Genomic DNA, 57671 nt, shown 5'->3' on the forward strand with positions numbered 1-57671 from the left:
CTTGCTTTGCGTTCAAAAAATAATGAGCTCAGCGCATTATTTTTCGATGGTAAACTCTTTTGAAAGATGATGAGCCAGGTATTTAAACATGTTGAATACTTCCGTAGTTTGCCTGGTTGGTAAACCATTGTCATCAAGGAAGTAATTACCTTTGAAGATCAATACGCCATCTTTTTCTTCAACACTGTCAGCACGCATGCCATCGATATAGCTATCATGCTCTTGGATGATTTGGTTCGCAATCAACAGTAAATCGAACTGAGAAATAGGTTTTTTATCGCTCATTTGGGCACCTTATGTTTCATGATATGGCGAGTTAGGGCTGAGATTCTATACCCAACTTAGTGCAATACGCTAGTGTGATAGTGAATAGTTAGTTTTAAGCTTTAGTTAGTGTAGTGATAACACTCCTGCTCAGACTAATTGTCAGTGCGGCAAAATGTTTTGTGACGGGCGACATAAATTCGTTTAATCCATTGGCGAAGATAATAATTCCCCGTTTAGTATGTGGCACTTCAAAGGTTTGCATACTCTTTCATACCTCAAATCGACATACTTCAGACGTTCAATCTGAGGGGCATCAGGTATAAGAAGTTCGACAAAAGATCGTCGTTAAGGTTGCCTGCGTATTTCTCTTACAGCGTCTAGGATTTCGTTGACATCAGAGCTAATCGCAATTGATACCTCGAATCGATGATTTGTCGAGCAGTCAAAATTGAATTTCAAAAAAGATATTGATCTTCTGGCAATCTCGCTCGATAGTAAAAAAAGAAGCAATGTTTTAAGTATGTTGTGCGATAAATTTCGCATCAATCGTTAAAGGACACTAGAGTCAGTTATGGGTAAGTCACTCGTTATTGTGGAATCGCCAGCCAAAGCGAAAACCATCAATAAATATCTCGGTAAGGACTTCATCGTAAAGTCTAGTGTGGGTCACGTGCGTGACCTACCGACAGCAGGTCAAAGTACCGGCCAAAAGGCAGCGGCTGTTTCTTCTAAAGGTCTCAGTGCCGAAGAAAAAGCGCGCCTGAAAAAAGATAAAGATCGCAAATCACTGATCAAAAAGATGGGTATTGACCCATACAATGGCTGGGCGGCGAACTACCAAGTCCTACCGGGTAAAGAGAAAGTGGTTGCCGAACTACAGAAACTCGCGAAAGACGCTGATTGCGTTTATCTCGCAACCGACTTGGACCGCGAGGGAGAAGCCATCGCTTGGCACCTTCGTGAGATCATCGGTGGCGATGAAGAGCGATACAAACGTGTAGTATTTAACGAGATTACCAAAAATGCGATTCAGCAAGCATTCCAGAAACCTGGTGAGCTGAGCATGCCTGGCGTTAATGCGCAACAAGCACGTCGTTTTATGGACCGCGTAGTGGGCTTTATGGTCTCACCATTGCTTTGGAAGAAAGTAGCACGCGGTTTATCAGCGGGTCGTGTACAGTCGGTAGCCGTTAAGCTACTGGTTGAGCGTGAGCGCGAAATCAATGCCTTTATTCCAGAAGAGTTTTGGGATATTCACGCCGACACTAAAACCGCTGATAAAACGGATTTCCGTTTGCAAGTGGCGCAAAAAGATGGCGTGGCATTCAAACCAGTGAACCAAGCAGAAGCGCATGCTGCAGTTTCTGCACTTGAGAAAGCCGCTTACGAAGTGTGCAAGCGTGAAGATCGCCCAACATCAAGTAAGCCGTCTGCTCCATTTATTACTTCGACACTGCAGCAAGCGGCGAGTACTCGCCTAGGTTACGGTGTGAAGAAGACCATGATGCTTGCTCAGCGTTTGTATGAAGCAGGTTACATCACTTATATGCGTACTGACTCGACTAATCTAAGTTCTGAGGCAGTAGAAGCGTTACGTGGCTACATTACGAGCGAGTTTGGTGATAAGTACCTACCAGCAAAAGCGAACGTCTACGGTAGCAAAGAAGGCGCACAAGAGGCGCACGAAGCGATTCGTCCTTCAGATGTCACTGTGAAAGCGGAAGACCTTCAAGGTATGGAAGCTGACGCGCACAAACTGTACGCACTGATTTGGAATCAATTTGTGGCGTGTCAAATGACGCCTGCGCAATACGATTCAACCACAGTGAGTGTGAAAGCGGCGGAATACACGCTAAAAGCAAAAGGTCGTATTCTTAAATTTGATGGTTGGACACGTGTTCAACGTCCAATGGGTAAAAACGAAGACCAAATTCTGCCAGCGGTACAAGTTGGTGATAAGATTGATCTTGTTACTCTGGATCCGAAACAGCACTTTACTAAGCCACCTGCACGCTTTACAGAAGCTGCATTGGTTAAAGAACTCGAGAAGCGCGGTATTGGCCGTCCGTCAACATACGCATCAATTATCTCAACCATTCAAGATCGTGGTTATGTGAAAGTCGAACAACGTCGATTCTATGCTGAAAAGATGGGTGAGATTGTGACTGACCGTCTTGATGGCAGCTTCCATGAGTTGATGAACTATGAGTTCACCTCTCGCATGGAAGAGAAGCTTGACCAAATTGCAGAAGGTGAAGCGAACTGGAAAACAGTACTTGATAACTTCTTCAACGACTTCTCAGGTGAGCTTGAGAAGGCGGAGCTAGATGAAGATCAAGGTGGTATGAAGCCAAATCATATCGTTTACACTGATATCGAGTGTCCAACTTGTTCTCGCCCAATGGGTATTCGCACCGCATCAACCGGTGTGTTCTTAGGCTGTTCAGGTTATGCATTGCCACCAAAAGAGCGCTGCAAAACCACCATCAACCTAGGTGATGAAGAAGGTATCATCAACGTACTTGAAGAAGACGTTGAAACCGCTGCACTGCGTGCGAAGAAACGTTGTCCGATTTGTGAAACGGCAATGGATGCATACCTGATTGACGATAAACGTAAGCTACACGTTTGTGGTAACAACCCGAACTGTGAAGGTTACATCGTTGAATTCGGTGAGTACCACGTGAAAGGTTATGACGGCCCAGTTGTTGAGTGTGACAAATGTGGTAGCGACATGGTGCTGAAGAATGGTCGCTTCGGTAAATACATGGATTGTACTAACGAATCATGTAAGAACACGCGTAAGATCCTGAAAAATGGTGAAGTTGCGCCACCGAAAGAAGATCCAGTGCATTTCCCTGAATTGCCATGTGAAAACTCGGATGCCTATTTCGTGTTGCGTGACGGTGCGTCAGGTCTGTTCTTGGCGGCAAGCACTTTCCCTAAATCACGTGAAACCCGTGCACCGTTAGTGGAAGAGCTAAAACGCTTTAAGGATCGTATTTCGCCTAAGTTCCATTACTTGGCTGATGCGCCAGAGAAAGATCCAGATGGCTTACCGATGGTAGTACGTTTTAGCCGTAAATCGAAAGAGAACTACGTGCGTTCTGAGGTTGATGGCAAGCCGTCGGGTTACACCGCTTTGTATATCGATGGTAAATGGGAAGTTACCGATAAACGTAAAAACAAATAATGGTTTTTTGAATTAGAAAGCAGCGCTTAGGCGCTGCTTTTTTTTATGTCTAAATTTTTTGGATGCTTTTTCTATAAGGTGTTCAGCTTAACGTTACTGACATTTTTGCTTGTTATGGTTAATAAGTGTTCTAGAAATTTAGGTCAAAACACCGTAGAGTGTACGTTATAATTTTGTGTACTTTGCATTGAAATGTGTGACGTTGATCAGGTGGTTGTTAAGAAACTTATGTTTATTCGACACTTAAGGGCATTTCAAATTGTAATCTTTATTGAATACGATAATTTATAATCAATGGTTTGTACATAACAATAGAACTAATCCCAAATTGGGTGGTTCACATAACAGCATGACCATTAAGGCTTTGCCTATCTAGGGATAAAAGTGTCAGCAATTGGCACTAATTGATAAATAATAATATGGAGAATTACCAATGGCTGGTGTTTTAGGTATGATTCTTGCCGGGGGAGAAGGTTCGCGACTACGTCCGCTGACTGAGTCTCGTAGTAAACCTGCAGTTCCTTTTGGCGGTAGCTATCGCCTAATAGATTTCGCGCTTAACAATTTCGTTAATGCTGACCTAATGCGCATTTATGTGCTAACTCAATTTAAATCACAATCTCTGTTCCATCACCTAAAGAAAGGTTGGAATATCAGCGGAATAACAGATCGTTTTATCGATCCAATTCCAGCTCAAATGCGCACCGGTAAACGTTGGTATGAAGGTACTGCGGACGCCATTTATCAAAATATGAGCTTTATGCAACTGGCTGATCCAGACCAGGTATGTATTTTCGGCTCAGATCATATCTACAAAATGGATATCAAGCAGATGCTTGAATTCCATAAAGAGCATGAAGCGGCGCTAACCGTATCGGCTCTGCGTATGCCATTGTCTCAAGCGTCTCAGTTTGGCGTTATCGAAGTAGACAACGATGGTCGCATGGTTGGCTTTGAGGAAAAGCCTGAGAATCCGAAATCGATTCCAGGTGACCCTGAGCACGCGTTAGTTTCTATGGGCAACTACGTATTTGAAGCGAAGACTTTGTTTGCTGAGCTAATCGAAGATGCTGACAATCCAAATTCATCTCACGATTTTGGTAAAGATGTTATTCCAAAGATGTACCCACGTGGTGATGTCTTTGTGTATGACTTTAGCCGTAACAAAATCACGGGTGAAAAGGAAGAAGTGTATTGGCGTGATGTGGGCACGATTGGTGCCTACTGGGAAGCGCACATGGACTTACTTAAGAAAGATGCGCCGTTCTCACTGTATAACCGCAAATGGCCGTTACACACATTCTACCCACCATTGCCTCCGGCAACGTTTACCGACTCGGATAATGGAAGAGTACAAATCATTGATAGCTTAGTATGCAACGGCAGCCTTGTTAGTGGTTCTCGTATTGAGAAGTGTGTGCTTGGTTTCCGCAGTAATATCGCTTCTGCATGTGATATCAGCGAGAGTATTCTGTTAGGTGATGTCAAAATCGGTGAAGGCTGTGTATTGCGTCGAGTGATCGTCGATAAAGATGTTGATATCGCTCCAGGGACGCAAATTGGTGTCAATTTAAAACGAGATCGAGAGCAATTCCATGTCTCAGATGAAGGAATTGTCGTGATCCCGAAAGGAGCGAGAGTTGGTTACTAGAGATTTATCTGTCCTATTTGTTGCCTCTGAAATTGAAGGATTGATCAAAAGTGGTGGCTTGGCTGATGTCGCCAAGGCACTGCCACAAGCGCTATTCGCTTTGGGTCATGACGTTAAAGTGGCAATACCTGGGTATCGTAAGATTAAAGATCTCGCTGATGCGCCAGTGTTACTAGAAACCAAACTAGAGCATTGGCCGCATACTCCGTATCGCGTGCGTCGTATGTCGGTAGGAGATTTACCTGTATTGGCTATCGAGTGCGACCAATATTTTGCTCGCGACGAAATGTATTCCCAGTACAACCAAGCCTACCCAGATAATGGCGAGCGTTTTTCGTTCTTTAGTGCTGCATCTCTCGACATGCTGCCTAAGTTAGAATTTCAGCCAGATATCATCCATGCCAATGATTGGCATACGGGGTTTGTACCTTACTTACTCAAGCATCGTTACGCAGAGCATCCATACTTTGCCAATACCAAGAGCATTATTTCTATCCATAATGCGGTATTTAAAGGGGTGTTTAGTTATGACGAGTTGCCAACCTTGGTTGAAATGCAAGGGCGCTACGCGCCAGATGCGGCGGTCAGTGTTAGCCATGTCACTATGCTTAAAGCCGGTGTGATGACTGCGGATAAAATTAACGCGGTTAGCCCAACGTATGCACAAGAGCTTAAAACTGAGTTAGGCAGTCACGGTATGGCAAGAGAATTTCGTGCTCGCGAACATGATTTGGTAGGGATTCTCAATGGCTGTGATTATAGCGATTGGAATCCTGCAACGGATGAGTACATTCCGCGCAAATACCATGCTGAATTGTCTAGCATGTTGGAAGGTAAGGCAGCCTGCAAACAGGCTTTGCAGCAAAGAGTCTGCCTACCAGAAAGAGACACTGCAGTGTACGGTATGGTTTGTCGTTTGACTAACCAAAAAGGTTTGCACTATCTGTTGCCAATTTTGGAGCGTTTCTTAAAGCTCGATGCTCAATTGGTGATTGTCGGCACGGGCGATCCAATTCTGGCGACACAGTTGGCAGAGATCGCTGCACGTCACCCAGAGAAATTTGCTTTTGTCGAAGCTTACAGCAACGAATTAGCTCATCTAGTTGAAGCGGGTGCAGATTTCTTCTTAATGCCCTCTGAATTTGAGCCTTGCGGTTTAAATCAAATCTACAGCATGGCTTATGGCACATTGCCAATAGTGCGTGCGGTGGGCGGGCTAAAAGATACGGTGGCAGACTATGATATCGACCCTGAAATTGCTACAGGATTTGCGTTTCTTGAGCCTGAGCCAATAGAGCTTTTGAGCGTGATGCAACGTTCGTTATTGTTCTATTTGCAAAACCAAGCAGAAATGCAACGCGTTCAGTTACGAGCGATGAAGCAGCAATTTTGTTGGAAGAAGGCGGCTGAAGAATACTTATCTCTGTATCGAAGTGCATTCCACTAGCCAGTTTTTGGTCTGTTCATTAACAGAAAAGGCACCACACGGTGCCTTTTTTACATTTTTCTCGTCTTAAATCCTCATAAAGTGATATATGATTTATTAGTATCAAACAACAGTATGCTAGGCTTCGTCGGTCTTAGTGTTATCTAATCTATTTTGTAGCGTAAATGAGTAATACCTTGCTGTTTCATAAAACCTATTTACATCCAACAAGCAAAGAATGGGTTGTCTTCGTTCACGGAGCTGGTGGTAGCTCATCAATTTGGTTTAAACAAATCAAAGCATACAAAGCGCATTTTAATCTGCTGCTTGTCGATCTTCGTGGCCACGGTAAGTCTAATCAGTTACTGAAGGATCTGATCTCAAGTCAATACACGTTTAAATCAGTGACGTTAGACATCCTACAAGTCCTCGACCATTTAAAGATTCAGTCCGCGCACTTTGTTGGTATGTCATTAGGCACTATTATCGTACGAAATTTGGCAGAGCTTGCCTCAGAGCGGGTGAGTTCGATGGTGTTAGGTGGAGCAGTAACTCGCTTAAATACGCGTTCACAATTTTTGGTGACACTCGGCAATACGTTCAAGCACGTCGTGCCATATATGTGGCTTTATCGTCTGTTTGCTTACATTGTCATGCCACAGAAAACTCAGCGACAATCAAGGCATTTGTTTGTACGTGAGGCGAAAAAGCTGTGTCAGAAAGAGTTTAAGCGCTGGTTTAGACTCGCATCGGAAGTGAATCCATTGATGCGCTGCTTTAAAGAAAAAGAGCTACCGATCCCAACGCTATATTTGATGGGCGAACGGGACTACATGTTTATTCAGCCGGTACGAGAAATGATCGCAGCACATAAACTGAGCCAACTACGAGAGATCGCCGACTGTGGGCATGTGTGCAATATTGAGCGCCCAGACGAATTCAACCAACATTCGATTAACTTTATTCATCAGCAAATTCGCTAGTACCGCATTGCCAACATAAGGCGAATTGTCCTTCATTGATTTCACCGCACTCTGAGCATTGCCATTCTGGTAGCGAGTGCGGCTGTTCAAATTGTTTAACCAGGGCTTGCGCTGCAGGTGCTTGGCTGACGTCAAAAAGCCAGACATGGGGCTCGCTAGAATCGCCAAAAGGTACTTCACCTTGTAAGCCAAAAATACCTTCGCCACGGACTTCACACTCAATATTATGTGAACGCAAAAGCTCACAGACAATGTGAGCTTGTGGGGGATTCGCTGCGCTGAATATTTTCACTAAGTTACTCCGTATTAAGCGTGACTTTGCGATTGCCCATCACGTTTAAACTTTGCCATCACCCATTTTGCAATGATAGGGAATAAACCAAGTAGCGCGAAAGACACTAATACTGATGGCGATACGATGCCAGACAAACTATCGATTTGCGCTAACTGTGTACCGGCGTTGAGATAAACAGCTGTGCCTGGCAGCATCCCTAGTTGACTGACTAAGTAGAAACGCGCGGTTGTGATTGGGGTTAGCCCCATCAATAGGTTGATCAGGAAAAATGGAAAAACGGGAATTAAGCGCAGTGAGAATAGATAAAACGCTCCGTCTTTGGCTACACCTTGGTTAATGGCGTTAAGCTTATCGCCAAACTTCCCTTGTACCCAGTCTCGTAGAAGAAAACGACTGCTGAGAAAAGCCAGTGTCGCACCAATGGTACTCGCAAAAGATACCAAAAGTAAGCTAGTCCAGAAGCCAAATAGCGCAGCACCTAACAACGTAACAACCGCGGCTCCCGGAATCGAAAACGCAGTGATAGCAACATATATTGCAAAGTATGTGATGGCTGCTAAAACGAAATTTTGCTCGATATAAGCAGCAAGAGCAGCTTGTTGCGCTTTGGCATTTTCTAGCGTGAGTTGATCACCAAATTGGGTGATTAGAAAGGCGATTAATCCTATTAGCAACAGGCCAAAAATCAGTTTCTTGTTCATCTTTGCTCTCCTTATACCTAGCCTGTATTAAGCTTAGTATCTAAATTTGCTGCGTTGATGAAATATAAGAACTTATAAGTCGCGAAAAACTTTCAAAAAAAAGCCAGCGAGATCGCTGGCTAGATTAAGTTAGTGCTGTAAGCGTGCGAGCAATTCCTCTCGGCGGGCTAGGGGGACAACAGACCAATGGGTGCCCTGTATCGCGCCCTCAAGCGACCAAAGAAGCTCGAGGCTAACCTCACTAGTATGAGAGTTACGAATCGCTTTAAACGCCTCTAGAGAGCCAGTTTGATGTAGCTGCTGAACGTCTTCAATGCCTGCTTTTTTAAGCATACGTTCAGTCGCTAGACGTAAATTAGGTAAATCTTTAATACGGGTTGGTTTTGTTTCAGCTTGAGAAGACTTTTCTACTTGCGCTCTGGCATGCGCAGCTCGAGCTATCTCAAGGGCTTTTTCACTGTCGTTATACCATTCTTCACTGAGTGCGAAGTACTTGGTGACAACAGGGAAACCGCGTTTGTGATAAATATAAGGTTCAAAACCCAGTTGCTTAAATTGTTTTCTTAAAGTGCTGTCAGCACGGATATGAAGCTTATTGTGTACGACTAGGGCAAACATGGTTTCGTCTGCGAAAATCCCAAACCCACCAAACATAGAGCGAGATTTAATGCGACCTAGTGGCTCAAATAGCCTCATTGAGTCTTTCAGTATTGGTTTATCCATTCAGTACTTTCTCGGTGTATGTGTATGTTAATACGCCACCAAATCAGGTCCGAGAGAATAGCAGGTAATGCAGGTATCTGGAGGTTAATCAGTTAACGTGTGCATTTCTACCATCGGCAACCCCGCTACCATACAGTCATGTTGAATCATGAATATTTAGGCCGGTGGCTTTGCGTCCCATCTTTTCAGAATGGTTTGCCCTGTGCGTGACTTAATTTGCTTTGCTAAAGATTAAAATACTTCTTGTAAGAAGTATCAGCATACTATGGAAGAATTGTGATCTTAATGCAAGAATAAAGTCTGAAATGTAACATAGCTGATGGTGAGACCATCAGCTATTGTTTTATTAATCATCGAGTTAGTTAATTTTCTTAACCGTAGAGCGCTCAACGATTTCTGGATGCATTTCAAAAACTCGCTTATCGTGTTCTTTATTTTTGATGCGCTCAAGTAGGATTTCAAACGCGTTTTTACCTACACGACGTTTTGGTTGGTGAACCGTTGTTAGCGGTGGAGAGAAGTACTCTGCCAACTCGATGTTGTCGTAACCGATCACCGACATATCTTCTGGAATACGAATGCCTTTTTGCTGTAGGCGACTCATTAGACCAAGTGCCATGGTATCGTTAAAACAGAAAATTGCCGTAGGACGCTTGTCCATTGCAACGATTTGGTCAGCGGCAAGCACGGCAGTGTCACACTCAAAGTTACCTTCAAGAATCCAATCTTCATTAACCGTAAGGTCTGCTTCTGTCATCGCACGTTTAAAGCCTTGAATACGCTCTTGGCAAACGGCTTTTTCGAAGTGACCACTTAAACATGCGATATCTTTGTGACCATGCTCAATGAGGTATTTGGTCGCTAGGTAGCCACCTTCTTCTGAGTTGTCGATGATCTTATCGACTTGAGAGCTCTCTGGGCCCCAGTCCATAACCACTTTAGGAATGTCTTTATGGCGGTCTAGCATTTCGCTCAGTTCTTCGGTTAGGTCTGAACACATTACCAAAATACCGTCGACACGTTTTTCCGCTAGCATGCGAATGTAGTCACGTTGCTTCTCGTAGATACCACCCGTATTACAAAGAATTAGCGTGTAACCTTGGCGGTAGCAGTAGCTCTCAACACCATCAATGACTTCAGAAAAGAACAGGTTAGTTGATTGCGTTACTAGCATACCGATAGTGCGTGTGCTATTACATTTTAGACTGCGAGCGACTGCGCTTGGTGCGTAGTTTAGCTCTGTAACCGCTTCCATTACACGTTCTTGTGTTGCTTCAGCAACAAAGCGCGTTTTATTAATCACGTGCGATACAGTTGTTGTCGATACGCCAGCTAAGCGCGCAACATCTTTTATAGTGGCCATAAGGTATGATCCTATCTATCGCTGCCACATCCGCTATTCACATTATTGGGAATAAATTGGCAGTAAGTATTAGAAATACAAAAACCGCTTGAGAGCAGCGGTTTGTACTTAAGTTATATTAATTTATCGTTTGCGATGACGATTTTAGACCGCATTGACGCTGGTAGCAAATGAAAAACCATCATCGCAGCTTGGGGCGTGTATGCTATTCCGCTTCGCCGGCCAAATAGTTACAGTCGAGTTCAAGGAACGCAACAAGCAATGAAGTGACGGCTGAATAGAAACCAAATGAGTCAAGTGCTTGGCTTTTCGCGGCGAACTTAGGTACCCAATTTAGAATATAACGGCGAATAAACGCCTCTTGTTCAATCAGCGCATCTTCAAAATGGCCTTCTTGCTCAAGCTCGTTAGTGCGAATAATCATATTGCCCAGCAGGTCGAGTTCAATAGCGATATGATCCGCAGGCTCATTCAAACTTTGATTGATTGCCACGCCATGTTCTGCAAGCAGCGCTTCCATTTCTTTGGCTGGCTCATCATGTAGAAGACCTGTTGTGCCGACATACATCGAAGCATATGGCAAAGCAGACTCTTTATCTGATTTCAGGAACAGATCGCAGAAGTCAGCGGCGAGTTCAAGTTGGCCATCTTCACGGTCAATTTGGCGGTTAAGCGCGTCGACTAGGCGATCAACAGATGGTTTAAGGGTTGGGTTTTCGCCTAGGCCAGATAAAAAGCCACGAATTTCAGCGCTTTGGTATTGATCCAATTCAGCTTCGGTCAGCTCTTTGGCAAATAAACTAGAAAACCACCAGTAAATTTCTGCACGCTTTTCGTTAAACGCTTTGAGTTCTTGCATCTAAATAATGCTCCAAGTTTGTGTTCTATTTATATTTTAGCGAAGAAAAATGAATAACGATAATGCCTATTGTGACTAAATGAGTCTTAAAATGGCAAATTGTTAACCGATGAGCTAGGGTTGTCTTGAATCAATAAAAATCATCTTTCTTGATTTTAATGTAATAAATACTAGAAATGTTACGACATATGAATAGAATACAACGGAAATTGATTCCCAATGTAAATAAAGTGGTTTAGATGAGCTATCACGTTTTAGTTGTAGAAGACGACGCAGTGACTCGCAGTAAGCTAGTTGGTTACTTTCAAAATGAAGGTTACACCGTTAGCGAAGCGGAGAGTGGCGAGCAGATGCGCGACACGCTACAAAGTAATTCGATTGACCTAGTAATGCTAGACATCAATCTTCCTGGTGAAGATGGTTTGATGTTGACGCGTGAACTTCGTAGTCAATCGGACATTGGAATTATCCTGGTAACAGGACGCACGGATAGCATTGATAAGATCGTAGGCCTAGAAATGGGCGCAGACGATTATGTAACCAAACCATTCGAGCTTCGTGAATTGTTGGTTCGCGTTAAAAACTTGCTGTGGCGTATTTCTGCCGCGCGTAACGCGGACAGCATGGTTGAGCAAAAAAATGATACCAACATTGTGCGTTTCGGTGAGTGGATGTTTGATATCCAACGCCGTGCATTGAGCCGCAATGGTGAACCGGTAAAATTGACAAAAGCAGAATACGAATTGTTAGTCGCACTTTCTTCATACCCGAACCAAGTGCTAAGTCGCGAGCGTATTTTGAATATGATCAGCCACCGTGTCGATGCGCCGAATGACCGTACGATTGATGTACTGATTCGTCGTATGCGCGCGAAGATGGAATTTGATCCGAAGAATCCACAGATTTTTGTGACGGTTCATGGCGAAGGCTACATGTTCGCTGGTGATTAGTCGCTAAGCATCAATAAAAAAACCGAAGCTAATGCTTCGGTTTTTTTATGTCTAATTCGCTATCAGCGTAGCGTTATACTCGGCTTTCAGAGGCTTCAATGCTTTTCTCTTCGTAGTCAGAAACCCAATTACGTAGCGATTGCCAAATACGGCCTAGTGTTTCATGCCAGTATTGCTCGGTTTGCTCTAGGTAAATCGCTTTCGGAGTGTATTTACTCCAGAATTGATGAATCTCGTTTTGCGCTAAGTAGTTGGTCGGCGCTGGGTAAGGGTCAAGGCCTGCAGAATGGAACTCGTTCAACGCGCGCTGCATGTGGCTCGCTGAAGTCACTAACACCACTTGTTTACGTTTAACGAATGCAGCAGCTTGGCGCGCTTCTTCCCATGTGTCTTTGGCGGTTTCTAGCAAAATAATGTCAGATTTTGATACGCCCAAGGCAAGTGCCACTTTGGCCATCATGCGAGCATTGCTCACTTCTGTACCGCCCGAGTAGCCAGACAAAATCAATTTAGAGCCAGGATAAATGCGCATGATGCGAATTCCTTCCGCCAAACGCATTAATGCCGTGCGGCTCAACTCTGATGTTGGTGGGATTTCATCATCAACAACATGCCCACTGCCCAACACCATCACATAATCAATCGATTTGTCGACAGGCAAAAAGGTCGTGAACTGGCGCTCTAGTGGCATCAGTAAGCGTGATGTGACCGGTTGGAATGATACGAGGAAAATACCAATAAAAGAGAACAGCACCACAAAACAGCCGGTTTTCTGCTTTCTGGTAAACATAATTAGCATTAAGCCGAAGAAACCAATGATAAGCATCGCTGGTAATGGCATAAGCAATGAAGATAAGACTTTTTTCAGCTCAAACATACATAAATAGTCCGAAAAACACCAGTTGATTATAAAATAAGAGAATCCCTATTTATATCTGCCTTTCTTGTGACAGAATAGCGGAATAGAGGGTCTTATGGCCTTTTGATATGATTTTTGTAGTTGTTTGTTGATTCTTTGCACAAAGCGAGGAATTAAGCAGCGAGTTTCCTGAATCGAAACACACGCACTTTGCCGCTTAGGGCATATCAGACACTACGCAAAGGGTTCGAACCATGCGTCCCGAATAAAGATTTTACTCTTTAGTGGAGAGGATTCTCGTTTAGCATCGCTAGGCGACAAACCTCTCGTTGTGACTAAAATGCTGTTTGCTCGAACAAATTTACCACAAAAGGTCAGCAGACCTTCAACATGATAACCCAAGCCGCTGTGACAGAAGACCGCAATTTCGACGATATCGCCCACAAATTTGCAAAAAACATTTATGGTTCCGACAAAGGTGAGATTCGCCAAATCATTGTTTGGCAGGATCTTGAACAGGCCCTTGCTTTACTCCAAAGTGATCAAACGAGCTTAAACTTGCTGGATGCAGGTGGTGGTCTCGCGCAAATGTCACAAAAAATTGCCAAACTCGGACATCAAGTTGCGTTGTGCGACTTATCGTCTGAAATGCTGCAATTGGCGAAGCAAGATATCGAAGCCAACGGATTGCTTGAGAACTACCGTTTTATTCACTCTCCGGTACAAGAGATTGCTCAGCATATGTCTGAGCCTGTGGATATGGTGATGTTTCACGCTGTGATGGAGTGGTTGGTGGATCCGAAATCGGCGCTAGAAACCGTATTAGAACAGGTCAAACCTGGCGGCGTGGCGTCTATCATGTTCTACAACCATCATGGTTTGGTATATAAAAATGTGGTGTGTGGCAACTTACCGCATGTATTGGAAGGCATGCCGCATCGCAAGCGTTTTAAACTGCAGCCACAAAAAGGCCTAGTGCCACAAGATGTCTATCAGTGGATCGAAGACGCAGGTTATGAAATCTGCGGTAAATCCGGCATCCGCTGTTTTAGTGATTACATTGGCAATCGCGCCAATATGGGTGATTACCAGTTTGAAGATGTATTGGCTTTGGAAGAGAAACTTTGTCGTCAAGAGCCATACCTCTCATTAGGTCGATACATACATGTATGGGCACAAAAGAAAAATAAACAGGAATAACAATGAGTGAGATGACTCTCAACGTTGCTGAGCAGCCTATCGATGAATTGGTAGGTTGGGTAAAGCAGCACGATTTCTCATTGAATCTAACAAGCGAAAGGTTGGCTTTTCTTATCGCTATTGCAGTGTTAAGTAATGAAAGGTTTGATGAAGAATTGGGTGAAGGTGAGCTCCATGACGCGTTCACTATCGTCACTCGATTATTTGAAGATACCGGCGAGGCATCGGCGTTTCGTGCCAACAATGCCATCAATGAATTGGTAAAACAGCGCCTAATTAGCCGTTTTACCAGTGAAGTGACTGACGGCGCGAGTATTTACCGTTTGTCACCGTTAGCGGTGGGTATCACGGATTATTACGTTCGTCATCGCGAGTTCTCGAAACTGAAACTATCGATTCAATTGTCGATGGTGGCGGATGAAATGGCGAAAGCGATTGAAGCGGCGCAAAAAGGCGGTACGCCGGGTCATTGGAAGAAAAACGTGTATGGCGTTTTGAAATATTCCGTTGGCGAAATTTTTGACCAAATCGATCTTAACCAACGTGTGATGGATGAACAGCAGCAATCAGTGAAATTGCAGATTGCGGAGCTGCTCAACAAAGACTGGCGTGAAGCGATCAATAACTGTGAATCGCTACTGTCTGAAACTTCGACCACACTACGCGAGCTGCAAGACACCCTGCAAGCTGCAGGTGATGAGCTGCAAACCCAAATTCTGGATATTCAGGAAATCGTCTACGGTGATGAGGAACTGGAGTTTATCGAAGAAACACTGTTTGGCTTGCAGATGAAGCTTGATCGCATCACCAGTTGGGGCCAACAAGCGATTGACCTATGGATTGGTTACGACCGTCACGTACACAAATTTATCCGTACCGCGATTGATATGGATAAAAACCGTGCCTTTAGCACGCGTCTACGTCAGTCCCTTAAAGATTACTTCGATATGCCTTGGCTACTGACGTATGCCGATGCAGAGCGTTTGATGGACCTACGTGATGAAGCCCTAGTGCTGCGTGACGATGAGGTAACTGGTCAAGTGCCAATGGAAGTGGAATACGAAGAATTTCAACAAGTCAATGATGAGCTGTCCGAGCGTATTGGTGAAATGCTGAAAGTTCATAAAGAGCAGGGCATTCCAATCGACCTTGGCGTGGTGCTACGTGATTACCTAGCAGCGCACCCTCGTACTCATCATTTTGATTTAGCACGAATCGTTGTCGACCAAGCGGTGCGATTAGGTTATTCCGAAGCGGATTACCAAGCAGTGCAGCCAGACTGGCAAGCAATCAACGAATTTGGCGCAAAGGTACAAGCAAATGTCATCGACAGATACTAATCAATACATGTCAGAAAATCTGGCAAAAGCAATTACAAACCCTCTGTTCCCAGCGCTTGATAGCATGCTGCGTGCAGGGCGTCATATTTCGAGTGAAGACATGGATAACCATGCTTTGCTATCGGATTTCGAAACTGAGTTGTCTCAGTTTTATCAACGCTACAACACGGAATTGGTAAAAGCACCGGAAGGTTTCTTCTACTTGCGCCCACGTTCAACGTCATTGATCAGTCGTAGCGTATTGTCTGAACTGGATATGCTAGTAGGTAAGGTGTTGTGTTTCCTTTACCTAAGCCCAGAGCGTTTAGCGCATGAGGGCATCTTTACTAACCAAGAGTTGTATGAAGAGCTGATTCAGCTGACTGACGAATCTAAGTTGATGAAGTTGGTAACTAATCGTGCAACCGGTTCTGATTTAGATAAAGAAAAACTATTTGAAAAAGTGCGTACCTCGCTACGTCGTTTACGTCGTCTTGGCATGATCATTAATATTGGTGAAACGGGTAAATTCCGTATTAGCGAAGCGGTATTCCGCTTTGGTGCTGACGTTCGTGTCGGCGACGATATGCGTGAAGCACAGCTCCGTTTGATCCGTGATGGTGAAGCGGTAGTGCATACCCAAGAGCCTAGCCAAGGCAGCCTGTTAATGGACGATGAGTCAAAGCAAGTGGCTGATAACGAAGAAGTTATCCACGATGCTATCCATGAAGAAAATGGCTACGAAGAGATTGAGGACGAAGCATGATTCAACGCGGTAAATACCAATCGCTGACCATGATCAACTGGAACGGCTTCTTTGCTCGTACCTTTGATATCGATGGCCTAGTGACCACACTTTCAGGCGGTAACGGTGCGGGTAAGTCGACCACTATGGCGGCATTTATCACCGCCCTTATTCCTGACCAAACGCTACTGCATTTCCGTAACACCACCGAGGCGGGCAGCAGCCAATCATCTCGCGATAAAGGTCTATACGGTAAGTTGCAACCAGGTGCTTGTTACGCAGCACTCGACGTTGTTAACTCACGTAACCAACGTTTACTGTTTGCGGTAAAACTGCAGCAAGTAGCCGGTCGTGATAAGAAAGTCGACATCAAACCTTTCGTGATTCAAGGTCTACCAAGTGACGTGAAGCCATGTGACGTACTGATTGAGAGCGTATCAGAGACTCAGGCACGTGTGCGTCAAATCAACGAAGTGAAAGACAGCGTTGCAAAATACGAAGGTGTGCAGTTTAAAGCATTTTCTTCAGTGGTGGACTACCACGCACAAATGTTTGAATTTGGCGTTATTCCGAAGAAACTTCGTAACTCATCAGACCGTTCTAAGTTCTACCGCTTGATTGAAGCATCGCTTTACGGTGGTATTTCAAGTGCGATTACTCGCTCACTGCGCGACTACCTACTGCCACAAAACGGCGGGGTAAAAAAAGCGTTCCAAGATATGGAATCGGCGCTGCGCGAAAACCGCATGACGCTAGAAGCGATCAAAACCACTCAGGCTGACCGTGATTTATTCAAACACTTGATCACCGAATCGACCAACTACGTGGCGGCGGACTACATGCGTCACGCCAACGAGCGTCGTAACAAGCTAGAGCAGACGATGGCGCTGCGTGGTGAGCTATTTGGTTCACGCCAAAGCCTGATCGAACAGAATTCATTGCTCAACCGTGTTCACGAAGAGCTAGAGATGCTGGTGGAAAGCGAAGCTGCACTTGAGCAAGACTACCAAGCAGCCTCAGACCATTTGCAATTGGTGCAAAATGCACTGCGCCAGCAAGAAAAGATCGAACGCTACCAAGAAGATCTAGAGCAGCTTAGTGAGCGCCTCGAAGAGCAGTTAATGGTGGTGGAAGAAGCGCAAGAGCGCGTGATGATGGCTGAAGAGCAATCAAACGTTGCGGAAGACGAAGTTGATAGCCTTAAAACCCAACTTGCTGACTACCAACAAGCGCTGGATATGCAGCAAACTCGCGCACTGCAATACCAACAAGCAGTACAAGCGCTAGAAAAAGCAAAACAGCTGATGAGTGATGACTCGCTAACCGCAGAATCTGCACAAGCGTTAGTGTCTGAGCTAAAACATCGTGAGACAGATAACACCACCACGCTGCTGGCACTAAAGCATAAGTTAGATATGTCATCGGCGGCGGCGCAGCAGTTTGAAACGGCGTTGCAACTCGTGACTAGTATCGTTGGCCACGTTGAGCGCAGCCAAGCAGCAGAACAGGCGAAAACTGCCCTTGTGCAAGCTCGTGATGCGCAGCAACTGAACGATAATGAACCGCAATGGCGCGCGCAGCATCGTGATCTTGAGCGCAGTATGCAGCAGCAACGCCAGGCGCGTGAGTTGGTACAAGAGTACCAAAAGCAGCATCATATTGAGCTGACTGACGAACTGAGTTTTGAGCAAGAGCGTGAGCGTCACAGTGTGCAAATTGAATCGCTTGAATATGCGCAAGAAGAAGTGCGTGAGCAGCGCAGTGAGCAGCGTCGTCTTGAGCAAGATGCGGCCTCTGAAATTGCCAAACTTGAAGGCATTGCACCAACGTGGATTGCCGCTAACGATGCACTAGAAAGCCTACGTGAACAAAGTGGAGCAGAACTGATTGATAGTCAATCAGTGATGAGCCAAATGCAGCAAGTGTTGGAGCAAGAGAAGCAACAATCGATTGCTAAAGACAAGCTTGCTGAGCGCCGCACTTTCCTTGATGGTGAAATTGAGCGTTTAGCATCACCTGGTGGTTCAAACGATCCTCGTCTAAAAGGTTTAGCGGATACGCTAGGTGGCGTGCTGCTGTCGGAAATTTATGACGACATTACCATTGATGACGCGCCTTACTTCAGCGCAATGTATGGCCCAGCGCGTCATGCGATCGTGGTATCTGATCTTTCAGGCATCGAAGAGAAGCTGGTTGAACTGGATGATTGTCCAGAAGACTTATACATCATTGAAGGCGATATTGATGCATTTGATGACAGCTCATTTGATGCTGAAGAGCTTGAAGGTGCAGTGTGTGTTCGTCTAAACGATCGCCAAATGCGTTACTCTCGCTTACCTGAGATTCCACTATTCGGCCGCGCAGCGCGGGAACAGCGTCTAGAGCTATTGCGCAATGAGCGTGAGCAAGTAGTTGAAGATCATGCGAAAGCGGCATTTGATTCGCAAAAACTGCAGCGACTATACCAAGCCTTCAACAACTTTGTAGCGAAGCATATTCAGGTGGCGTTTGAAGCGGACCCTGAACAAGCGCTGCAAAAGGTGCGCGATAACCGCAACCAGTTTGTACGCCTACTGGCAGAGCTAGATGGTAAAGAGCAGCAGCAACGTGCGCAGCTTCTGGCGAGCAAACAAGCGATTGCGTTATTGGATAAGCTAGCGCCAACCATGCGCTTTATCGAAGACGAAACGCTAGCAGAGCGTTTTGCTGAAGTTGAACAAAAACTGACGCAAGTCTCGCAAGCAAAAGCATTCCTAGCGCAACATGGTAAATCACTACAGGCACTAGAAAATGTTATTGGCGCTTTGGATGCGGACCCCGAGCAATTTGAAGCGCTAGAAGCGGAATACAAAAATGCTGACCAACAGCTGCAAACGCTAAAAACTCAGATTTTTGCACTGTCCGATTTGGTTGAGCGTCGCCACTACTTTGCTTACTCGGATTCAGTGGATCTACTGAGTAAGAGTAGCGAATTGAGCGAGCAGCTAAAAGCGAAGCTGGTTCAAGCAGAACAGTTGCGTACCCGTCGCCGTGATGAGCTTAAGCAGACTCAAGAACAAATGAACCAGTACAACCAAGTATTGGCGTCATTGAAGAGCTCGCACCAAGCGAAGCTCGAAACCGTTCAAGAGTTTAAGCAAGAGCTACAAGAGTTTGGTGTTAACGCCGACGAAGGTGCAGCAGAGCGTGCTCAGCGCCGTCGTGACGAGCTAAATGAACGTCTACACACTTCACGTAGCCGTAAGAGTGAGTACGAACGTACTATCACTTCAACCGAGCTTGAAATGAAGGCGTTAGTGAAGCGTCTGAAGAAAGTACAAAAAGATTACGCTGAGCTTCGTACTTTTGTCGTTGCTGCGAAAGCAGGTTGGTGCTCAGTATTGCGTCTTGCGCGTGAGCATGATGTTGAACGTCGTCTTCACAAACGTGAATTGGCGTACATGTCAGCGTCTGAACTGCGTTCAATGTCGGATAAATCGCTTGGTGCATTACGTCTTGCAGTAGCGGATAACGATGATCTTCGAGACTCGTTACGTCTGTCTGAAGATACGGCGCATCCAGAACGTAAAGTGCTGTTCTACATTGCGGTTTATCAACATCTACGTGAGCGTATTCGCCAAGATATTATTCGCACCGACGATCCAGTTGAAGCGATTGAAGAAATGGAAGTAGAGCTAGCGCGTCTAACCGAAGAGCTAACTCAACGTGAAAACCGTCTAGCAATCAGCTCTGAATCGGTTGCGAGCATTATTAAGAAGACGATTCAGCGTGAGCAAAACCGTATTCGTATGCTTAACCAAGGTCTATCAAACATCTCGTTTGGTCAGGTTAAGGGCGTGCGTCTAAACGTGAAAGTGCGCGAAAGTCACGAAGTGCTACTTAATGGCTTAGCGGGTCAACAAGAGCAGCATAAAGATCTGTTTGAAAGCACTCGCTACACCTTCTCTGAAGCAATGGCGAAACTATTCCAACGTGTTAACCCACATATCGATATGGGTCAACGTTCACCTCAAGTGTTAGGTGAAGAGCTACTGGATTACCGTAACTATCTAGAGCTAAGTGTGGAAGTGAACCGTGGCTCTGATGGTTGGCTACAAGCAGAATCCGGTGCGCTATCAACAGGTGAAGCGATCGGTACTGGTCAGTCAATCCTATTGATGGTGGTTCAAAGCTGGGAAGAAGAGTCACGTCGTCTGCGTAGTAAAGACATCGTTCCATGTCGTCTACTGTTCTTGGATGAGGCGGCGCGTCTGGATGGTAAGTCTATTTCAACGCTATTTGAGCTTTGTGACCGTCTGGATATGCAGCTTCTCATTGCAGCACCAGAAAACATCAGCCCAGAGAAAGGTACCACTTACAAACTGGTACGTAAGGTGTTTAAAGATCACGAACACGTACACGTAGTGGGTCTGCGCGGCTTTGGTCAAACAGACAAAGTGAAGAGTGAAGTTCAAGAACTGATTGAAGAGCTTTAATCATCGTTCTCTTATTAAAGGCTACCTATGGGTAGCCTTTTTTATCTCTGGTAGACAGTTATTTTTCGGTCGTGATCTGATGGTTGTGTTTGGTCCAAAACACTAATGCGATACCAGAAAGAATGACACTGCTAATTAAGGTTTCACGTAGTGTTAACGTCTCACTGAGTAATAGGGCACCGAGTACCAGTGCAATTGCGGGCACTGAGAGCTGACTGATGGCCGCTTGCAACAGGCTGATCTTAGGCAACACTTGATACCAAAGTAGATAACCTAATGCCGAAGTGACTGAGCCGGAAAGCGCAGCCAGTAGCATTCCATCGCGGCTTATTGTGTAATAATCCATCGTCGGTAATAACAACAAACTTATAATCGCTGCGGCGATAAATCCCCAAGCAGTTCCCGCTGTTGGAGTGGAAGCTTGTTTGCCAAGGGCAGTGAAGGCCGCCCATGCAATTCCAGCCCCGATCATCATCAGTGCCGATAGCGGATCCGGTTGATGAGCAGACGGTAGCATCAAGCTAACAAAGCCCATAAGTGAAATGAGAGCGCCCACCACTTCTAAACGGCGAAAGCGCAGTCCTTGAAAGCGATGAAGTGCCAACAAAGACAGTTGTACTGCTCCAAATAAAAGTAATGCGCCAGTGCCTGCGGTTAGTTTGAGGTAAGCGAAAGAGAAAAGGGCGGCATAAGCAAAAAGACTTAAGCCAGCATAAAAACTAAAACGTAGCGATTCTGCTCGAGACTTGAGCTGAGTTCGCTGACTCCCAAGTATCACTATTGCTAATGTGATTGCCCCAGACCATAAACGGATGAACGTGAAACTGCTCGGGTCGATTAACCCTTGAGTTAAAGCTAGGCGACATAAAATAGAATTAGCGGCAAAGGCGATCATGGCCAGCGCGAGAGTCGAAAAGAGAGGCATCACATCTCCACAAGGTTTTACGAGTGGAATTAAGTGTAGCAATAATGTTCGCAGTTAATTAGTTGATAAGAGTATTACTTATGCTCTCAGTCAGAGAGTATGCTTGGCCGATACGTTGTCATGTGAGCAAGAAAAAAGCTGCCATCTGGCAGCTTTTTTTGTCCCAATGCTTAAGTTACTCGCGATGAGTACCAAACTGTTTGGCGGCGTAGGCAACGCGCTCTTCAGGGGTAGGGTAACGCCCTGGCGTGCCTAAGCTTTCAATATGACGTAGACGTGGTAACAAGCCTGCACCATTAGCGATTTGAATCGCCAGTCCTGGGCGGGCATTTAGCTCTAGTACCATTGGTCCTTCTTCTTTATCGAGAACCATGTCAGTACCCATATAGCCAAGACCGGTCATTTCCCATGCGCTAGAAGCCAGTACTAATAGCTTTTCCCAGTGCGGCACTTGTAGTGTCATTAGGTCTTTGCCAGTGTCGGGATGATGACTCAATGGACGGTCAAATTGCACTGCCCGAATCGCTCGGCCAGTCGCAATATCTAACCCAACGCCAACCGCACCTTGGTGGAGGTTCGCTTTGCCATCTGAAGCTGCAGTTGAGCAGCGCATCATTGCCATCACAGGGTAACCTTTGAATACAATAATGCGGACGTCAGGCACGCCTTCATAGCTGAAACCATCAAAGCAATCGTCAAACTTAATTAAGTTCTCAACCACGGCAACATCGTTCTTACCACCGAGTGAGAAGAGGCCTGCCAGTGCATTACTGATATGGCGTTCGACATCTTCTTTGTTGATGCTAGAACCTGACGGCTTGGTGTAAGTACCATCTTTGTGTGAGGTAATCACTAAGATGCCTTTACCACCACTGCCTTGCGCCGGTTTAATCACAAATCCCGGCCAATCTTTCACCATGTCGTGAATTTTTGGCACGTCTGCTTGGCTTCGAATTACGCCAATTAACTTAGGAACGGTTGCTCCGGCGGCTTCTGCAATGATTTTGGTTTTGAGCTTGTCATCCACCAATGGGTATTTTGAGCGATCATTGTAGCGACCAATATAGCTATGGTTGCGCTGATTCATGCCCATAATACCTTTATGCTTTAACTTGGAAGGCGAGGTATAACGCTCACGTAGACGAGATAAGAACATAGCTTAATCTCCATCAACCAATGGTTTAAAGCGACGTAGCTCAGTTAAGCGGTAACCAGTGTAAGTACCAAGTAGCAGAATACACGCCAGTACAATTAACTGCAGACCGATAAAGTTAAACGTTAGGTGTTGTACATATTGGTTCGTCATCGCGAGGTAAACCAATACCGCTGTCATTAGCGAACCACCACCTTGTTTCAATACTTCTTTCGGGCCTTCTTCTTCCCAAAGGATTGACATACGTTCGATAGTCCAAGAGAGGATGATCATTGGGAAGAACGTAATAGATAAACCTTCAGTCAGACCAATCTTAAACGCCACCACTGTAAACACGGAGATGATCATGATAACGGTAATGATCACGGCTGAAATACGTGCTACCAGTAGCAAGTTTAACCTTGAGAGGTAACTGCGAATCACCAAACCTGTACCGACAATCAGCAAGAAACCCACAATACCTGTCAGCAACTGCGTTTGTACGAAAGCAACCGCAATCAGTACTGGCATGAATGTACCAGAGGTTTTAAGACCGATAATCACACGCAGGAACACCACAATCAGTGCACCGATTGGGATCAGCATAATAGTCTTAAACATCGCTTGTTCTTCAAGCGGCAAGCTGTGTATTGAAAGGTTAAGTAGAGCGTCAGCTTCGACTTTGTCTTTGGTTGCCTGTTGCGCCGAGACTTCTTGAGCAATCATCGAGAAGTGTACTTGGCTATTTTCACCACCCATCAGATCAAGCAATGAGACGTTAGATTCATCCCAAACTAAAATGTTTGGTGAGATCGTTTGGTCAGCGGTGCGCGGATTAAACAATACCCATTCACTGCCATCCCAAACTTGGTTCATTTGCTGAATGGTTTGGCGACGACGACCATCTTCCAGCTCAATCACCCCTGCAATCTTGCTTGGAATTTTGCTGTAAGCGAGAATTTTGTGTACGGCTTCAACGCGAGACATGGTGTTGAGAATCAATGCCGCATTTTGGCTGTCAACATCATTCAGTTGTTTAATCAGTTCACGGGTAAAGGTGATGTCATCAGCGGAACGCTTGTTTGCTCGTTCAATCAAAGCGACAACAGCGGCTTCTGTCGGACCGTCAAAAGTGGCGACAGGTAGCTCAGGAGCAGGAGGAATAGGGGTAACTTTAGCTTGAGGATCGACTAAAAACTGTGCTTTATAGTAAATAGTCTGCGGCCCGCTGGCTTGACGAATAGACCATTCAGCGCGACGTCCAGTGAGATTGCTGGCATACGAAACACCATAACCGGCAGATGAAGAGCTTTCGCTGATTTTAGTGTAACCGGTTTGAGTATCGGGTACCGCTAGCGATGCTTTGACTGGTTTGCCTTCTGCATCAAATTGGATTCTCGCTTCGATATCCCAAACTTGACGGGTTTCGCCCGGAGTCCATGGCACGCCATAGCTTTCATGTCTGAGGATACTCATCGTCGCGCCTATTCCGATCAGGATCGCGACGAAGATATAGAGAGGGACTTTGGAAGTCATAAATTGCCTTATTGGTTTTGTTGTTCTTCAGACTGAACGTATTTCTTACTCACATCGACAACGGCGATATCTTGAATAAATTCACGACCTAATAACACTGGGTGACTCATCTGAGAGCGATCTGCCAAGGTAAACTGCGCTTTTTCGTGAATTTTGCCGACTTTAACCCACAACTCAACGACAGCACGACGTTCCATTTCGTCGTTAGTGGATTGACGAATTTTTACGAACTTCACGATTGGTGCTTCAATCCAGTTATCTTCGCCTGATGGCGTATTTTCATCAGATAAGTGGAAGCGAACCCATTTTTTACCGTTACGTTCAAACTCTTCAATATCGACGGCGTTGAGTGAAGAGGTTGCGGCACCCGTATCAACACGAGCGTCAAAGGTTTGTTTGATAGATTCGATGGTGACTCGTTCAATCGCACCCAGCACCACATTATGGGTTGGCGGCGCAGCAACAGGGGCTACGACGGGTTTAACGGTTTCTTGTTTCAACGAGTCAATTTTCTTAAATGCAATCGCTTGGTTATCCAGCGTTTTACTTTGCATCGTTAGAATTTTTGCTTCGAGGCTTTTGATGTAAGTAGATTGTTCAGCGACTTGCTGATTGAGAGAATCGACCTGGCTGTTTAAGTTGGTTTCAACAGATTGGATAGCCGCCAACGTTTGTTGATGGTTTCTATCTATGTTGGTAAGGGTGCAGCCAGATAACAGAGTAAGAGCTACTACAGGTGTTAATCGGATGAACATTGAAATGCCTACGTTTCTTTTTGTTTCATTTCAGCAAGTAATCTCGAGTCAAACGTGCTGATAATGGTATGAGTTAATTAACGTTTTTAATTTTAGACTAAGGTTTGCAAAACCTCATAGCAGAACTGAAAAGTTCTCTCGAGTGGAGAAGGAATAACCTAAGTCTATGTAGCAAAACGAATTCAGCGGCTCACAAATTTAACCAAGTGAGCAAATTTTCGTAACACAATCCCTTTAAGCATAAAAAAAGGATGCGTTATGCATCCTAATATTGTTACAGATTCAGACAAAGAAAAAGTTAAACTGTGTCAGAAAAATACTTTTCTTATAAAAGTTACGGTTTTTCGCGACCAAAACAGCACGACGTGGTGCAGGGTGACCTTCGACTGTTTTGCTTGGATCGTTTTGATCTAGGTAATCAGGTAGCGAATTGTGCGTCATCCAATCTGTGGTGCGTTGTTCGTCGGTTGACGTCACATTTTCGTCAACGATTCGTACATCAACAAAACCAACTTGCTCCAACCACACTTTTAATGCTTTTGCTGAAGGGAAGAAGTACACATTGCGCATTTGCGCGTAGCGATCCACTGGCACTAGTACCGAGGTTTCGTCGCCTTCAATAACCAGTGTTTCCAACACGAGCTCACCGCCTGATACCAACTGATCTTTAAGCTGGATTAGATGGTCCAATGGTGAACGGCGGTGGTAAAGCACGCCCATGCTAAATACAGTGTCAAACGCTTCCAGTTTAGGTAGCTGCTCAATACCCAGTGGCAGAAGATGTGCACGCTGATCATCGCCCATCATCTTACGAATTGCTTCGAACTGAATTAGGAATAGGTGAGAAGGGTCAATACCGACTGTTAGGCGTGCACCTTCACCTAGCATGCGCCACATGTGGTAGCCATTACCACAGCCAACATCAAGTACACTGCGGTTTTTCAATGGTGAAATGTGTGGCAATACGCGATCCCATTTCCAATCACTGCGCCATTCAGTATCGATGTGGATACCGTGCACGTGGTAAGGACCTTTGCGCCATGGGTGGAAGGTGCGCAGTAAGTTCTCAAGTTTTTTCAACTCGCCAGTGTGCATTGGCGAGTTGTTAGAGATCGTCACTGAATCTTTGATATCTATATTATCAGGCGTACCCGCTGGAATTTTATTTAGCGCACGTAGCCAGCGATCAAAGTCACCGTGTTCTGCATTTTGCCAGTCTGTGAGCTGTTGTGGTAGTACATTGAGCCAAGGTTGCAGACGCGTATCTTGGGCAATAAGTTGGTAGAAATTGGCAAAATTAAACATAGTTTTCACAGAGTAATGGGTTAAAATTTGTCACTCGTTTTGCATCGGCAAAACTTTTTCGCTTCTCGCTATTTAATCGCGAACATTGAACCAAAGTTAAAGCATTGGAACCATACATCGAAGCTGCTAAAGCCGATTTGCGCAAAGCGCTCTTTGTGTTCTCTTTTCGAATCTGGACGCATTACATTTTCAATGGCACTGCGTTTTTGACTGATCTCAAGCTCACTGTAACCGTTGGCACGTTTGAAATCGTGGTGCAAATCGATAAGCAGCTCATTGGCTACGCTGTCTTCAAATACGTATTTTTCCGACAGAATCAAAATGCCACCCGGGCGCAGACCTGCATAAATTTTTTCTAGTAGTGCGTAACGATCGCTTGGTGATAGAAATTGCAAAGTGAAGTTCAAAACCACAACAGAAGCATCGACAATATCAATGTTACGGATGTCCGCTTCTACGACTTCTACAGGGGTATCGCTGCGGTAAGCATTAACGTGCAATTTGCAGCGCTCAACCATTGCAGAAGAGTTATCTACAGCGATGATCTTACAGCCTTCTTGTTGAATATGACGGCGCATAGAAAGCGTCGCTGCGCCCAGTGAACAGCCGAGGTCGTAAATATTGCTGTGTGGTTTTACAAAGCGCTCTGCGAGCATGCCGATAGCCGAGATAATATTGCTATAGCCCGGGACAGAGCGCTGAATCATATCAGGAAATACTTCCGCTACACGTTCATCAAACGTGAAGTCACCAATTTTATCGATTGGCGCCGAAAAAATGGTATCTGGATTGCTCTTTGGGTTCATAGATTTATCTCTTGCTACTTACAGTCAGCACTAAAAGGGCGCGTATTTTATGAAAATTTCGCGCCGCTGTCATGTATTGCATCAAGCCATGAAGGAGTGTTGGTTAAAACATGCTGATTTGTGAATCACCATCCACGGCAGGAAAGGCATTTAAGGCAGGTAGAGTCACTTGCTGTGCCAATTGCTGATAGAGCTTGTGCGCTAACTCAGGAGCGAGCACGTTGTCTGGTGTATGAATCATTAGATATGGCTGCTTACCTTGAGCGATCCATTGAGGTAGTTTGCTTAACCATGGTTTAAAAAAATTGAAATTGGCATCGAAATCCGGGTGACCAATAAAGCGGATCATTGGATGATCAGCGGTGGCTATTGCATGTACTGGCACGCGTGGTTTTTTCTTTTGCGCATCGATAATGACCTCATTAACAGGCTCGGCGGCAAATACCGGGCGACTATCCATAATGATGCGATCGATTTCTGATTCAATCAGCCATTGGTTAAGGCGTTTTTCATCGTCGTTTTTGGCAAAATAACCAAGATGACGGACTTCGACCCCAAGCGGGAAATCCGCAGGAAATAATGCGCAAAACTGCTGTAAAACCGGCAAATCTGCAGGACTAAAAGCGGCGGGTAACTGAATCGTCCATTGCCCGATTCGATGGTGCAGCGGCGCCATAATCTGCAAAAACGCTTTTAATTGCGCTTGGCATCCTTTGAGCATTTGTTGATGGGTAATGGCTTGGGGCAATTTGAAGGTGAACTTAAACTCATCATGGCTGGCAGCGTGCCAATTCCGCACTGTATTTGAGCTGGGTGTGGCATAAAACGTGGTGTTGCCCTCAACGGTATGAAATACCTGAGTATACTTTTCGAGCCGCTCAGCTGGCTTAGTTCCGCTGCCATAAAAGCTTTGTTGCCACTGGTTGTGTGACCACATGGTTAGGCCAAGTCGAAGAGGTAATTGCATCATATCGATTGAGAGTGATTTGCTTGTTCCCCATATTACTCAAATTTTTGTTAAATCACTAACTCGAGAAGGGTGAACAATTCTCGCGGAATCTAGCATCTTGCGGTGAGTTGGGTATATAATCCCAGCCAATTTTTTATCTTTGATGTGCTTTTGCACACTAGCTGACGCAAAAAGCATCAATAGAAGGTAAAACGCAATAAATTGTATGTTGAATGGTCGATTTTAATCATCTTTCAGCGTATAAATGGAACTTTGGTCTGCAGGCATATAAGCGTTAGCAGACGGCATCATCAATATTTAGAGAGATTGGGAATTTCATTATGCGTACCCATTACTGTGGTCACCTGAACAAGTCCCTTGCAGGACAAACTGTAGAACTATGCGGCTGGGTTAACCGTCGTCGCGATTTAGGCGGTCTGATTTTTATCGATATGCGAGATCGTGAAGGCGTTGTTCAGGTTGTTGTTGATCCAGATATGGCAGATGCTTACAAAATCGCTGAGCAACTACGCAATGAATTCTGTATCAAACTAACAGGTGAAGTTCGTGCACGTCCAGAAAGCCAAGTAAATGCTGGCATGGCTACTGGTGAAGTTGAGATTCTGGCAACAGGTCTTGAAATCATCAACCGCAGCGACGTTCTACCACTAGACTTCAACCAAAAGAACTCTGAAGAACAGCGTCTAAAATACCGTTACCTAGACCTACGTCGTCCAGAAATGAGCGACCGCATCAAACTACGTGCTAAAGCGTCAAGCTTTGTACGTCGTTTCCTAGATGACAACGGTTTCCTAGACATCGAAACACCGGTTCTAACGAAAGCAACGCCAGAAGGTGCACGTGACTACCTAGTACCAAGCCGTGTACATAAAGGCAGCTTCTACGCACTACCTCAATCTCCACAGCTATTCAAACAGCTGCTAATGATGTCTGGTTTTGACCGTTACTACCAAATCGTTAAGTGTTTCCGTGACGAAGACCTACGTGCTGACCGTCAGCCAGAATTCACTCAGATCGATATCGAAACCTCATTCATGTCTGCTGATCAAGTGCGTGAAGTGACTGAAAACATGGTTCGCGATATGTGGCAAGAGCTACTGAACGTAGACCTAGGTCAGTTCCCAGTAATGTCATTTGAAGAAGCGGCACGCCGTTTTGGTTCTGATAAGCCAGATCTACGTAACCCTCTTGAGCTTGTTGACGTTGCAGATATCCTAAAAGATGTCGACTTCAAAGTATTCTCTGGTCCTGCTAATGACGAGAAAGGTCGTGTGGCAGTGATTCGTGTACCAGGTGGCGCTGCGCTATCTCGTAAGCAAATCGACGAATACACTAACTTCGTAGGTATTTACGGTGCGAAGGGTCTAGCATGGATGAAAGTAAACGACCGTGCAGCAGGCTTTGAAGGCGTACAATCTCCAGTAGCTAAGTTCCTAAATGAAGAAGTTGTGGCACAACTACTTGATCGCACTCAAGCGGAAACTGGTGACATCATCCTATTTGGTGCAGACAGCAAACGCGTTGTAACAGAAGCGATGGGCGCACTGCGTCTTAAACTAGGTACTGACCTTGAGCTAACTGATAAGTCAGCTTGGAAACCGCTATGGGTTGTTGACTTCCCAATGTTTGAAGAAGACGACGAAGGTAACCTACACGCGATGCACCACCCATTCACATCGCCGCTAGGTCTAACTGCTGAAGAGTTGAAAGCGAACCCTGCATCTGCAAACTCAAATGCGTACGACATGGTTATCAATGGCTACGAAGTGGGCGGTGGTTCTGTACGTATCCACAATGCAGAAATGCAAGCAGCAGTATTTGATATCCTAGGTATCGATGCAGACGAGCAAAAACTGAAGTTTGGCTTCCTACTTGACGCACTGAAATTCGGTACACCACCACACGCAGGTCTTGCATTCGGTCTAGACCGTCTAGTGATGCTACTATGTGGTACTGAAAACATCCGTGACGTTATCGCATTCCCTAAAACAACCGCTGCTGCGTGTCTACTAACAGACGCTCCAAGCGTTGCTAACCCAGCAGCACTTGAAGAGCTAGCGATTGCCGTAACGGTAGCGAAAGAGAAAGCAGCAGAGTAATTGATACTCACTGATCGATCAAAAAAAGCCACTTCTATTGAAGTGGCTTTTTTTGATCGATAAAGAGTGCAAAAGAGAGTAAACCCGATGAGCGCTCTACTATTTCAATACTTCTACGCTTGTTGTGTCGAGAAGTCATTTGGGTAGAGAAATAGAGTTCTTGCTTTGAGGATTTCAAACAAGGCTAAGCCGTCTGTGCATTTGAGTTGCTCAATCATTTGGTCATCATCAATGTAGACATGGCCCATGCTCCAATCCTGATACATTCTTTGCTCGATGTTAGCTTCGAGCAATGTGTTAATGTGGCAATGTCGTTTGTCTGCACAGATCTCTTCATAAAGGTCATCGAGAGTCGATGATTCCCCTTCAATATATTGAATAAACCCTGAGGAATGGGACATTAAAAAACCGGTAACATTGAGCCGTGCATTTTTCTCAATTGCGGCGGCGAGAAGTTGCTGTAAATCGACATCACTCAATTTTGCATCGCTGCTGTAGAGAATAAATTTCAAATCAGTCTCCTCTTGTTTTTGTACATCAAAGAATCGGCAACTTTTATGGTTTTGAAAAGGTCAAATTCTTCGTTGTAGGCCCAGCCAACACTGTATTGAATATTAGAGGCTTGAGTTTTTGAGTGTAGCTGATAATCAATGCGTTCGATTAATACGTTTGGTTCGATATGCTCATTTAAAACAATGACGACAAATTCATCACCACCATAACGAAATACAAGGTCTGTCGCTCTGAGTGACTCAAGTAGGGCGTTGGCAAATGTTTTGAGTACTTGGTTACCTGCTTCGTGCCCTTGCGTGTCATTAACGGCTTTCAAGTTGTCTAAATCAAAAAAGAACAGTAGAAAGTTTTGTTGAGAAAGGCGTTCGTTCAGGGACTTAAGATAGTCAAAGCAAAGTGCTCCAGTCAGACTATCTTTGATGCTCATGTCTTTCATTATCTTGGTGCTGAAATCAAGCAGCTCAATGTAACGTAATCCAAGTCGTTGATAGGTAACTTTATCGAGGTCTAAATTAAAGGCAAAGCGAGCTGCGTGGTGGAGAAGATCAATTTTTCGATCAATAGTGCGATTGGTGATGTGACTTTGACTAGCAAAATTGTTGCCACCATCGGAATCGCTCAGTAGAAAGCACAATACATCAAACGCATAACAGATATCATTGAGTTCCAAATCGGGGACTCGCTCTGCTAAGTACGCTTGGATTTTAGCGCATTGCTTTATGATATCGATGTCTAAGGTGCCACCGAACTTGGTGTACGTATCGCTCATTAATACCTCTACTAACCAATGGGTATAATATGCATCTCTATTGTTATAAGTAAAGTCTTGTGCAATAGATTACCGATACATTTAATATCATTAGTAAGTTTAAAATACTTAGCTAAAAAGTAAATTTATAGTTTACTTTCAGTAAGATGAGCAAAAATTCAGTACAACATAGTTCACACTTTAATACATCGTTCAACTAATGCTTTTGGTTAATGGCAGTTTTAGCTGAATCGTGTTCTTAGCCACAATCCCCACGGTGTGGTGATACCTGAAGTGAGATATTTGATTTCGCCATCTTTGACAATCGCAATCGTCGGAGTGACGCGAATTCCCCATTCAGTGCTAACAGGATGTTGGGCATCATTAATCGCGGAAAACTGAAATTGTTTAGCATCGAGATAAGATTGGATACGTGCGTTATCGCCGGATGAAAGCGCTACCGTGACCACTTGATGATCATTTGCAAACCAATCTATAACCGGGCTAACCCACTTACAAGCGCCGCACCATGTCGCCCAGAAATAGACAATCACAGGGTCACCTTGTTTGCTGAGTGCATTAACGTCGATATGGTTACCGTTAATATCGACAGTTTGAATTTCCGGTGCTTTACCTTTTGGTGCAGAGCTACTGTGATAAAAATCCATCGCATAGGATGCAACGGCAATGATCACGAGTGCTAAGCAAAACTCCTTCAGCCAATATTTCCAACTGGATTTTTTTGTCGCGCTTTTCATGGTTGGCTCGCTCGTTTAATCGCATCGATAACTTGTGTGTCAGATAGAATCACTGGTAGAGCAATCCCTTGAGGCGCAGATGGGCCATAGATAATATTAAACGGCACGCCGTAGCGTCCATGGCTTTGTAGATACTGCGTAACGTTCTCGTTTGGCGTCGTCCAATCACCGAGCATCAATACCATATTCGGCTTCTGCAATGCACTATAGACAGGGTCTTGCAGTACGACACCAATCTTGTTGGCTTTACACGTAATACACCAATCTGCGGTGACTTCGACAAATACGGTTTTGCCTTGCTTAGTTAATGCGCTGATTTTATCTGCTTGCAGTTTTTGCCACGGAAGATCATCGACGATTGGCGTCGCCCAGTTATCAGCAGTAAGGCTACCAATGACTAAGCTACTCCCGCCAAGTAGTGTCATAACGGCAATAAGCGGAACCAAAAGTTTGCGCCCATGAACACGGCCTAGCCATATTAGGCTTATGACCATAATAATGGTTGATAGAACTAGCACGACAAATTTACCGAGAAATGGCGTCAGTAAGTTGGTGAGCCAAAGGGTTGTCGCCAGCATCATAAAGCCAAACAGCAACTTAATACGGTCCATCCATAAGCCCGGTTTTGGCATAAATGCGATTAAACGAGGCGCAATAGCAAACAGTAACCAAGGAAAGCTCATACCGATGCCAAGGGCGATAAATATGATCCACAGTTCAAGGTAGCTTGCACCCAGCGCATAAGCGACCGCAGTGCCTAAAAATGGTGCACTACAAGGCGTGGCGAGTAGGGTGGCAAACATACCCTGAACAAAATGACCAAGATGGCTACTGTCACCTTGAGTGGCGGCCCAAGTGTTGAGGCGACTTGGCAGCTTGAATTCAAATAATCCCAGCAGGTTTAATGCAAATAGCAGCGTTACAATCAGCATCAATAGTAGAAACTCAACGCTTTGGAATTGAATGCCCCAACCAATACTTTCTCCGCCGATTTTTAGCAGAGTTAATGCACCTGCGATCAACGCAAATGAGCTGATGATCCCCAGTGCTGAAGCGATAAAAGAGGTGCGAATATGACGCACAGACGCTTGTTGTTGCAGCGCAATACTATTGAGTTTCAAACCTAGTACAGGTAATACGCACGGCATAATGTTGAGCAGTAATCCACCCAACAGCGCAAAACCCAACATGGTCATCAAGTTAGTTTGGCTATATTCAATCGGCGTTGTGCCCACATCGGCGCTCAGTTCTGTAGCAAAGGTTTGATCTGATATGGTTATTGTGACTGCTTTGCCTGTTAGATCGGCATGACCTTTCCAGTTACTGACATCGAAGACTGCGGTCAGTTGGTATTGATTCGCTCCAACGTTGTTGTTGATGGTTAGAGATGGCGGCGCAAAAAACTCTTTTTCCACTTGTTTGCCATCGACCAATACTTGCGGCGATTGCCACGCGTGTTGGTTAGTCAGTTGCACCACAAACTGTTGTTGCTCTGCATTCCAGTAGGTGCCAGCGAGGTTAACCTTTGGATTAACTTTGGGACTTAGGCTCATTCCCTGATTGAAAAGAAACATGGCATCAGGATCGAGTGTCAGGTTTTTAGGATCAATCTTTAGATCGATTGGATAATCGGTGATCACACAGATATCGGTGCAGGACGGTAAGCGTAGGTTGCCTTCAAGTCTTGCCGCTTGATTGGCATTTTCGAGCGTCAGAGTGAGTGGAAAGCTCACTTGATGCTTGTAGCCTAACGTCATGATTCCAAGTTGCTCAAAATAATGAGGTATTGGCCAATGCCATTGGACGGATTCAATGTTAGTGGATTCGGACCAGTGTAGTTCAGGGGCAATGCCGGCTTCACCTGGGCTTCGCCAGTAGGTTTTCCACTCTCCGTCAAGCCGCACATCAAGTACTGCTTGCACTTGTTTTAATTGTGGTTGCTGCTCACCTGTTAATAGCAGACGTAGTTTAACTGGAGGATGCTTGGCATCGGTTATCCAATCAGTGCTTTGCGCAAAGCTAACATAGGAAAATAAAGTGCTAATTAGCAGAATGAAAACAACAACAAACTGTTTGATGTAGCGAATGTTTGGCGACACGAGCGATCCGTTTTGGAAATGAATTTAGGATGAAGATAAGACCGCTTTCAAGTAATTATTCTTTCGAGAAAGTTCTTCGATAGAGTCTTTTGAGCAAGTCTTTCAAGCAAGCGTAATAATGAGTGAGTAGCGATTCAAGTGTTGATTTGTAACATCTGTTTGTAAAGCAAGGATAGAGGAGTTTCCGCTATCCTTTTAAAAGCTTGATTTACTCAGAGCGTAATTTCTTTCCATTCACCAGGTTGTAGATCGCCAAGTACAATATCACCCATTGAATAGCGAATTAAGCGCAGCGTCGGGAAACCGATGTTGGCGGTCATGCGACGTACTTGACGATTGCGTCCCTCAATAATAGTGATGGCCAGCCAAGTAGTTGGAATACTGGCGCGAAAACGCACGGGTGGATTACGCTCCCATACTTGTGGCTCAGGCATGATTTCGACTTTTGCAGGGAGTGTCATTCCATCCTTAAGCTCAACCCCTTTGCGCAGTTTATCCAAGTCGACTTGCGTTGGCGCACCTTCTACTTGTACCCAATAGGTTTTCGGAGATTTTGAGTTTGGTTGAGTCAGTTTTGCCTGCAAAATCCCATCATTAGTGAGTACGAGTAAGCCTTCACTATCGCGATCAAGGCGTCCTGCAGCATACACGTCTTTTACCGGAATAAAATCCGCCAATGTTTTACGCCCTTCACCGTCAGTAAATTGCGTTAGGGTGTCGAAAGGCTTGTTGAATACCAGTACTTTTCGTTCTTGAGGTGAAATTCTTGGCTTGTTTGACGGCGTTTTTACGTTTAGAAGAAGAGTGTCGAGTAGCCGTACCGAGCTTATCAGTCTGTTTGAAACGCTTTGTCGTTCGTTGCGTTGAATTTTTTGGTGACGGACGACGAGAACCGTTTTGCATGTTAACTACCCTGCAGTTTTGTAAATAAAATGTATTGTTCGGTTTAAAGAGTATGCGATTTAAGCTATTATTTTCGCGCCAAAATCTGCATTAGAGCGGGGTATAGTAGACTATTCTCCAGCTTTTGTTTAATTATAACGATTAGATCTCAAGGATTCTGCCTCGTTTCGGCAGAGAGACAGACAAAAAACAAATCGCAACAAGTGAGGGGATGAAGCATTAGCTTGTAAGCGACAACAAATCCGAAGCCATTCATCCGACAGGCTTTGGTTGAACAATAGGGAAATTTCATGCCTACTGAAAAACCGACCATTATCTATACCATTACTGATGAAGCACCAGCACTAGCGACTTACTCACTATTGCCAATTATTCAGTCATTTACGGCTTCTTCTGGTATTGACGTTGATACTCGTGACATCTCTCTTGCTGGGCGAATTATTGCTAACTTCCCAGAATATCTAACAGCAGAACAGCGTATCGGTGACGCTCTTGCTGAATTAGGCGAGCTGGCAACCACGCCACAAGCAAACATCATCAAACTGCCCAATATTTCTGCTTCTGTGCCTCAATTGCATGCCGCAATTAAAGAGCTACAAGCAAAAGGTTACGCTCTACCTAACTATCCAGAAGAGCCTCGCACAGAAGAAGAGCAAGCGATTAAGGCCACCTACGATAAGATCAAAGGCAGTGCAGTAAACCCAGTACTACGTGAAGGCAACTCAGACCGACGTGCACCACTATCAGTGAAGAATTACGCCAAGAAAAACCCACACTCAATGGGTGCTTGGTCGAAAGATTCACTGTCACACGTTGCAAGCATGTCAGATAAAGACTTTTTTGGTAGCGAGAAGTCGACCACGATTAATGGCGCAACCAAAGTAACGATTGAATTTGTCGCAGAAGATGGCTCGGTTAAAGAGCTGAAAGGTCCGTTTGCACTGCAAGACAAAGAAATCATCGACAGCTCAGTTATGAACAAGAAAGCGCTCGTGGCGTTTTTTGAAGATCAAATCGAGCAAGCGAAATCACAAGATGTGTTGCTATCACTGCATATGAAAGCAACCATGATGAAAGTCTCTGATCCCGTTATCTTTGGTCATGCGGTCAAGGTTTACTACAAAGACGTATTTGCGAAATATGGCTCACTATTTGAAGAGCTAGGCGTTGATGTCAATAATGGTATCGGTGATGTATACGCCAAGATTGCCAACCTGCCAGCAGAGCAAAAAGCTGAAATTGAAGCGGCACTGCAAGCGGTGTACGAAACTCAGCCACCACTAGCAATGGTCGATTCTGATCGCGGTATTACTAACTTACATGTACCAAGCGACATCATTGTCGATGCGTCAATGCCAGCGATGCTGCGTGCTTCTGGCCAAATGTGGGGCCCAGATGGCAAACAAAAAGATACCAAAGCACTGATCCCAGACCGCTGTTATGCGGGTATCTATCAAGCGGTGATCGATTTCTGTAAAGATCATGGTGCGTTTGACCCAACAACGATGGGCAGTGTGCCAAACGTCGGCCTTATGGCGCAAAAAGCAGAAGAGTACGGTTCTCATGACAAGACGTTTATTCTCGATGCGGCTGGTTCTGTGCGTATTGTGGATGAAGCAGGTAACGTACTGCTTGAGCAAGCAGTAGAAGCGGGTGATATCTTCCGCATGTGCCAAGTAAAAGATGCACCAATTCAAGACTGGGTAAAACTTGCCGTGACTCGTTCACGAGCTTCAGGTGCACCTGCGGTATTCTGGTTAGACGAAGCGCGTGCTCACGATGCTGAATTGATTAAGAAAGTTAATGCTTACTTACCAGAACATGATACATCAGGTCTTGAAATTAAGATCTTGGCACCAGTAGAAGCATGCCAATACTCGCTCGTTCGCATCAAAGAAGGACTCGATACGATTTCCGTAACAGGTAACGTACTGCGTGATTATCTAACGGACTTGTTCCCAATTCTTGAACTGGGTACGTCAGCAAAAATGCTCTCTATTGTACCGTTAATGAATGGTGGCGGTCTGTTTGAAACGGGCGCGGGTGGTTCTGCACCAAAGCACGTTCAACAGGTAGAAAAAGAAAACCACTTACGCTGGGACTCACTGGGTGAATTTTTGGCACTAGCGGCTTCTTTAGAGCACCTGAGTGTTGTGACGGGTAATGCAAAAGCACAAGTACTGGCGGATGCGCTAGATAAAGCAACGGGCGAGTTCTTGGATAAGAATAAGTCGCCATCACGTAAAGTGTGTGAGCTTGATAACCGAGGCAGCCATTACTACCTTGCAACATATTGGGCACAAGCGCTCGCAGAGCAAACTGCGGATGCGGTTTTAGCAGCAGAGTTTGCTCCTGTGGCGAAAGCACTAGCAGACAACGAAGAGACTATCGTTTCTGAGTTAAATAACGCGCAAGGTGTACCGGGTGATCTCGGTGGTTATTACTTACCGGAGTTTAACAAAGCTTCACCGTTGATGCGTCCAAGCGCAACACTTAATGCGATTATCAATGGTTAGCTAAATCGTTTGGCTTAAGTGAAAGCTTAAGCCAACGAGCCTCTTTGATAAATGTGTGCATAAATAAACAAAAACCCGCTATGTGCGGGTTTTTGTTTATCTTTCTTGTCTATATCGGCAGCGATTATTTGGCTGGCTGTGCTTCCAGCGGTGTGACCACACTAGCATGATATCCTTTAGGACCTTCTTCTACTTCAAAGTTGACTTGTTGGCCTGCTTTCAGAGTACGATAACCGTCCATTTGAATAGTTGAGTAGTGTGCGAACACGTCACTATCTTCTCCTTCTGGACAAATAAAACCAAATCCCTTGGCATTGTTAAACCATTTTACTGTACCTGTAGCCATGCTATACATCCCTCATGCATATCGTTATCATTTATGATTGGCTTCACTCCTGTCAGCCAATTTCGAAATAGTGAATATTCATTCAGCCGCTGCCGAATTTTCAACCACTTACCCTCCAGAGTAGTCAATGAGAGACGACAGTCAATAGTAAAACGTATTACTTGATAAATATTTAAAAACATTTTTGTGCTGTAGATTACAATACGATAACTTTTTTTACGCGCAAGACATGAAAACTCCAGTTTTATTAGTGCTTTTTGTTGTTTTTTTAGTCATTATCAAGATATTGGCGCTAAGAAGGCTAGGTTTTATTTGCAGCGATACAATTGCTGCATTAGTCTCTAAGTATGGGCTTTTTTAACTGCTTGTGCTTTTTGCTCTTACAAGAAAATCTACCCTTATTTTCGGCACGGCGAAGTGTTAAAATTAGATCGAAACTACCTACATCATACGTATTATGAGCAAGCATTTTGAATGGGTAACTCCAGACTCAGATCTACTGGAGTTAGAAAAAACAAAAGTAAGTCCACCATCAATGTACCACGTTGTGTTAAACAACGATGATTACACACCAATGGACTTTGTGATTGAAATTCTTGAGCGTTTCTTTTCAATGGATTTAGACAAAGCGACTCAAGTTATGCTCAAAGTGCATTACGAAGGTAAAGCAGTTTGCGGCACCTTTACTGCAGAAGTAGCAGAAACGAAAGTGGCGCAAGTCACCATGTATTCTAGAGAAAATGAACATCCACTGCTTTGCACTATGGAACAAGCGTAAGCTTGTGCGAACAATAAACGGAAGTTGTTCTTTTAGGAGGTCCTTATGCTGAATAAAGAGTTAGAGTCGAGTCTCAACGGCGCTTTCGCCCGTGCAAGAGACAAAAGACATGAGTTCATGACTGTCGAGCACCTCCTGCTGGCGTTATTGGAGAATGATGCAGCGCGTGACGCATTAGCAGCATGCCAAGCTGACATCGACACCTTACGCAACGAGTTGGACGTTTTTATTGACCAAACGACGCCACTGATTCCTGAAAATGATGAAACGCGAGAAACTCAGCCTACGCTCAGCTTTCAACGTGTGCTGCAACGTGCTGTTTTCCACGTGCAATCATCCGGTCGTAGCGAAGTAACTGGCGCAAACGTGCTAGTAGCCATTTTCAGTGAACAAGAGTCTCATGCTGCTTACCTATTAAAGAAAAACGACGTAAGCCGTCTAGACATTGTTAACTTTATTTCCCACGGTATTACGAAAGCGTCAGGCTCAAATGATGAGTCATCGTCTGATTCGTTTAGCAGTGACACTCCAACTGAGGAAGTTAACGGTGAAGAGCGTTTAGAGAGCTTTGCCACCAACCTCAACCAAGTGGCAAAAAAAGGTCAAATCGATCCGCTTATTGGTCGCGATAAAGAGTTAGAACGCACTATCCAAGTGTTGTGTCGTCGTCGCAAAAATAACCCACTACTTGTCGGTGAAGCCGGGGTTGGTAAAACAGCCATCGCTGAAGGTTTGGCATGGCGCATCGTGGAAGGCCAAGTACCAGAAATCATCAAAGACAGCGTTATCTACTCGCTGGATATCGGTTCGTTGTTAGCCGGTACAAAATACCGTGGTGATTTCGAGAAGCGTTTTAAAACGATTCTCAAGCAGTTAGAAAAAGAAGAGGACGCTATTCTGTTCATCGATGAGATCCATACCATCATCGGTGCGGGCGCAGCGTCTGGTGGTCAAGTGGATGCGGCGAACCTAATCAAACCGCTGTTAAGTAGCGGCAAGTTACGCTGTATCGGTTCGACTACCTACCAAGAATACAGCAACATCTTTGAGAAAGAGCGAGCACTATCACGCCGCTTCCAAAAAATTGATGTGGTTGAACCATCGATTGATGACACCACTAAGATCCTCATGGGTCTAAAACCAAAATACGAAGCACACCACGAAGTGCGTTATACCAACAAAGCGCTGCGTGCAGCAGTTGAGTTGTCAGCGAAATACATCAATGAACGTCATTTGCCAGACAAAGCGATTGACGTGATCGATGAAGCGGGTGCACGCAGTCGCCTTGCGCCAGCGAGTCGTCGTAAGAAGACAGTTGGCGTAGCGGACATCGAGGCGATGGTAGCTAAGATGGCGCGTATTCCTGAGAAATCAGTTTCTTCTTCAGACAAAGAAACCCTACAAACTCTTGATCAGAAAATGAAGATGTTGGTGTTTGGTCAAGATGGTGCGATTGATGTTCTAACTGAAGCGATCAAACTGACGCGCGCAGGTCTAGGCGCAGATAATAAACCAGTGGGTTCATTCTTATTTGCTGGCCCTACAGGTGTGGGTAAAACAGAAGTGACTGTGCAGCTTTCTAAACTGCTAGGTATTGAACTTTTGCGTTTTGATATGTCGGAATACGGTGAACGTCACTCGGTGAGCCGTTTGATTGGTGCTCCTCCAGGCTATGTCGGTTACGACCAAGGTGGCTTGCTGACGGACGCGGTGATAAAACACCCTCACTCAGTGGTGCTACTGGATGAAATAGAGAAAGCGCACCCAGATATCTTTAACTTGTTACTGCAAGTAATGGATAACGGTACGCTTACAGACAACAACGGCCGTAAAGCGGACTTCCGCAACGTGATTTTGGTTCTGACTACCAACGCAGGTGTGCAAGAAACGGAAAAACGCTCGATTGGTTTGGTGCAACAAGACCATAGTCCAGATGCGATGGCGGAAATTAAGAAGGTGTTTACACCGGAGTTCCGTAACCGTCTCGATAACATCATGTGGTTTAACAGCCTCGATGAGCAAGTTATCGCTCAGGTGGTGGATAAGTTTATTGTTGAGCTTCAAGCACAATTGGATGCTCGCGGCGTATCGATGGAAGTATCGGACGAAGCGCGTAAATGGTTGGCAGTGAGAGGCTATGATAAAGCGATGGGTGCGCGTCCGATGGGCCGCGTGATTCAAGAGCAGCTTAAGAAACCATTGGCGAACGAGTTGCTATTTGGCTCATTAGTTGATGGCGGTACGGTGAAAGTGACACTCAAGGGTGATGAACTTAAATTCCAATTCGATACGGAAGCTGAACCAGTACATTGATAACATCCGAAATTAACATCAAAAAGCCAGAGCATAGACTCTGGCTTTTTACTCCGGTGTTTTTCCGCTGGGAAGGTGAACGTCAAATCCGCGCTTTGATCGCTTGATACGCTTGCTCTACTTGATCTGGAATCGGTTGCTCGATTTGAAATCCTTTAGCAGGGTAGTCTTTAATACGTTCAAAATCCCCAATCATGGCTTCGAGTACGGCAAAGAGATCAACTTCTTCACTGAAGTAATCACTGAATGACTGTTTGGTGGAACTAACAGCCACATAATCAATGGGATTAGGCCACTGTTTGACAAAGGTGGCGTAGGCACGTCTTTCCATATATGGCTTTTGTACTAATATAAAGCGTCGAAAATCTAAGTTTTGCTGTTGGCAAAGCGCGAAGCTGAACTTGACGTTTTCCCCGCTATTTGAAGATTGATTTTCGATAATGATTGCGTCACTTGGTACGCCTAAATCAAGCGCGATGCGGGCGAACAACTCTGCTTCGCTTTGCTCAAATACGCCTTCTGTCAGACGACCAAAACCGCCTGAGAATAGAATCTTATTTGCTAAGCCTTGGTTGTAGAGTGATACCGCATGTTCAGCAACGCGGACATCATTGCTGCCCATCACGAAAATACAATCTGCCGGTTGCAACTTATGGTCGAGTTGCATGTATTGCCATAATACGTCGATATGTTGATAGAGTTTCACGGATTCCTCTCTAGACGATTTCAAGCGTGTGTTGAAAGTGAAATTTGTAGCCAAGGTCAACAAGTTTGTCTGCGCGGATGTGTTTATCGGCATGGTTGACAATAGGCGGAAGTTCGAGCGGTTCGCCACTGGCATCAATCGCAGCTTGGTAGAATTCAGCTTTACTGGTGGTGTTTGGCGTGGTGGCATTGACGACTTGGTTATCAATATGAAACAGAGCATAGCTTACAGCGCCAATGGCATCTGTGAGATGCAGCATGTTGGCAGGCGCTTGATCACTGACTTGCTTTAAATGAGAGACAAAACGAGCAGGGTGACGATTGGGCCCAACCAAACCGCTACAACGCACAATGGTGTAGCGAATGCCACAATCGATTAAACTTTGCTCTGCTTGCAGCATTACTCGAGCATTATCTGAAAACTCAGCATTGCCAAAGGCTAACTCTAAGCTGGCTTGATCTTCACTCATACTCTCCGCACGATTTGGGTAAACCGTGGTTGAGCTTACCATGACGATTTTATCTACAGGCAGCAGCATGGCTGCGTCAATCAAGTGTTGCCAATAAAGTGCATACTCTTCGCCGTTGCCTCGGCGAAATCCGGGAGGAAAACAACCGATGATCAGTTGAGGTTGAAAAGCGGAGAGGGCGTCAATGGTCGATTGCTTATCATTGGCTAAATTCACTACTGCAGAGTGTAACCCTTGTGCTTGTAATTCAGCCGCTCCTTCGCTGGTGGTTTTTGTCACCAATACATCGTGACCAAGGCTAGTAAATAGTTTTGCCAGTGGTGTACCTAACCAGCCTCCACCGACGATCGCAATTTTCTTCATAATTGACTTCCTTAATCGTACTAACAACGCTGATTGCGAAGCTCTCTTAATCTTTGTCTTAAGTACTTATGCGCAGGGCAAGCGAGTACGCTTTGATGTTGAATTACGTCAATATTGGCTTGCCATGACAAATTTTCAAATTGAGAGCGTAGTCGAATCACTTTATTGCCAGCCAGCTCACTTTCGGCAAGATGTTTGGGTAACATTCCCCAACCGAAGCCGCTACTGACGAGCTCTGTCAAAATATAGTAGTTGTCTGCAAACCAAACATCTGGGCTATAAGCTTGTTGAAAGCTGCTCATTTCATTGGTTTTAGAACGAATCAAAACCTGACGATGTAAGCGTAACATATCCAAATGAATCACGGTTTGTTTAGCTAAAGGATGGTCTTTTGCTACATAAACATCAAATTCAATGCCGCCCAGCCCTTCGAAATCGACGTTGTCACTTACAGATGATTCACTAAACATAATTCCCATCGTTGCTCGCTGTTCTCGAACCAGTTGACGAATATCGATACTCGAGGCAGCCAAGCACTCAAACCTAATCTCGGGAAAGCGTTCAGACACATCTTTTAATGCTTGAGAGAGTTGGGTTAGTGGAATGCCTTCATCAATTGCAAGTGTGATATCACAATAGTTGTCCTGGCTTAACTGGTTAGCGCAATTGACCAATCGCTGATGTTGAATCAGTGACGCTTTGGCGAACGGCAGGAGTTTTTGGCCGTGCTCAGTGAGTTGAGGATAGCGCCCCGAGCGGTCGAATAAATCTGCGCCGCAGTCGATTTCCATATTCATGACGTGTTGGCTTATCGCCGACTGCACTTTACCAAGACGACGCGCTGCGGCAGAAAATGAGCCTTGCTCTACGGTTGTAACGAAGGCTTCTAGTTGTTCGATGCTAAACATATCAGTTTAAGTGATGGTATCTAACTTTATTCCATCATATTAAATGATGAAAATAACTGCAAATCGAAACACATTGAGAGAAACACCATGCAAACTAAAGAACGTATTTTCCATGCCATTACGTTTGAAGCGGTCGCTCTTGCGATCATTATTCCAACCACAGCCCTAATCACGGGTAAAGCGACGGGCGATCTGGCGATTGTAGGTATTGGGTTAAGCCTGTTTACCGTGGTGTGGAACTATATCTATAACATTATATTTGATCGTTGGTTTGGCAGTGATCGTAGTCATCGCTCATTAAAGATGCGTATTGGTCATACTTTCGGTTTTGAAGGTGGGTTGATCTTTTTGAGCGTGCCGACGATTGCTTGGTTTTTGCAGATCAGCATTTGGGGAGCATTGCTGCTTGAGGCTGGGTTTCTGGTGTTCTTTTTCTTCTATGCCACGGGATTTAACATGGCTTACGACAAATTGCAGCCATACAAATGGTTGTTCTCATCCAAAACAACCAGTTCGGCACTTTAAAAGCAAGACATTGGAAAGTAAAAGAGCACCGTTCGGTGCTCTTTTTAAATCCGTTATTTTAGTACGCGTAGAATCTTGTCTGCGTGCTCGGCAACTTCAATGCCTTCGTCAGTGAGATAACCACCATCAGGGAGTGTACATAGCCCTTTATCAAATAGGCGTTTTACCGCTTGTTGCATTTCTTCAGATGCATCGCTATGAACTTTAATGCCAGTAGCTGAGCTACTAAGATCGAATTGAAGTAGCAGATTTAATTCAGAAAGATGTTCTGGCAAGTATTTCATTGTGTGTTCCTTTTAGTTAATGACCTCGAGCTCACCACGGCCTTTCATATTGAATAAGACTACCTATGGTTGCTTAAGTGTAATCAAACTACTGCGAATAGCATAGTGAGACAACGGCAGTGCTTCGAAACTGTTATTCAGCCCATAAAACTGCGCCTAAGTGACGTAAAGATAGCCAATGTCAGTATCGATACTTAAGCAAACTTGTCGTGCGAGAAGAAGTTTTGGCACTGCTTTCTGGTTCTATCGACTCAAAACAGACGAATTTTAGTTTCGCCATTTTGCTATCACTTAAATCAGTGACAGTGTGTACAGTACTGTATTGCATCGTGAAGTCATTTGAGTACCAGTAACTCGCTAATATAAAGAAAGCGAAGGGCAATAATATAAGATTAAGACAACGTACCAATATTGCCTGGTATGACCTGTTATAAATGAAAACTTAAGTTGAAGTTAAATGGGCATAAAAAGGCTGTTTATTATAAACAATAAGCCTAAAGGGTCAGAATTCTAAATATTACACTTTTATTAAAATATTAAGCCTATGAAAAGTAAGGTTTATATTTGAATCGTTTGAGGTCAATTTAGTAAATATTATATCGTATTTCAGACCTTAAAGTGTGTGGTTAGTTTGGTTACAAACATTTTCAGTTAACAATGAAATTAGCACTTGAATAATCCCAAATTTAGGAGGATTATCCGCGACCACTTATTCACAGCTTCAAATTGTTATCCGACTATGAACTTAAACCAATTTGACTCTTTATTGCCGCCACAAATGGCTGAGCGCGCAGCAGAAATCGGCTTTGGTAAAGCAACTAAAGATCCAATTAAATCTTTATTACTAGCGATATCCGCTGGCCTGCATATTGGCATCGCCTTTATTTTCTATACTACCGTTACCACAGGTGCAGGCGATATGGCCTGGGGTATGAGCCGTCTGGTTGGTGGTATTGCCTTTAGCTTAGGTCTGATTCTAGTTGTGGTGACAGGTGGTGAACTGTTTACCAGTTCTGTATTAACCTTGGTCGCACGAGCAAGTGGCAAAATTTCTTGGTGCACACTATTTAAAAACTGGTTCGTGGTTTACATCGGCAACTTGATTGGCGCATTGCTATTAGTCGCTTGTATGCTGGTTGCAAAACAATACATGTTTGGTCATGGTAGTGTTGGCTTAAATGCGATGGCGATTTCGCAACACAAGCTACACCATGGCTTCTTCCAAGCAGTTGCTCTAGGCATCATGTGTAACGTGTTGGTATGTATTGGTGTGTGGATGACATTTAGTGGTCGCACGCTTACCGACAAAATCTTGGTAATGATTCTACCTGTTGCAATGTTTGTTTCTGCTGGTTTTGAGCACTGTATTGCGAACATGTTCCAAGTGCCTATGGCGATTGGTATCAAAACCTTCGCTCCAGCTGAATTTTGGCAAATGACCGGCGCTAATATCGCGGATTATGCAGACTTAACGTTGGGCAATTTTGTTATTAATAACCTAATTCCCGTGACTCTAGGTAACATCATTGGCGGTGGTTTTTTTGTTGGTATGTGGTACTGGCTAATCTACCTACGTGATGACAATCATTGATCAGCATTGAACTGTATATAGAGGGCTCGCATATTTGCGGGCCTTTTTATTATCAGCAATAACATAAGATGCGTTTCTTTCGCCTCATTTGTCTGTGTTAAAAGACAAATATTGTCTATTCCCTTCGATGTTCGTGTATCTAAAGACAAGGTTATCGCTAAGCGTAACCAACTCTTGCGGCCTATCGACCAACCAGTTTTTCTGGAGATCAATAGCTAAGTTGAGCTCAAGCGTGTAGCTGCGAGGATGGGGTATTTGTAGGTGTTCGATATGCATCACCGGCTCTCTTTTGGGTAAATTCACAGTGATTTTGCAGAGCCTAGTTTGCAAAACAATGACACATATTTGGCTAACAAATGATCTTTCACAGAACTGCCTACAACCTTATCCACAGATTCTGTGGATAAGATCTGAAATAGGGAGTGTGTAATTGAAAATAATGGTTATTTTTTGTTCGCAGCAACAAGAATAAGACCATTTTTATCGATACAACAACGAATCGTGAGGCTTAAGGTTAGTGCAATCGATATTGATAGCATCACAAAGATCGCGAGCATGATCATTAATTGATATTTAATCGCGACTAATGGACTCGCGCCACCAAGAATTTGCCCTGTCATCATTCCAGGTAAAGTGACTAATCCCATGGTACTCATTGAGGCTAAAGATGGCGCTAATGATTTCTGTATTGCCTCTCTTATAAAGGGCTGGCAGGCATAATTTACCGGAGCACCCAAAGATATTGCGCCTTCATATTCTGCTCTGCGTTGCTCAAAGCTGTTAAACACGTTTTGCAGCGCCACAATATTGCCGCTAAGTGAGTTACCCAACAGCATGCCGGCTAGTGGGATCAGGTACTGAGCGTTGTAGAAAGGCGTGGGCCTAACGATAAACAAACAAATCAATGCTAATAAAGGTAAAAGGCCAACACTAAGCCCTGCAATTACGGGAAGAAGAAGCTTTGATTTGGGTAAGTGAGCTTTACTTACAATCGAACTTGCTCCGATCAACAGCATGGCTAGTAACCATAAAATATTGATGGGTAAATTGTTTAGCTGAAACAAGTATTCTAGATAAATACCGACTAATATCAGTTGTAAAGCCATACGACACACACTGATGATGAGCTCTCGTTCTATCTTGAGTTGATAGTAGCGGCTGACCCCCAAAGGGATAAGCAGTGTCGTAAAAAAAAGTGCTAAATCTGACCAAGAAATATCCATAGCTGCGGTCATACTATCCTCCAAAAGCAGCTCAAATTATATCGATTTTCACGTTTGGGCGGAGTGAACTTTGTACGATTTCCGCGTTAGACTATAAAGTTATTCGCAACAGATTGTTTACAATTGCGCAGTATTCGATAGAGCGTTGATGTTGAAATGATGTAAAATTAGGCGTTTTTAAAGGTGATATTTCATACAAACTCGCCTAGTGTTAATAGGGATTTCTTGTTAATAAATCTTCATAAAGAGATGCATTTTTCATATAGATTCTTATTAAAACACATCTCTGGGCAAGCTCAAAAAGTAGTGATTAAAAGGGTTTGAGAGGGAGTAATTGATTGAACCCTATAAAGAGTATGGTCTAAAATTTTACTTAGAAATAATCGACCGTTTAGCTCACTTCGGTGAGTTAAAAAATAACACTAGATACACGATAGGCAAATGTATGAGTGATGTTAACAAAATTGAGAGTGATGAAAAGCGCTCACTGGAATGGAAGTCTTTCTTCCTCATTGCAGTAGTTCTCTTTCCAATCCTTAGTGTGGCGTTCGTAGGTGGCTACGGATTTATCGTTTGGATGCTTCAAATGTTCGTATTTGGTCCTCCAGGTGCGCACGGCGGCCTATAAGCCGCTGAGCTCAAACTCACACTTTAAAAAAGATTTTAAGAGAGCAAGCAATGAAATCATTAATCATTAAACTGTGGCGCACCATGTCGCGTCCTGCAGTTCATATCAGCCTTGGTGTTCTTACCTTGGGTGGTTTTATCGCAGGTGTCATTTTCTGGGGTGGTTTTAACACTGCACTAGAACACACGAACACTGAAAAATTCTGTATCAGCTGTCACACTATGCGTGACAACGTTTACGTTGAGCTTCAAGACACTGTTCACTGGAAAAACCACTCTGGTGTCCGTGCAACATGTCCTGACTGTCACGTTCCTCATAACTGGACTGACAAAATCGCTCGTAAGATGCAGGCTTCTAAAGAAGTATTCGCACAAGTATTCGGCAACTACGATGAACCAGGTGTTTTCGAAGAGCGTCGTATCGAGCTAGCGAAACACGAATGGGATCGTTTCTCAGCAAACGGCTCTCAAGAATGTAAGAACTGTCACAACTACGCTTCTATGGACTTCGAGCAAATGTCTCCAACAGCTCGCATCCAGATGAAGCAAGCAGCTGAGAAAAACCAAAGCTGTGTTGACTGTCACAAAGGTATCGCACACAAACTTCCAGCTGGTATGGATAGCATTGGCGGTATCGTAGGCGACCTAGAAGCATTGGCTTCAAACACTAACTACGATGTTGGTCAAACTCTAGTAAGTATCCGTCACCTACCTATCTACTTCGATGATCAAGGTAAACAAGAAGCAGGTCTTCTAAACCCAGCATCTGAAGTAAAAGTAATTGCTGACAAAGGCGACTACGCTGAAATCGAGATCGACGGCTGGCGTAAAGCGAAAGGCTTTGGTCGCGTAATCCAAGCTGACTTCGGTATGAACATCGCAGTGGCATCTCTTCTAAAAGAAGCGTCAACAGATCCTAAAGTTGTAACGACTGGCGAGAAGAAAGTGGATGAGCTAACTGGTCTTCCTTGGGAAAAAGTGGCTGCGACAGTATGGGTTAAGAAAGAATCTATGCTAAACAGCATCACTCCAGTTTGGGAAAAATCAGCGGAAGCATACAAAACTAACTGTTCAGTATGTCACACCCAGCCAGCTGAAGCGCACTTCGATGCGAACACATGGCCAGGTATGTTTGACGGTATGCTTGCATTCGTAAACCTAGACACAGACAGCGAAGCATTGATTCTGAAGTATCTACAAATGCACTCTTCAGATTTCGTTGAAGGTCACCACTAATAAGCGTCGGATGGAGAAATTTTAAATGGCTATTACACGAAGAAGTTTTCTTAAAGGCGTAGCAACCACAAGTGCTGTATCAGTAATTGGTCCTAGCTTATTAGCATCAGCTTCTGCTAAGGCTGCTGAGACAACAGGTACTTGGAAAGTAACTGGTTCTCACTGGGGCGCGTTCCGCGCCCACATCTACGGCGGTAAAGTTCAAGAGATCAAACCTATTGAACTGGATAAAAACCCGACCGAGATGCTGAACGGTATCAAAGGTATTATCTACAGCCCTTCACGTGTACGTTACCCAATGGTTCGTCTAGATTGGCTGAAAAACCACAAATACAGCGCAGATACTCGCGGTAACAACCGTTTCATCCGTGTAACTTGGGATGAAGCGCTAGATCTTTTCTACCGTGAACTAGAACGCGTACAAAAAGACTACGGTCCATGGGCTCTGCATGCAGGTCAAACGGGCTGGAACCAAACTGGTGCATTCAACAACTGTACAGCTCACATGCAACGTGCAGTAGGTATGCATGGTAACTTCATCACTAAAGTAGGTGACTACTCTACTGGTGCAGGTCAAACCATCATGCCTTACGTACTAGGCTCAACTGAAGTTTACGCTCAAGGTACATCATGGTCAGAGATCCTAGACAACTCTGACAACATCATTCTTTGGGCGAATGACCCAGTGAAAAACCTGCAAGTAGGTTGGAACTGTGAAACGCACCAATCGTTTGAGTACCTAAAACAGCTAAAAGAAAAAGTAGCGAAAGGCGAGATCAACGTTCTATCTGTTGACCCAGTTAAGAACAAGACTCAACGTTACCTAGAGAACGATCACCTGTACATCAACCCGATGACAGACGTAGCGTTCATGCTGGCAGTAGCTCACACGCTTTACAACGAAAACCTATACGACAAAGAGTTCATTAATACTTACTGTCTAGGTTTTGAAGACTTTATCGGTTACGTTCAAGGCGAAACCAAAGATAAAGTAGTGAAGACTCCTGAGTGGGCGGCAGAGATCTGTGGCGTTAAAGCTGACAAGATCCGCGAATTCGCACGCATGCTAGTAAACGGCCGTACACAGATCCTTATGGGTTGGTGTATCCAACGTCAAGAGCACGGTGAGCAACCATACTGGGCAGCAGCAGTAGTTGCAGCAATGGTTGGTCAAATCGGTCTACCTGGCGGCGGTATCTCTTACGGTCACCACTACTCAAGTATCGGTGTGCCTTCAACTGGTTTTGCTGGCCCTGGCGGTTTCCCTCGTAACCTTGATCAAGGTATGAAACCAAAATGGGACAACAACGACTTTAACGGTTACAGCCGCACCATTCCTGTTGCGCGTTGGATCGACTGTCTACTAGAACCAGGTAAAGAGATTCGTTACAACGGCGGTAAAGTAATCCTGCCAGACTTCAAGATGATGGTGATCTCGGGTTGTAACCCATGGCACCACCACCAAGATCGTAACCGCATGAAGAAAGCATTCAAGAAGCTTCAGACTGTGGTTACTATCGAGTTTGCTTGGACTGCAACCTGTCGTTTCTCTGATATCGTGCTTCCAGCATGTACTCAGTGGGAACGTAACGACATCGACGTATACGGTTCATACTCGAACAAAGGTCTAGTAGCGATGCATCGTCTAGTAGACCCACTGTTCCAATCTAAGACTGACTTCCAAATCATGAGTGAGCTAACTCAACGCTTTGGTCGTCGCGACGAGTACACTCGTGGCATGAGCGAGATGGAATGGATCGAGAGCCTATACAACGAATGTAAAGCGTCAAACAAAGGCAAATTCGAAATGCCTGAGTTTAACGAGTTCTGGGAACAGAGCGTTCTAGACTTCGGTGAAGGTAAGCCTTGGGTTCGTCACGCAGACTTCCGTCAAGACCCAGAGATTAACCCTCTAGGTACACCGTCTGGCTTTATCGAGATCACATCTCGTAAGATCGGCCGTTACGGTTACGAACACTGTCAAGAACACCCAATGTGGTTTGAAAAGACAGAACGTTCACACGGTGGTCCTGGTTCAGACAAACACCCGTTCTGGCTACAATCTTGCCACCCAGACAAGCGTTTGCACTCACAAATGTGTGAGTCAGAAGAGTTCCGTGCAACTTACACGGTTCAAGGTCGCGAGCCTGTATACATCAACCCAATTGATGCGAAAGAAAAAGGCATCAAAGATGGTGATCTAGTACGCGTATTTAACGACCGTGGTCAGCTAATGGCTGGTGCTGTACTAACTGACAGCTACCCACGTGGTGTTATCCGTATCGAAGAAGGTGCGTGGTACGGTCCTCTAAGTGAGAAGATTGGTGCTATCGATACTTACGGCGATCCAAACACACTAACGCTAGATATCGGCTCTTCTGAGCTAGCTCAAGCAACGTCTGCAAACACTTGTATCGTTGACTTTGAGAAGTTCAAAGGCAAAGTTCCACCAGTAACTTCATTCGGTGGTCCAATCGAAGTTGCTTAATAGCAAATTTGATTCAGCGTGATAAAACCAGCCTTCGGGCTGGTTTTTTCGTTAATTTGTGCGTTTAACTTTGTTCCGCTTGGCTAATAGTCGCCAATCAACAAGGGCTGCTATAAACTAGACGCAGAACAAAGACATTAGTTAGGTTTTTTATGTCCATCATCTTGGGAATAGACCCAGGCTCTCGCATTACCGGTTATGGCGTGATTCGTCAAAATGGTCGTCATCTGCAATATTTAGGCAGTGGCTGTATTCGCACTTCTGAAAAAGAATTACCGGGACGTCTTAAGCAAATTTATGCCGGTGTAACGGAGATCATCACTCAGTTCCAACCGGACGTATTTGCGATTGAACAAGTGTTTATGGCGCGCAATGCGGATTCTGCACTCAAACTTGGCCAAGCGCGTGGCAGTGCCATTGTGGCGGCAGTAAATGCTGAGCTACCCGTCTACGAATATGCTGCACGTTTAATTAAACAAGCGGTGACGGGCACTGGCGGCGCTGACAAGCAACAAGTGCAACACATGGTTCAGCAGATGCTTAAGCTGCCAGCGTGCCCACAAGCTGACGCGGCCGATGCTCTCGGTGTGGCGATTTGTCATGCCAATACCAACAAAACACTGATTGCGCTTGCTGGCAAAGCGACCAGTGCGCGTCGTGGACGCTATCGTTAAATCTTCATCGAATAATTCAAATTGATTGAGGGATAGCGAGTCGTTTTTTACTGGCTATCCATCCAGTTATTTATTATTATCAAAGCAACTTTTAGAACACTAGGTACCTACCGTGATTGGACGTCTTCGTGGCATTCTGCTGGAAAAGCAACCTCCTGAACTCCTAATTGAAGTCAATGGCATTGGCTATGAAGTGCAAATGCCAATGAGCTGCTTCTATGAACTGCCAAATATTGGTGAAGAGGCGATCATTTACACCCATTTTGTGGTGCGTGAAGATGCACAATTGCTTTACGGATTTAACACTGTAAAAGAGCGTGCATTATTCCGAGAAGTGATCAAAGCGAACGGAGTAGGGCCAAAACTGGGTTTGGGTATTCTTTCTGGCATGACGGCGACTCAGTTCGTTGCGTGTGTTGAGCGTGAAGATATTTCAACGCTAGTAAAATTGCCGGGTGTGGGTAAGAAAACCGCTGAGCGCCTTGTGGTTGAAATGAAAGATCGCCTGAAAGGTTGGAGCGCGGGTGACTTGTTCACGCCGTTTACGGATGCGGCGCCGTTAGACAATGGCTTAACGCCATCTCAAGGTAACAGTGAAGAAGAAGCGGTAAGTGCGTTGCTGGCTCTGGGCTATAAACCAACGCAAGCATCTAAAGTCGTGTCTCAGGTGATCAAACCGGGAATGAGCAGTGAAGAGCTGATCCGCGAAGCGCTAAAATCAATGGTGTAATTGGGAAATTAAGGGAACAAGATGATTGAAGCTGACCGCCTAATTGCGCCAGATAATCCGAGTTTTCGTGATGAAGACGTGATAGATCGCGCGATTCGTCCAAAGAAGCTGTCTGATTACCAAGGACAGGATCATGTACGTGATCAAATGGAAATCTTCATTAAAGCCGCGAATTTGCGTAGTGAAGCGTTGGATCATCTGTTGATTTTTGGTCCTCCTGGCCTCGGTAAAACCACGTTGGCGAACATTGTGGCTAACGAAATGGGGGTGAATATTCGTACCACCTCTGGTCCTGTACTTGAAAAAGCAGGGGACTTGGCGGCGCTATTGACCAACCTTGAAGAAAACGATGTGTTGTTCATTGATGAAATTCACCGTTTAAGCCCAATGGTGGAAGAGGTACTTTACCCAGCGATGGAAGACTACCAGTTGGACATCATGATTGGTGAAGGCCCTGCGGCGCGATCGATCAAGATCGACTTACCACCTTTCACTCTAATTGGGGCGACCACTCGTGCCGGTTCTTTGACTTCGCCACTCCGTGACCGTTTTGGTATTACTCAACGTCTTGAGTACTACAAAGTGGCAGACCTGCAGCACATTGTGCAGCGCAGTGCGGATTGTTTAGGCTTATCGATGGAATCGGAAGGAGCGCTGGAAGTAGCGCGTCGTGCTCGCGGAACACCGCGTATTGCCAACCGTCTGTTACGCCGCGTTCGCGACTATGCCGAAGTGAAAGCGGATGGTCATATTAGCGCAGATATCGCCGATAAAGCACTAAACATGCTCGATGTAGACGCAGAAGGTTTCGATTACATGGACCGCAAACTGTTGCTTGCAATTATGGAAAAATTTGGCGGCGGCCCAGTTGGTTTAGATAATATGGCTGCGGCAATCGGTGAAGAGAAAGACACAATTGAAGACGTGTTAGAGCCATATTTAATTCAACAAGGGTATTTGCAACGTACCCCGCGTGGGCGTATTGCCACTGACCGCGCATATCTGCATTTCGGTATTGATAAGTAGCGTCATTCAAATCAAAAAGTAGTCACCAAATCTTGGGCTCAAACTTGTGAACAATTTAGAAAGATTGTGAAGGTTTGAGCTCATTTTCGTTTTGGCTCATCGACTTACAATGCTATGGTGATTTGCATCACAACTTCTAAAGCTAATGTACTGATACAAAAGTACTAAATTTTGATGATACTTTGCCATTTTGTGACCATTGCACGCCGTTCTATTTCTCATTTTCATACATTTCCAACAATAAAACCTCAAATTAATTGACTTGCATCAATATAGATGTTTTTTGCTCGTTTTCTGCAATTTTAGTTTGATACAGATCAACGCGGCACAATATTAGAAACCTTTTGAAACATCGGATTTTTCAAAGTAATATTAGCATTAGCTATATTAGCTGATGCTTAACAAAAAACTAACTATTGCGGCACATATTATTAACAATGTGGTGTTTTTAAGAAACATTCTCAGGGAAATATGGATTCTGAGAAGCTAAAGCAATGAACGCAAAGCGTGTCTTTCAGCCGACACATAGGAGTTCCCATGATTGACATAGTTGATCTATCGCGGTTGCAGTTCGCACTGACAGCGATGTATCACTTCCTATTTGTACCGTTGACTCTAGGTATGGCATTTTTACTTGCCATCATGGAATCGATGTACGTAATGACCAACAAGCAAATCTACAAGGACATGACTAAGTTCTGGGGTAAGCTTTTCGGTATTAACTTCGCTCTAGGTGTGGCAACAGGCCTAACCATGGAGTTCCAGTTTGGTACTAACTGGTCATATTACTCTCACTACGTTGGTGACATCTTCGGTGCACCGCTCGCCATTGAAGCTCTAGTAGCCTTTTTCTTAGAATCCACTTTCGTTGGCTTATTCTTCTTTGGTTGGGATCGCCTATCTAAGCGTCAACACCTTGTTGTAACTTGGTTAGTGGCAATCGGTTCGAACTTCTCAGCACTATGGATTCTTGTAGCAAACGGCTGGATGCAACACCCAGTGGGCGCAGAATTCAACTTCGAAACCATGCGTATGGAAATGGTGAGCTTTGCTGAAGTGGTTCTAAACCCAGTAGCACAGGTGAAATTCGTTCACACTGTAGCGTCAGGTTACACTACAGGTGCAATGTTCATTCTAGGCATCAGCTCATGGTATCTACTAAAAGGCCGTGATGTTGCGTTTGCACGCCGTTCATTTGCTATCGCAGCATCGTTCGGTATGGCAGCAATTCTGTCTACTATCATCCTTGGTGACGAATCAGGTTACGAACTAGGCGACGTGCAAAAAGTGAAGCTAGCAGCAATTGAGGCTGAATGGCACACTGAACCTGCACCAGCGGCGTTCACTGTTGTTGGTTTCCCAAGCCAAGATAAGATGGAAACAGAATACGCAATTAAGATCCCATACGTAATGGGTATCATTGCGACACGTTCTCTTGACACACAAGTAACGGGCCTAGTTGACCTTCGTGAACAACACGTTGAGCGTATCCGTAACGGTATGTACGCCTACGAGTTGCTTGAAAAACTACGCGCTGGTGATAAATCTGAAGCGAACAAAGCAGCGTTTGACGAAGTAAAAGATGACCTAGGTTACGGTCTACTTCTAAAACGTTACACCGACAAAGTAACGGATGCGACTGAATCGCAAATCCAAGCGGCTGCGGATGACTCTATCCCAGAAGTTTGGCCGCTATTCTGGTCATTCCGTATCATGGTTGGCTGTGGTTTCGTAATGCTATTCGTATTTGGTATGGCATTTATCCAAACTTGTCGTCAAAAAATCGAACAAAAACCTTGGCTACTTAAAGCGGCGCTATTCAGTATTCCACTACCATGGATTGCGGTTGAAGCAGGTTGGTTCGTGGCAGAATTTGGCCGTCAACCATGGGCAGTAGGTGAAATTCTACCGGTACATGTTGCGGCATCAGCTCTGACTGCTGGCGAAATCTGGACATCACTATTTGCCATCCTTGCGCTGTACACTGTGTTCTTAATTGCAGAAGTGTACCTAATGGTTAAATTCGCTCGCAAAGGTCCTAGCAGCCTGAAAACAGGTCGCTACCACTTTGAGCAAAACGCTGACTCTGTAGAAGACAAAGTTAGCCGCCAAGTAGAAGCATAAGGCAAGGAGACAGATTATGTTTGATTACGAAATCTTACGACTTATCTGGTGGGTGCTAATTGGCGTTCTAATGATAGGTTTTGCCATCACAGATGGTTTCGATATGGGCGTGGGTGCACTAGTGCCAATCATTGGTAAAAGTGACAATGAACGCCGTGTGATGATCAACTCGATCGCACCGCACTGGGACGGCAACCAAGTATGGCTAATCACCGCAGGTGGTGCGCTATTTGCAGCTTGGCCACTAGTATACGCAGCGTCATTCTCTGGTTTCTACCTAGCAATGATCTTGACGCTAGCTGCGCTATGGCTACGTCCGCTTGGTTTGGACTACCGTTCAAAAATTGAAGAGCCAAAATGGCGCCGTTCGTGGGATATCGCGATTTCAATCAGCGGTTTTGTTCCACCACTGATCTTCGGTGTGGCGTTTGGTAACCTTCTACAAGGCGTTCCATTCCAACTAAGTGACTTTATGATGCCGACTTACCACGGCTCATTCTTCGGTCTACTAAACCCATTTGCGCTGCTTTGTGGCCTAGTAAGTGTGTTTATGATTCTGATGCAAGGTTCTACTTGGCTACAAATGAAAACCACTGACGAACTGCATGTTCGCGCACGCTCTGTAGCTCAGCTTATGGGTCTACTAACAGTGGCAGCATTTGTTGCAGCTGGTTTCTGGATCCAAAACATGGAAGGTTACGTTATTACAACAGTAATCGACCACAACGCGGCTTCGAACCCTCTTAACAAAGAGGTAGTGCGTGAAGTAGGTGCGTGGATGAATAACTTCCACACTTACCCTCTAATGTGGGCTGCGCCTGCACTGGGTGTGTTTATGCCTCTTCTAGCGGTAATCGCATCACGCTTTGAGAAAGGTGGCTTTGCTTTCCTATTCTCAAGCCTAGGTAACGCGGGTGTTATCCTAACTGCTGGTTTCTCTATGTTCCCGTTCATCATGCCTTCAAGCCTTGAACCATCACATAGTTTGACCATGTGGGATGCAACGTCATCTGAGCTTACACTGAACCTAATGACAGCGGTTGCTGCTGTGTTCGTTCCAATCATTCTTGGTTACACCACTTGGGGTTACTACAAAATGTTTGGTCGCTTGGATAACAAGTATATTGAAGATAACAAACACTCACTTTACTAAGGAGCAATTACTATGTGGTATTTCGCATGGATC

49 protein-coding genes and 1 riboswitch (1 of these 50 only partly in view) are annotated in these 57671 nt (G+C 44.8%); of the genes, 24 read left to right on the plus strand and 25 right to left on the minus strand.

Annotated features, from left to right (window positions below; all coding sequences use genetic code 11):
* Nucleotides 1–36 precede the first annotated feature (36 nt).
* Complete coding sequence (locus tag Vt282_RS04565) at nt 37–285, minus strand: YciN family protein (protein WP_162062675.1); 249 nt, start codon at nt 283–285, stop codon at nt 37–39.
* Nucleotides 286–838: 553 nt separating this feature from the next.
* Between Vt282_RS04565 and topA the strand changes: the two genes are divergently transcribed.
* The 4 genes from topA (at nt 839) to Vt282_RS04585 (ending at nt 7520) form a co-directional block, all read left to right on the plus strand.
* Nucleotides 839–3460 (plus strand): type I DNA topoisomerase, encoded by a 2622-nt coding sequence (gene topA, locus Vt282_RS04570; protein WP_162062676.1) that lies wholly within the window; start codon nt 839–841, stop codon nt 3458–3460.
* A gap of 433 nt (nt 3461–3893) precedes the next feature.
* Nucleotides 3894–5111: a glucose-1-phosphate adenylyltransferase gene (gene glgC, locus Vt282_RS04575; protein ID WP_162062677.1), complete on the plus strand. Its 1218-nt coding sequence runs from the start codon at nt 3894–3896 to the stop codon at nt 5109–5111.
* Nucleotides 5101–6558 (plus strand): glycogen synthase GlgA, encoded by a 1458-nt coding sequence (glgA, locus tag Vt282_RS04580; RefSeq protein WP_162062678.1) that lies wholly within the window; start codon nt 5101–5103, stop codon nt 6556–6558. Before glgC ends, glgA begins: the two co-directional genes overlap by 11 nt.
* A gap of 164 nt (nt 6559–6722) precedes the next feature.
* A complete protein-coding gene (locus Vt282_RS04585) occupies nt 6723–7520 on the plus strand; it encodes an alpha/beta fold hydrolase (RefSeq protein ID WP_162046748.1) in 798 nt (265 codons plus the stop codon).
* Here the strand turns inward: Vt282_RS04585 and Vt282_RS04590 are convergent.
* The 5 genes from Vt282_RS04590 to torD all read right to left on the minus strand — a co-directional run bounded on the left by Vt282_RS04590 (nt 7498) and on the right by torD (nt 11461).
* Nucleotides 7498–7812, minus strand: a complete 315-nt coding sequence (locus tag Vt282_RS04590) for a putative signal transducing protein (RefSeq protein ID WP_162062679.1) — start codon at nt 7810–7812, stop codon at nt 7498–7500. The genes Vt282_RS04585 and Vt282_RS04590 overlap by 23 nt on opposite strands.
* 14 nt (nt 7813–7826) lie before the next feature.
* Entirely contained in the window at nt 7827–8516 is a 690-nt protein-coding gene (locus Vt282_RS04595; protein ID WP_162062680.1) for a TVP38/TMEM64 family protein, read from the minus strand.
* Nucleotides 8517–8645: 129 nt separating this feature from the next.
* Nucleotides 8646–9239, minus strand: a complete 594-nt coding sequence (locus Vt282_RS04600) for a TfoX/Sxy family DNA transformation protein (protein WP_162046745.1) — start codon at nt 9237–9239, stop codon at nt 8646–8648.
* Between the two features lie 112 nt (nt 9240–9351).
* Nucleotides 9352–9449: riboswitch (cyclic di-GMP riboswitch) on the minus strand.
* Between the two features lie 148 nt (nt 9450–9597).
* Nucleotides 9598–10602, minus strand: a complete 1005-nt coding sequence (purR, locus tag Vt282_RS04605) for an HTH-type transcriptional repressor PurR (RefSeq protein ID WP_162046744.1) — start codon at nt 10600–10602, stop codon at nt 9598–9600.
* Between the two features lie 205 nt (nt 10603–10807).
* A complete protein-coding gene (torD, locus tag Vt282_RS04610) occupies nt 10808–11461 on the minus strand; it encodes a molecular chaperone TorD (protein WP_162062681.1) in 654 nt (217 codons plus the stop codon).
* 239 nt (nt 11462–11700) lie between these two features.
* Here torD and torR point away from each other — a divergent pair, with 239 nt between their 5' ends.
* Nucleotides 11701–12411 carry a two-component system response regulator TorR gene (gene torR, locus Vt282_RS04615; RefSeq protein WP_162062682.1) on the plus strand — a complete coding sequence of 237 codons (711 nt, stop codon included), beginning with the start codon at nt 11701–11703 and terminating at the stop codon, nt 12409–12411.
* 73 nt (nt 12412–12484) lie between these two features.
* Here the strand turns inward: torR and elyC are convergent, their stop codons facing one another.
* Nucleotides 12485–13288 (minus strand): envelope biogenesis factor ElyC, encoded by an 804-nt coding sequence (gene elyC / locus Vt282_RS04620; RefSeq protein ID WP_162046742.1) that lies wholly within the window; start codon nt 13286–13288, stop codon nt 12485–12487.
* Nucleotides 13289–13660: 372 nt separating this feature from the next.
* Between elyC and cmoM the strand changes: the two genes are divergently transcribed.
* The 4 genes from cmoM to mukB are packed head-to-tail and all read left to right on the plus strand — an operon-like array spanning nt 13661 to nt 21009.
* A complete protein-coding gene (cmoM, locus tag Vt282_RS04625; protein ID WP_162062683.1) occupies nt 13661–14470 on the plus strand; it encodes a tRNA uridine 5-oxyacetic acid(34) methyltransferase CmoM in 810 nt (269 codons plus the stop codon).
* Nucleotides 14471–14472: 2 nt separating this feature from the next.
* The gene (gene mukF, locus Vt282_RS04630; protein ID WP_162046740.1) at nt 14473–15810 is read left to right on the plus strand and encodes a chromosome partition protein MukF; all 1338 of its coding nucleotides are present in this window, start codon (nt 14473–14475) and stop codon (nt 15808–15810) included.
* Nucleotides 15791–16555 (plus strand): chromosome partition protein MukE, encoded by a 765-nt coding sequence (gene mukE / locus Vt282_RS04635; protein WP_162046739.1) that lies wholly within the window; start codon nt 15791–15793, stop codon nt 16553–16555. Before mukF ends, mukE begins: the two co-directional genes overlap by 20 nt.
* The gene (gene mukB, locus Vt282_RS04640) at nt 16552–21009 is read left to right on the plus strand and encodes a chromosome partition protein MukB (RefSeq protein ID WP_162062684.1); all 4458 of its coding nucleotides are present in this window, start codon (nt 16552–16554) and stop codon (nt 21007–21009) included. The genes mukE and mukB overlap by 4 nt, the downstream gene beginning before the upstream one ends.
* 58 nt (nt 21010–21067) lie before the next feature.
* Here the strand turns inward: mukB and Vt282_RS04645 are convergent, their stop codons facing one another.
* The 7 genes from Vt282_RS04645 to Vt282_RS04675 form a co-directional block, all read right to left on the minus strand.
* Nucleotides 21068–21934: a DMT family transporter gene (locus Vt282_RS04645; protein ID WP_162062685.1), complete on the minus strand. Its 867-nt coding sequence runs from the start codon at nt 21932–21934 to the stop codon at nt 21068–21070.
* Between the two features lie 175 nt (nt 21935–22109).
* Nucleotides 22110–23090 carry an alpha-L-glutamate ligase-like protein gene (locus tag Vt282_RS04650; protein WP_162046736.1) on the minus strand — a complete coding sequence of 327 codons (981 nt, stop codon included), beginning with the start codon at nt 23088–23090 and terminating at the stop codon, nt 22110–22112.
* A 3-nt stretch (nt 23091–23093) separates the two neighbouring features.
* Nucleotides 23094–24602, minus strand: a complete 1509-nt coding sequence (locus tag Vt282_RS04655) for an inactive transglutaminase family protein (protein WP_162046735.1) — start codon at nt 24600–24602, stop codon at nt 23094–23096.
* A gap of 8 nt (nt 24603–24610) precedes the next feature.
* Complete coding sequence (locus Vt282_RS04660) at nt 24611–25357, minus strand: ATP-dependent zinc protease family protein (protein ID WP_162046734.1); 747 nt, start codon at nt 25355–25357, stop codon at nt 24611–24613.
* 282 nt (nt 25358–25639) lie between these two features.
* Entirely contained in the window at nt 25640–26662 is a 1023-nt protein-coding gene (gene cmoB, locus Vt282_RS04665) for a tRNA 5-methoxyuridine(34)/uridine 5-oxyacetic acid(34) synthase CmoB (RefSeq protein WP_162062686.1), read from the minus strand.
* Nucleotides 26663–26730: 68 nt separating this feature from the next.
* Nucleotides 26731–27468 carry a carboxy-S-adenosyl-L-methionine synthase CmoA gene (cmoA, locus tag Vt282_RS04670; RefSeq protein WP_162062687.1) on the minus strand — a complete coding sequence of 246 codons (738 nt, stop codon included), beginning with the start codon at nt 27466–27468 and terminating at the stop codon, nt 26731–26733.
* Nucleotides 27469–27571: 103 nt separating this feature from the next.
* Nucleotides 27572–28438, minus strand: a complete 867-nt coding sequence (locus tag Vt282_RS04675; RefSeq protein WP_162062688.1) for a DUF72 domain-containing protein — start codon at nt 28436–28438, stop codon at nt 27572–27574.
* 320 nt (nt 28439–28758) lie between these two features.
* Here Vt282_RS04675 and aspS point away from each other — a divergent pair, with 320 nt between their 5' ends.
* On the plus strand, nt 28759–30537 hold the full coding sequence (gene aspS / locus Vt282_RS04680; RefSeq protein ID WP_162046730.1) for an aspartate--tRNA ligase: 1779 nt from the start codon (nt 28759–28761) through the stop codon (nt 30535–30537).
* Nucleotides 30538–30650: 113 nt separating this feature from the next.
* On the opposite strand, the gene Vt282_RS04685 is transcribed toward aspS, so the two are convergent.
* From Vt282_RS04685 to Vt282_RS04705, 5 genes are all read right to left on the minus strand, one after another.
* Entirely contained in the window at nt 30651–31049 is a 399-nt protein-coding gene (locus Vt282_RS04685; protein ID WP_162062689.1) for a BLUF domain-containing protein, read from the minus strand.
* Entirely contained in the window at nt 31046–31819 is a 774-nt protein-coding gene (locus Vt282_RS04690) for a GGDEF domain-containing protein (RefSeq protein WP_162062690.1), read from the minus strand. Before Vt282_RS04690 ends, Vt282_RS04685 begins: the two co-directional genes overlap by 4 nt.
* A 221-nt stretch (nt 31820–32040) precedes the next feature.
* On the minus strand, nt 32041–32556 hold the full coding sequence (locus Vt282_RS04695) for a protein disulfide oxidoreductase (protein ID WP_162062691.1): 516 nt from the start codon (nt 32554–32556) through the stop codon (nt 32041–32043).
* Entirely contained in the window at nt 32553–34634 is a 2082-nt protein-coding gene (locus tag Vt282_RS04700; protein WP_415663441.1) for a protein-disulfide reductase DsbD family protein, read from the minus strand. The genes Vt282_RS04695 and Vt282_RS04700 overlap by 4 nt, the downstream gene beginning before the upstream one ends.
* A gap of 233 nt (nt 34635–34867) precedes the next feature.
* Entirely contained in the window at nt 34868–35524 is a 657-nt protein-coding gene (locus Vt282_RS04705; protein ID WP_174855832.1) for a pseudouridine synthase, read from the minus strand.
* 324 nt (nt 35525–35848) lie between these two features.
* On the opposite strand from Vt282_RS04705, the gene Vt282_RS04710 reads away from it, so the two are divergent.
* Entirely contained in the window at nt 35849–38074 is a 2226-nt protein-coding gene (locus Vt282_RS04710) for an NADP-dependent isocitrate dehydrogenase (RefSeq protein WP_162062692.1), read from the plus strand.
* A gap of 124 nt (nt 38075–38198) precedes the next feature.
* Here Vt282_RS04710 and cspD read toward each other — a convergent pair whose 3' ends face one another.
* Complete coding sequence (gene cspD / locus Vt282_RS04715) at nt 38199–38420, minus strand: cold shock domain-containing protein CspD (protein ID WP_162046724.1); 222 nt, start codon at nt 38418–38420, stop codon at nt 38199–38201.
* A gap of 457 nt (nt 38421–38877) precedes the next feature.
* Between cspD and clpS the strand changes: the two genes are divergently transcribed.
* A complete protein-coding gene (gene clpS, locus Vt282_RS04720; protein ID WP_162046723.1) occupies nt 38878–39198 on the plus strand; it encodes an ATP-dependent Clp protease adapter ClpS in 321 nt (106 codons plus the stop codon).
* A gap of 45 nt (nt 39199–39243) precedes the next feature.
* Nucleotides 39244–41511 (plus strand): ATP-dependent Clp protease ATP-binding subunit ClpA, encoded by a 2268-nt coding sequence (gene clpA, locus Vt282_RS04725; protein ID WP_162046722.1) that lies wholly within the window; start codon nt 39244–39246, stop codon nt 41509–41511.
* Nucleotides 41512–41593: 82 nt separating this feature from the next.
* Here clpA and Vt282_RS04730 read toward each other — a convergent pair whose 3' ends face one another.
* Genes Vt282_RS04730 through Vt282_RS04740 form a run of 3 tightly spaced genes read right to left on the minus strand, consistent with a single transcriptional unit; the run spans nt 41594 to nt 43957 of the window.
* Complete coding sequence (locus tag Vt282_RS04730; protein WP_232055148.1) at nt 41594–42178, minus strand: YdcF family protein; 585 nt, start codon at nt 42176–42178, stop codon at nt 41594–41596.
* A gap of 49 nt (nt 42179–42227) precedes the next feature.
* Nucleotides 42228–43049: an NAD-dependent epimerase/dehydratase family protein gene (locus tag Vt282_RS04735; RefSeq protein ID WP_162062694.1), complete on the minus strand. Its 822-nt coding sequence runs from the start codon at nt 43047–43049 to the stop codon at nt 42228–42230.
* 20 nt (nt 43050–43069) lie between these two features.
* The gene (locus tag Vt282_RS04740) at nt 43070–43957 is read right to left on the minus strand and encodes a LysR family transcriptional regulator (RefSeq protein ID WP_162062695.1); all 888 of its coding nucleotides are present in this window, start codon (nt 43955–43957) and stop codon (nt 43070–43072) included.
* 87 nt (nt 43958–44044) lie between these two features.
* Between Vt282_RS04740 and Vt282_RS04745 the strand changes: the two genes are divergently transcribed.
* Nucleotides 44045–44482 carry a PACE efflux transporter gene (locus Vt282_RS04745; protein ID WP_162046718.1) on the plus strand — a complete coding sequence of 146 codons (438 nt, stop codon included), beginning with the start codon at nt 44045–44047 and terminating at the stop codon, nt 44480–44482.
* A 53-nt stretch (nt 44483–44535) separates the two neighbouring features.
* Here the strand turns inward: Vt282_RS04745 and Vt282_RS04750 are convergent, their stop codons facing one another.
* Nucleotides 44536–44766, minus strand: a complete 231-nt coding sequence (locus Vt282_RS04750; RefSeq protein ID WP_162062696.1) for a TIGR02647 family protein — start codon at nt 44764–44766, stop codon at nt 44536–44538.
* A gap of 739 nt (nt 44767–45505) precedes the next feature.
* Here Vt282_RS04750 and focA point away from each other — a divergent pair.
* A complete protein-coding gene (gene focA, locus Vt282_RS04755; RefSeq protein ID WP_162046715.1) occupies nt 45506–46357 on the plus strand; it encodes a formate transporter FocA in 852 nt (283 codons plus the stop codon).
* 443 nt (nt 46358–46800) lie between these two features.
* On the opposite strand, the gene Vt282_RS04760 is transcribed toward focA, so the two are convergent.
* Nucleotides 46801–47592, minus strand: a complete 792-nt coding sequence (locus Vt282_RS04760) for an ABC transporter permease (protein WP_162062697.1) — start codon at nt 47590–47592, stop codon at nt 46801–46803.
* A 433-nt stretch (nt 47593–48025) separates the two neighbouring features.
* On the opposite strand from Vt282_RS04760, the gene torE reads away from it, so the two are divergent.
* The 9 genes from torE to cydX all read left to right on the plus strand — a co-directional run.
* The gene (torE, locus tag Vt282_RS04765; protein ID WP_162046713.1) at nt 48026–48208 is read left to right on the plus strand and encodes a trimethylamine N-oxide reductase system protein TorE; all 183 of its coding nucleotides are present in this window, start codon (nt 48026–48028) and stop codon (nt 48206–48208) included.
* 50 nt (nt 48209–48258) lie between these two features.
* Nucleotides 48259–49443, plus strand: coding sequence for a pentaheme c-type cytochrome TorC (torC, locus tag Vt282_RS04770; protein WP_162046712.1), 1185 nt, complete (start codon nt 48259–48261; stop codon nt 49441–49443).
* A gap of 25 nt (nt 49444–49468) precedes the next feature.
* Nucleotides 49469–51931 carry a trimethylamine-N-oxide reductase TorA gene (gene torA, locus Vt282_RS04775; RefSeq protein ID WP_162062698.1) on the plus strand — a complete coding sequence of 821 codons (2463 nt, stop codon included), beginning with the start codon at nt 49469–49471 and terminating at the stop codon, nt 51929–51931.
* A 152-nt stretch (nt 51932–52083) separates the two neighbouring features.
* Complete coding sequence (gene ruvC / locus Vt282_RS04780; RefSeq protein ID WP_162062699.1) at nt 52084–52605, plus strand: crossover junction endodeoxyribonuclease RuvC; 522 nt, start codon at nt 52084–52086, stop codon at nt 52603–52605.
* A gap of 112 nt (nt 52606–52717) precedes the next feature.
* The gene (gene ruvA / locus Vt282_RS04785) at nt 52718–53335 is read left to right on the plus strand and encodes a Holliday junction branch migration protein RuvA (protein ID WP_162046709.1); all 618 of its coding nucleotides are present in this window, start codon (nt 52718–52720) and stop codon (nt 53333–53335) included.
* A gap of 21 nt (nt 53336–53356) precedes the next feature.
* Nucleotides 53357–54361 carry a Holliday junction branch migration DNA helicase RuvB gene (gene ruvB / locus Vt282_RS04790; RefSeq protein WP_162046708.1) on the plus strand — a complete coding sequence of 335 codons (1005 nt, stop codon included), beginning with the start codon at nt 53357–53359 and terminating at the stop codon, nt 54359–54361.
* Between the two features lie 537 nt (nt 54362–54898).
* Entirely contained in the window at nt 54899–56485 is a 1587-nt protein-coding gene (cydA, locus tag Vt282_RS04795) for a cytochrome ubiquinol oxidase subunit I (RefSeq protein ID WP_162046707.1), read from the plus strand.
* A gap of 16 nt (nt 56486–56501) precedes the next feature.
* A complete protein-coding gene (cydB, locus tag Vt282_RS04800) occupies nt 56502–57638 on the plus strand; it encodes a cytochrome d ubiquinol oxidase subunit II (RefSeq protein ID WP_162046706.1) in 1137 nt (378 codons plus the stop codon).
* Nucleotides 57639–57650: 12 nt separating this feature from the next.
* Nucleotides 57651–57671, plus strand: partial view of a cytochrome bd-I oxidase subunit CydX gene (gene cydX, locus Vt282_RS04805; RefSeq protein WP_000270285.1) — the beginning only. It continues 87 nt past the right edge of the window; the window shows 21 of its 108 coding nt (coding positions 1–21); the start codon lies at nt 57651–57653; the stop codon falls past the right edge of the window.

Origin of the sequence: Vibrio taketomensis, assembly GCF_009938165.1 — a bacterium.
GTDB lineage: Bacteria > Pseudomonadota > Gammaproteobacteria > Enterobacterales > Vibrionaceae > Vibrio > Vibrio taketomensis.

What these genes read in the sequence shown, in the direction of transcription:
- glgC (WP_162062677.1), top strand. Translation starts at nt 3,894, where the DNA reads ATGGCTGGTGTTTTAGGTATGATTCTTGCCGGGGGAGAAGGTTCGCGA.
- elyC (WP_162046742.1), bottom strand. Translation starts at nt 13,288, where the DNA reads ATGTTTGAGCTGAAAAAAGTCTTATCTTCATTGCTTATGCCATTACCA.
- Vt282_RS04655 (WP_162046735.1), bottom strand. Translation starts at nt 24,602, where the DNA reads ATGACTTCCAAAGTCCCTCTCTATATCTTCGTCGCGATCCTGATCGGA.
- cmoM (WP_162062683.1), top strand. Translation starts at nt 13,661, where the DNA reads ATGATAACCCAAGCCGCTGTGACAGAAGACCGCAATTTCGACGATATC.
- Vt282_RS04595 (WP_162062680.1), bottom strand. Translation starts at nt 8,516, where the DNA reads ATGAACAAGAAACTGATTTTTGGCCTGTTGCTAATAGGATTAATCGCC.
- Vt282_RS04750 (WP_162062696.1), bottom strand. Translation starts at nt 44,766, where the DNA reads ATGAAATACTTGCCAGAACATCTTTCTGAATTAAATCTGCTACTTCAA.
- cydA (WP_162046707.1), top strand. Translation starts at nt 54,899, where the DNA reads ATGATTGACATAGTTGATCTATCGCGGTTGCAGTTCGCACTGACAGCG.
- Vt282_RS04735 (WP_162062694.1), bottom strand. Translation starts at nt 43,049, where the DNA reads ATGAAGAAAATTGCGATCGTCGGTGGAGGCTGGTTAGGTACACCACTG.
- cmoA (WP_162062687.1), bottom strand. Translation starts at nt 27,468, where the DNA reads ATGAACCCAAAGAGCAATCCAGATACCATTTTTTCGGCGCCAATCGAT.
- Vt282_RS04675 (WP_162062688.1), bottom strand. Translation starts at nt 28,438, where the DNA reads ATGATGCAATTACCTCTTCGACTTGGCCTAACCATGTGGTCACACAAC.
- torD (WP_162062681.1), bottom strand. Translation starts at nt 11,461, where the DNA reads ATGCAAGAACTCAAAGCGTTTAACGAAAAGCGTGCAGAAATTTACTGG.
- purR (WP_162046744.1), bottom strand. Translation starts at nt 10,602, where the DNA reads ATGGCCACTATAAAAGATGTTGCGCGCTTAGCTGGCGTATCGACAACA.
- Vt282_RS04760 (WP_162062697.1), bottom strand. Translation starts at nt 47,592, where the DNA reads ATGACCGCAGCTATGGATATTTCTTGGTCAGATTTAGCACTTTTTTTT.
- Vt282_RS04600 (WP_162046745.1), bottom strand. Translation starts at nt 9,239, where the DNA reads ATGGATAAACCAATACTGAAAGACTCAATGAGGCTATTTGAGCCACTA.
- Vt282_RS04660 (WP_162046734.1), bottom strand. Translation starts at nt 25,357, where the DNA reads ATGTTCATCCGATTAACACCTGTAGTAGCTCTTACTCTGTTATCTGGC.
- torA (WP_162062698.1), top strand. Translation starts at nt 49,469, where the DNA reads ATGGCTATTACACGAAGAAGTTTTCTTAAAGGCGTAGCAACCACAAGT.
- torE (WP_162046713.1), top strand. Translation starts at nt 48,026, where the DNA reads ATGAGTGATGTTAACAAAATTGAGAGTGATGAAAAGCGCTCACTGGAA.
- Vt282_RS04710 (WP_162062692.1), top strand. Translation starts at nt 35,849, where the DNA reads ATGCCTACTGAAAAACCGACCATTATCTATACCATTACTGATGAAGCA.
- focA (WP_162046715.1), top strand. Translation starts at nt 45,506, where the DNA reads ATGAACTTAAACCAATTTGACTCTTTATTGCCGCCACAAATGGCTGAG.
- ruvC (WP_162062699.1), top strand. Translation starts at nt 52,084, where the DNA reads ATGTCCATCATCTTGGGAATAGACCCAGGCTCTCGCATTACCGGTTAT.
- Vt282_RS04730 (WP_232055148.1), bottom strand. Translation starts at nt 42,178, where the DNA reads ATGCAACTCGACCATAAGTTGCAACCGGCAGATTGTATTTTCGTGATG.
- topA (WP_162062676.1), top strand. Translation starts at nt 839, where the DNA reads ATGGGTAAGTCACTCGTTATTGTGGAATCGCCAGCCAAAGCGAAAACC.
- cydB (WP_162046706.1), top strand. Translation starts at nt 56,502, where the DNA reads ATGTTTGATTACGAAATCTTACGACTTATCTGGTGGGTGCTAATTGGC.
- mukE (WP_162046739.1), top strand. Translation starts at nt 15,791, where the DNA reads ATGTCATCGACAGATACTAATCAATACATGTCAGAAAATCTGGCAAAA.
- aspS (WP_162046730.1), top strand. Translation starts at nt 28,759, where the DNA reads ATGCGTACCCATTACTGTGGTCACCTGAACAAGTCCCTTGCAGGACAA.
- cspD (WP_162046724.1), bottom strand. Translation starts at nt 38,420, where the DNA reads ATGGCTACAGGTACAGTAAAATGGTTTAACAATGCCAAGGGATTTGGT.
- Vt282_RS04695 (WP_162062691.1), bottom strand. Translation starts at nt 32,556, where the DNA reads ATGAAAAGCGCGACAAAAAAATCCAGTTGGAAATATTGGCTGAAGGAG.
- Vt282_RS04565 (WP_162062675.1), bottom strand. Translation starts at nt 285, where the DNA reads ATGAGCGATAAAAAACCTATTTCTCAGTTCGATTTACTGTTGATTGCG.
- ruvB (WP_162046708.1), top strand. Translation starts at nt 53,357, where the DNA reads ATGATTGAAGCTGACCGCCTAATTGCGCCAGATAATCCGAGTTTTCGT.
- Vt282_RS04740 (WP_162062695.1), bottom strand. Translation starts at nt 43,957, where the DNA reads ATGTTTAGCATCGAACAACTAGAAGCCTTCGTTACAACCGTAGAGCAA.
- torC (WP_162046712.1), top strand. Translation starts at nt 48,259, where the DNA reads ATGAAATCATTAATCATTAAACTGTGGCGCACCATGTCGCGTCCTGCA.
- Vt282_RS04585 (WP_162046748.1), top strand. Translation starts at nt 6,723, where the DNA reads ATGAGTAATACCTTGCTGTTTCATAAAACCTATTTACATCCAACAAGC.
- torR (WP_162062682.1), top strand. Translation starts at nt 11,701, where the DNA reads ATGAGCTATCACGTTTTAGTTGTAGAAGACGACGCAGTGACTCGCAGT.
- clpS (WP_162046723.1), top strand. Translation starts at nt 38,878, where the DNA reads ATGAGCAAGCATTTTGAATGGGTAACTCCAGACTCAGATCTACTGGAG.
- mukB (WP_162062684.1), top strand. Translation starts at nt 16,552, where the DNA reads ATGATTCAACGCGGTAAATACCAATCGCTGACCATGATCAACTGGAAC.
- Vt282_RS04650 (WP_162046736.1), bottom strand. Translation starts at nt 23,090, where the DNA reads ATGTTCTTATCTCGTCTACGTGAGCGTTATACCTCGCCTTCCAAGTTA.
- mukF (WP_162046740.1), top strand. Translation starts at nt 14,473, where the DNA reads ATGAGTGAGATGACTCTCAACGTTGCTGAGCAGCCTATCGATGAATTG.
- Vt282_RS04690 (WP_162062690.1), bottom strand. Translation starts at nt 31,819, where the DNA reads ATGAGCGATACGTACACCAAGTTCGGTGGCACCTTAGACATCGATATC.
- Vt282_RS04745 (WP_162046718.1), top strand. Translation starts at nt 44,045, where the DNA reads ATGCAAACTAAAGAACGTATTTTCCATGCCATTACGTTTGAAGCGGTC.
- clpA (WP_162046722.1), top strand. Translation starts at nt 39,244, where the DNA reads ATGCTGAATAAAGAGTTAGAGTCGAGTCTCAACGGCGCTTTCGCCCGT.
- Vt282_RS04645 (WP_162062685.1), bottom strand. Translation starts at nt 21,934, where the DNA reads ATGCCTCTCTTTTCGACTCTCGCGCTGGCCATGATCGCCTTTGCCGCT.
- cmoB (WP_162062686.1), bottom strand. Translation starts at nt 26,662, where the DNA reads ATGTTTAATTTTGCCAATTTCTACCAACTTATTGCCCAAGATACGCGT.